The sequence below is a fragment of the Bifidobacterium sp. B4081 genome, assembly GCF_026537335.1.
In the GTDB taxonomy this organism is placed as follows: domain Bacteria; phylum Actinomycetota; class Actinomycetes; order Actinomycetales; family Bifidobacteriaceae; genus Bombiscardovia.
In genome coordinates this window covers 1-57,671 of the sequence record NZ_JAFNMM010000001.1, presented here as the reverse complement: position 1 = coordinate 57,671, position 57,671 = coordinate 1, and the positions used below count along the sequence as shown (strand labels likewise).

Annotated in this window: 40 protein-coding genes and 2 pseudogenes; 17 read left to right on the top strand and 25 right to left on the bottom strand. The window is 56.9% G+C overall.

What is annotated here, in order from left to right; genetic code table 11:
• Positions 1-957: 957 nt before the first annotated feature.
• Positions 958-1,557, bottom strand: a pseudogene (locus J3T92_RS09465) (extracellular solute-binding protein).
• A 410-nt stretch (positions 1,558-1,967) separates the two neighbouring features.
• Here J3T92_RS09465 and J3T92_RS00205 point away from each other — a divergent pair.
• The gene (locus J3T92_RS00205; protein WP_267399183.1) at positions 1,968-5,411 is read left to right on the top strand and encodes an InlB B-repeat-containing protein; all 3,444 of its coding nucleotides are present in this window, start codon (positions 1,968-1,970) and stop codon (positions 5,409-5,411) included.
• A 510-nt stretch (positions 5,412-5,921) separates the two neighbouring features.
• Here J3T92_RS00205 and J3T92_RS00200 read toward each other — a convergent pair.
• From J3T92_RS00200 to J3T92_RS00185, 4 genes are all read right to left on the bottom strand, one after another.
• Entirely contained in the window at positions 5,922-8,900 is a 2,979-nt protein-coding gene (locus J3T92_RS00200) for a cation-translocating P-type ATPase (protein ID WP_416378886.1), read from the bottom strand.
• 356 nt (positions 8,901-9,256) lie between these two features.
• Positions 9,257-10,582 (bottom strand): MFS transporter, encoded by a 1,326-nt coding sequence (locus J3T92_RS00195; RefSeq protein ID WP_267399181.1) that lies wholly within the window; start codon positions 10,580-10,582, stop codon positions 9,257-9,259.
• Between the two features lie 147 nt (positions 10,583-10,729).
• The gene (locus tag J3T92_RS00190) at positions 10,730-13,393 is read right to left on the bottom strand and encodes an alpha-L-rhamnosidase (protein ID WP_267399180.1); all 2,664 of its coding nucleotides are present in this window, start codon (positions 13,391-13,393) and stop codon (positions 10,730-10,732) included.
• Between the two features lie 32 nt (positions 13,394-13,425).
• Positions 13,426-14,724, bottom strand: coding sequence for an MFS transporter (locus J3T92_RS00185; protein ID WP_267399179.1), 1,299 nt, complete (start codon positions 14,722-14,724; stop codon positions 13,426-13,428).
• Positions 14,725-14,966: 242 nt separating this feature from the next.
• On the opposite strand from J3T92_RS00185, the gene J3T92_RS00180 reads away from it, so the two are divergent.
• Positions 14,967-16,028: a LacI family DNA-binding transcriptional regulator gene (locus J3T92_RS00180; RefSeq protein ID WP_267399178.1), complete on the top strand. Its 1,062-nt coding sequence runs from the start codon at positions 14,967-14,969 to the stop codon at positions 16,026-16,028.
• A gap of 85 nt (positions 16,029-16,113) precedes the next feature.
• On the opposite strand, the gene J3T92_RS00175 is transcribed toward J3T92_RS00180, so the two are convergent.
• From J3T92_RS00175 to J3T92_RS00150, 6 genes are all read right to left on the bottom strand, one after another.
• The gene (locus J3T92_RS00175; protein WP_267399177.1) at positions 16,114-17,685 is read right to left on the bottom strand and encodes an ATP-binding protein; all 1,572 of its coding nucleotides are present in this window, start codon (positions 17,683-17,685) and stop codon (positions 16,114-16,116) included.
• A gap of 214 nt (positions 17,686-17,899) precedes the next feature.
• Positions 17,900-19,408: a sensor histidine kinase gene (locus J3T92_RS00170; RefSeq protein WP_267399176.1), complete on the bottom strand. Its 1,509-nt coding sequence runs from the start codon at positions 19,406-19,408 to the stop codon at positions 17,900-17,902.
• Positions 19,396-20,127: a response regulator transcription factor gene (locus J3T92_RS00165; RefSeq protein ID WP_267399175.1), complete on the bottom strand. Its 732-nt coding sequence runs from the start codon at positions 20,125-20,127 to the stop codon at positions 19,396-19,398. The genes J3T92_RS00170 and J3T92_RS00165 overlap by 13 nt, the downstream gene beginning before the upstream one ends.
• A gap of 131 nt (positions 20,128-20,258) precedes the next feature.
• On the bottom strand, positions 20,259-21,083 hold the full coding sequence (locus J3T92_RS00160) for an ABC transporter permease (protein ID WP_267399174.1): 825 nt from the start codon (positions 21,081-21,083) through the stop codon (positions 20,259-20,261).
• Position 21,084: 1 nt separating this feature from the next.
• Positions 21,085-21,921, bottom strand: a complete 837-nt coding sequence (locus J3T92_RS00155) for a hypothetical protein (RefSeq protein ID WP_267399173.1) — start codon at positions 21,919-21,921, stop codon at positions 21,085-21,087.
• Entirely contained in the window at positions 21,918-22,613 is a 696-nt protein-coding gene (locus tag J3T92_RS00150) for a lantibiotic protection ABC transporter ATP-binding protein (RefSeq protein ID WP_046323500.1), read from the bottom strand. Before J3T92_RS00150 ends, J3T92_RS00155 begins: the two co-directional genes overlap by 4 nt.
• A 514-nt stretch (positions 22,614-23,127) precedes the next feature.
• On the opposite strand from J3T92_RS00150, the gene J3T92_RS00145 reads away from it, so the two are divergent.
• From J3T92_RS00145 to J3T92_RS00085, 13 genes are all read left to right on the top strand, one after another.
• Positions 23,128-23,478: a hypothetical protein gene (locus tag J3T92_RS00145; protein WP_267399171.1), complete on the top strand. Its 351-nt coding sequence runs from the start codon at positions 23,128-23,130 to the stop codon at positions 23,476-23,478.
• A 214-nt stretch (positions 23,479-23,692) separates the two neighbouring features.
• Positions 23,693-24,970 carry a DNA cytosine methyltransferase gene (locus J3T92_RS00140; RefSeq protein WP_267399170.1) on the top strand — a complete coding sequence of 426 codons (1,278 nt, stop codon included), beginning with the start codon at positions 23,693-23,695 and terminating at the stop codon, positions 24,968-24,970.
• Positions 24,970-27,606, top strand: a complete 2,637-nt coding sequence (gene drmD / locus J3T92_RS00135) for a DISARM system SNF2-like helicase DrmD (RefSeq protein ID WP_267399169.1) — start codon at positions 24,970-24,972, stop codon at positions 27,604-27,606. The genes J3T92_RS00140 and drmD overlap by 1 nt, the downstream gene beginning before the upstream one ends.
• A gap of 387 nt (positions 27,607-27,993) precedes the next feature.
• Positions 27,994-28,422 (top strand): hypothetical protein, encoded by a 429-nt coding sequence (locus J3T92_RS00130; RefSeq protein ID WP_267399168.1) that lies wholly within the window; start codon positions 27,994-27,996, stop codon positions 28,420-28,422.
• 324 nt (positions 28,423-28,746) lie between these two features.
• The gene (drmA, locus tag J3T92_RS00125) at positions 28,747-32,076 is read left to right on the top strand and encodes a DISARM system helicase DrmA (protein ID WP_267399167.1); all 3,330 of its coding nucleotides are present in this window, start codon (positions 28,747-28,749) and stop codon (positions 32,074-32,076) included.
• Position 32,077: 1 nt separating this feature from the next.
• On the top strand, positions 32,078-33,853 hold the full coding sequence (gene drmB / locus J3T92_RS00120) for a DUF1998 domain-containing protein (protein WP_267399166.1): 1,776 nt from the start codon (positions 32,078-32,080) through the stop codon (positions 33,851-33,853).
• Between the two features lie 23 nt (positions 33,854-33,876).
• Positions 33,877-34,494: a phospholipase D-like domain-containing protein gene (locus J3T92_RS00115; protein WP_267399164.1), complete on the top strand. Its 618-nt coding sequence runs from the start codon at positions 33,877-33,879 to the stop codon at positions 34,492-34,494.
• 617 nt (positions 34,495-35,111) lie between these two features.
• Positions 35,112-36,122 (top strand): iron-siderophore ABC transporter substrate-binding protein, encoded by a 1,011-nt coding sequence (locus J3T92_RS00110; protein ID WP_267399162.1) that lies wholly within the window; start codon positions 35,112-35,114, stop codon positions 36,120-36,122.
• A gap of 88 nt (positions 36,123-36,210) precedes the next feature.
• Entirely contained in the window at positions 36,211-36,600 is a 390-nt protein-coding gene (locus J3T92_RS00105; protein ID WP_267399161.1) for an iron chelate uptake ABC transporter family permease subunit, read from the top strand.
• Entirely contained in the window at positions 36,552-37,193 is a 642-nt protein-coding gene (locus J3T92_RS00100; protein ID WP_267399160.1) for a FecCD family ABC transporter permease, read from the top strand. Before J3T92_RS00105 ends, J3T92_RS00100 begins: the two co-directional genes overlap by 49 nt.
• A 44-nt stretch (positions 37,194-37,237) precedes the next feature.
• On the top strand, positions 37,238-38,254 hold the full coding sequence (locus J3T92_RS00095; RefSeq protein ID WP_267399159.1) for a FecCD family ABC transporter permease: 1,017 nt from the start codon (positions 37,238-37,240) through the stop codon (positions 38,252-38,254).
• A 5-nt stretch (positions 38,255-38,259) separates the two neighbouring features.
• Positions 38,260-39,123: an ABC transporter ATP-binding protein gene (locus tag J3T92_RS00090; protein WP_267399158.1), complete on the top strand. Its 864-nt coding sequence runs from the start codon at positions 38,260-38,262 to the stop codon at positions 39,121-39,123.
• Positions 39,124-39,310: 187 nt separating this feature from the next.
• Positions 39,311-40,282 (top strand): siderophore-interacting protein, encoded by a 972-nt coding sequence (locus J3T92_RS00085; protein WP_267399157.1) that lies wholly within the window; start codon positions 39,311-39,313, stop codon positions 40,280-40,282.
• Between the two features lie 236 nt (positions 40,283-40,518).
• Here J3T92_RS00085 and J3T92_RS00080 read toward each other — a convergent pair whose 3' ends face one another.
• From J3T92_RS00080 to J3T92_RS00020, 13 genes and pseudogenes are all read right to left on the bottom strand, one after another.
• Positions 40,519-41,094 carry an anthranilate synthase component II gene (locus J3T92_RS00080; protein ID WP_267399156.1) on the bottom strand — a complete coding sequence of 192 codons (576 nt, stop codon included), beginning with the start codon at positions 41,092-41,094 and terminating at the stop codon, positions 40,519-40,521.
• Positions 41,075-42,691 (bottom strand): anthranilate synthase component I family protein, encoded by a 1,617-nt coding sequence (locus J3T92_RS00075; RefSeq protein WP_267399155.1) that lies wholly within the window; start codon positions 42,689-42,691, stop codon positions 41,075-41,077. The genes J3T92_RS00080 and J3T92_RS00075 overlap by 20 nt, the downstream gene beginning before the upstream one ends.
• Before the next feature lie 387 nt (positions 42,692-43,078).
• Positions 43,079-43,873, bottom strand: a complete 795-nt coding sequence (locus J3T92_RS00070) for an energy-coupling factor ABC transporter ATP-binding protein (RefSeq protein WP_267400198.1) — start codon at positions 43,871-43,873, stop codon at positions 43,079-43,081.
• A gap of 27 nt (positions 43,874-43,900) precedes the next feature.
• Positions 43,901-44,764, bottom strand: coding sequence for an energy-coupling factor ABC transporter ATP-binding protein (locus J3T92_RS00065; RefSeq protein WP_267399154.1), 864 nt, complete (start codon positions 44,762-44,764; stop codon positions 43,901-43,903).
• Complete coding sequence (locus J3T92_RS00060) at positions 44,752-45,510, bottom strand: energy-coupling factor transporter transmembrane component T family protein (RefSeq protein ID WP_267399153.1); 759 nt, start codon at positions 45,508-45,510, stop codon at positions 44,752-44,754. The genes J3T92_RS00065 and J3T92_RS00060 overlap by 13 nt, the downstream gene beginning before the upstream one ends.
• Positions 45,511-45,515: 5 nt before the next feature.
• On the bottom strand, positions 45,516-46,196 hold the full coding sequence (locus J3T92_RS00055; protein ID WP_267399152.1) for an ECF transporter S component: 681 nt from the start codon (positions 46,194-46,196) through the stop codon (positions 45,516-45,518).
• 17 nt (positions 46,197-46,213) lie between these two features.
• Positions 46,214-47,161 carry a nucleoside hydrolase gene (locus J3T92_RS00050; protein ID WP_267399151.1) on the bottom strand — a complete coding sequence of 316 codons (948 nt, stop codon included), beginning with the start codon at positions 47,159-47,161 and terminating at the stop codon, positions 46,214-46,216.
• A 592-nt stretch (positions 47,162-47,753) separates the two neighbouring features.
• On the bottom strand, positions 47,754-49,202 hold the full coding sequence (locus tag J3T92_RS00045; RefSeq protein WP_267399150.1) for an MFS transporter: 1,449 nt from the start codon (positions 49,200-49,202) through the stop codon (positions 47,754-47,756).
• Positions 49,203-49,242: 40 nt separating this feature from the next.
• Positions 49,243-50,166, bottom strand: a complete 924-nt coding sequence (locus tag J3T92_RS00040; protein ID WP_267399149.1) for a nucleoside hydrolase — start codon at positions 50,164-50,166, stop codon at positions 49,243-49,245.
• Complete coding sequence (locus J3T92_RS00035; protein WP_267399148.1) at positions 50,163-51,020, bottom strand: energy-coupling factor ABC transporter ATP-binding protein; 858 nt, start codon at positions 51,018-51,020, stop codon at positions 50,163-50,165. The genes J3T92_RS00040 and J3T92_RS00035 overlap by 4 nt, the downstream gene beginning before the upstream one ends.
• The gene (locus J3T92_RS00030; protein ID WP_267399147.1) at positions 51,017-51,865 is read right to left on the bottom strand and encodes an energy-coupling factor ABC transporter ATP-binding protein; all 849 of its coding nucleotides are present in this window, start codon (positions 51,863-51,865) and stop codon (positions 51,017-51,019) included. The genes J3T92_RS00035 and J3T92_RS00030 overlap by 4 nt, the downstream gene beginning before the upstream one ends.
• Complete coding sequence (locus J3T92_RS00025) at positions 51,862-52,680, bottom strand: energy-coupling factor transporter transmembrane component T (protein ID WP_267399146.1); 819 nt, start codon at positions 52,678-52,680, stop codon at positions 51,862-51,864. Before J3T92_RS00025 ends, J3T92_RS00030 begins: the two co-directional genes overlap by 4 nt.
• 146 nt (positions 52,681-52,826) lie before the next feature.
• Positions 52,827-53,477, bottom strand: a pseudogene (locus J3T92_RS00020) (ECF transporter S component); the annotation flags it as partial.
• Between the two features lie 250 nt (positions 53,478-53,727).
• Between J3T92_RS00020 and J3T92_RS00015 the strand changes: the two are divergent.
• Positions 53,728-55,599, top strand: a complete 1,872-nt coding sequence (locus J3T92_RS00015; RefSeq protein WP_267399143.1) for a PfkB family carbohydrate kinase — start codon at positions 53,728-53,730, stop codon at positions 55,597-55,599.
• A gap of 167 nt (positions 55,600-55,766) precedes the next feature.
• Entirely contained in the window at positions 55,767-56,825 is a 1,059-nt protein-coding gene (locus J3T92_RS00010) for a LacI family DNA-binding transcriptional regulator (protein WP_324123916.1), read from the top strand.
• Positions 56,826-56,910: 85 nt separating this feature from the next.
• On the opposite strand, the gene J3T92_RS00005 is transcribed toward J3T92_RS00010, so the two are convergent.
• Positions 56,911-57,671, bottom strand: a 761-nt coding sequence (locus J3T92_RS00005; protein WP_267399142.1) for a carbohydrate ABC transporter permease, incomplete at its 5' end; no start/stop codon positions are given.

Sequence of the window (57,671 nt, the reverse complement as noted above, 5' to 3'; positions counted from 1 at the left end):
ATTATGGCCAACTCACGATTCAGCCCCGCACACAGGCAACCCTTCAATATCGCTCAGTACCGGATAGCCGTAATCTATCGTTTTCATGCCCATTGCCTGGATGGCTTTCTGCAAAGCCCCCTTTAGCCACAGTTGTTAAAAACGGCTGAGTCGCTTCTTCATCAAAATTCTGCTCATATCCCCACTATCTTCCGGTTCAAGAAACCCGTCTGCCCCTGCAATTCATGCACCCTGGCTCCAAGCGCTTCAATGCCGGTAGAGCATCTCCTAGCATTGCGGAACGGTTGAGACACCCCCATGCATGAGCCAGGTCATGCCGGTCGCCAGCAATTACTCTCACGAGACCTTGCCAGGGGACGAAAGCCAACCAAACCAAATTCTTGCTCGTACAGTCCCGATGCCCCTTCAACGTGCGCCCTATCGCACAATCCTCCACATCTCGCAATACCGACGTACGGATGTATGAGCCTCGCTTTTCCCGACATCTGCTTGATTCTTATGTTCGCCTCCGCCTGCACTGAGCCATTCAACCGCCCTCCAGAAGGGAAAGGCCAGAGCAGGGTCTGGATGCGTGCAAGGCTTGAGAATGCTGGCATCAGTAGAGCGGAAGGACGGGCGGCGGCCGTTGACTCCCTGTAGGACATCACACTCGACCTGGGCACGTTGATCATTGAAATCGCCTGACGTGCATACCGTCCGACCTTGGACAATCCGCGGCTATCGATTACGCAACATGCGTGCTGCTATGCCTAGCCAGGCAACAGGCGAATCCACCCCCCCCCCCGAGCACGGCATTGGCCCCGGCAAGCGGCGGTTCCAAACTGCGTGAATAGTGAGTGATGAATGCCTATGCCTGGCCAGTCCCTGCCTACCAAAGAATTCATGCACTCCTGTTTACACGGACAGGGCTCAGGGGCAAATCCTGGGTCCGGTTCTTTTAATCAGCAGTTCGGAAGGTCAGTCCTCGTCCTCAGCCACGCGGGAGTGGCTGTAGATCATCTTCATGGAACAGATGAAGAGCACCATGCCAGCGAGGATGATCACGCCGCCGATCATGAAGACGTTGGCGTAGGTGGAGGCCAGACCGGCCTTGGTGCCGGCCAGGCTGCCCGAACCCATGGAACCGTTGGCCATCAGCGGGCCGAAGAGCGAAACGCCGATGGAGCCGGTGATGGCCTGCAGAAGATCATTGAATCCCAATACGCGTCCGGACTCCTAGGGCTCCACAGTCAAAGTCGCGGTGTCGACGATGGGCTGGTAGAAGAAAGAGGTGCCGAAGTAGTAGATGAACCTCTGGGTCCCCTTGTCGCCTGTCAGGTTGATGGTGACATTCCGCCCATCGTCTGAGGCGCTATAGGGGTAGCCTCCGAATGCCCAGATCATGGATTTGAAGAAGCCTGCATCGCCCGCGTCAGCCTCGATGTACGAACCAGCTGCTTTGGTCTTCCTGGCAGCTTCGTAATATTCATCCCAGGTCCTCGGATGCTCCCCCACTCCCGCCCTGTCGAGAACCTCCTTGTTGCAGAACAGAGCCATTGGGCCGGGGTCCATGGGCAGACCGTAGATGCCGCCGCTGATGGCCTACGAAGACCAAGTGCCTCTGGCATAGTCCTTGCTGATACCCTTTACATTTTTTTATCTGGTACTCAGGAAGGTCCTCGTAGCTGAATTGCGCGGCATCAGGCAAGCCGGAGCCTGCGGCAGCAGCGTTGTTCAGCGATTTGCACTGATCGTTGCCGACGACGGCTGCAGAGGTGCACTTTTAGCGGCCATGGCTCTCTTGAATGCGGGTGCAAGGAGGGCACGGCACTTCGCTCGCCCTGGCGACACCCTCGGACTGGGAGAGTGTTGGTGCGCGTGGTACGGTGATAGGCACGGCCGGGCTGTCCCCGGCGCGCGGCCACAGCCCGGCCAGGGGGGGGTCCAGGGCATGGTTGCGACTCTGCGGAAAAGAGGGTTTTTCTATTATGCGTCAGCGTCCGAGCTTGGCGGCCGCCGCTCTGGCCATCCTCCTGGCCCTGTCTTGCGCTCCTGCCCTGGCCGGAGGATTCAGCAGCCCATCGGAAGCAGCCACACCCGCCACCCTGGAAAACGCCGGGAAGCAGGACCCCGAAGCCCCCCGCCCGGATAGCCGGCAGCCCGACGCCGTTGGCAGCACGCTGACTGCCACCCCGCAATCCCCGCTGGCCGCATCCTCCCCCCTGGCCGCGCCCGACGCTCCCGGCAGCCGACCGCGGGCCCGGTCGTCCGCAATCTGGACGGTCAGTTTCGACACGGCAGGCGGCGGCAGCGTCGACCAGCAGACCATCCCCGACGGGGGGCAGGCCAGCCGGCCCAGCCCCGACCCGTCCAAGGACGGATACCTGTTCGACGGCTGGTTCCAAGGCAACATCGCCTACGACTTCAACCAGCCCGTCACCAGCAGCATCACCCTCACCGCCCGATGGACCAACGAGGACACGCAGCACTGGGCCATCAGCCCCAGCCAAGGACCCACAGCCGGAAACACCAAAACCACCCTCACCCCGCCCAAGCCAAGAGGCATCCGCTTCAGCCAAATCAGCTCAGGAAACGGACATACCCTGGCCATCGGATCCGACGGCAACCTCTACAGCTGGGGAGACAACACCGACGGGCGGCTGGGACGCGACACCGGCGCCAAAACCATCGGCGGCACCCCGGCCGACGACAGGCCCGCCAAGGTCGACAAGCCCCAAGGCGCGCCACCAGGGTTCATTTGGACAACAGCCGTCGCCGGAGACCTGCATTCCATGGCCATCGGCTCCGACGGCAACCTCTACACCTGGGGAAACAATGAGAAAGGCGCGCTGGGACGCGACACCTCCAAGACCCCGGCCAGCCAGCCCGGCAAGGTCGACAAGCCCCAAGGCGCGCCAGACGGATTCACCTGGACAACAGCCGTCGCCGGTGGCTGGTTCTCCATGGCCATCGGCTCCGACGGCAACCTCTACACCTGGGGAAGCAACTACGGCGGCGAGCTGGGCAGGGACACGAGCTTCACGCCTTACGACAGGCCGAGCCTGGTCGACAAGCCCGCAGACGCGCCAACCGGATTCACCTGGAAACAAATCAAGGCGGGATACCACTATTCGTTGGCCTTCGGCTCTGACAAGAACCTCTACGCCTGGGGAAGCAACGGCAACGGGCAGTTGGGCGACGGCACCACCACCGACCGGAACCGGCCAGCCCGGGTCGACAAGCCCGCAGACGCGCCAGCCGGGTTCGCCTTCACCCAGGCATGCACCAAAAACGACCATGCCCTGACCCTCGGCTCGGACGGCAACCTCTACACCTGGGGAAACAACAACAGCGGCCAGCTGGGACGCGACACCTCCAAGACTCCGGCCAGCCAGCCCGGCAAGGTCGACAAGCCCCAAGGCGCGCCCGAAGGGTTCGCCTGGTCCGCAATCATCGTAGGCGGCTGGCGCTCCATGGCCATCGGCTCGGACGGCAACCTGTACACCTGGGGCGAGAACAACCTTGGCCAGCTGGGACGTGACGTCACCGAAGCCACGCCACAGGGCAGGCCGGGCGTGGTCGTCTTCCCCGTAGCGCCGACGGTCACCAGTGTCCTGTTCGGCCAGGCCAAGACCATGGGGATCACGCCAAACCCTGACGGCACCTGGCAGGCGACCACGCCCGCGCATGCCCCGGGAACCGTGGACGTGACCATCGTCTGGAACAGGAACGGGCCCCAACCGGACGCGCACCTGCAATACACATATATCGCCCCCAAATACCAGGTCGGCTTCACCTCCAAGGACAGCTCCTGCCCCGCCCCCACGGGCATGCCCCCCAGCCAGGCCGTCACCCAGGACGGGCAGGCGGAACGCCCCCAGCCGGACCCGAAGGCCGACGGCTGCCTGTTCGACGGCTGGTTCCAGGACAATGTGGCCTACGACTTCACCCAGCCCGTCACCGGGAAAGTCACCCTGACCGCCCGGTGGACCAGGACGGACACGCAGCACTGGACCATCAGCCCCGCCCAAGGACCCGAGACCGGCGGCACCGAGGTCACCCTGACCCCGCCCGCACAGCGAGGCATCAGATTCAGCCAGGTAAGCCTCGGCAGCAGCCATTCCGCAGGCATCGGCTCGGACGGCAACCTGTACGCGTGGGGATACAACAAGAGCGGCCAGCTGGGCGACGGCACCACCACCGACAGGAGCAGGCCAGTCAAGATCGGCAAGCCCCAAGGCGCACCCGACGGGTTCACCTGGAAGCAGGTCAGCCTGGGCGACCAGCATTCCGCGGCCATCGGCTCCGACGGCAACCTGTACACCTGGGGAAGCAACAGCAGCGGCCAGCTGGGCGACGGCACCACCACCAGCAGCCAGAACAGGCCAGTCAAGGTCGGCAAGCCCCAAGGCGCTCCCGACGGGTTCACCTGGACGCAGGTCAGCCTGGGCGACCAGCATTCCGCGGCCATCGGATCCGACGGCAACCTGTACACCTGGGGGTACAACTTCAACGGCCAGCTGGGCGACGGCACCACCAGCAGCCGCAGCACGCCAACTCTGATCCAGAAGCCCGCAGGCGCTTCCGACGGGTTCGCCTGGACGCAGGTCAGCCTGGGCAACTCTCATTCCTCAGCGTTCGGCTCGGACGGCCAGCTCTACACCTGGGGATGGAACCAGTACGGCCAGCTGGGCGACGGCACCCAGGTCGACAAGCGCACGCCGACCCAGGTCGGCAAACCCCAAGGCGCGCCAGACGGGTTCACCTGGACACAGGCCAGCCTAGGCAGGTGGTATTCCGCAGCCATCGGCTCCGACGACAGCCTGTACACCTGGGGAAGCAACGGCGACGGCCAGCTGGGCGACGGCACCACCACCAGCAGCCAGAACAGGCCAGTCAAGGTCGGCAGGCCCCAAGGCGCTCCCGACGGGTTCACCTGGACGCAGGCCAGCCTGGGCTTCAACCATTCCGCGGCCATCGGCTCCGACGGCAGCCTCTACACCTGGGGAAGCAACAGCAGCGGCCAGCTGGGACGCGAGCCCGCTGAAGCCTGGCCGGCCAGCCGGCCCGGCCCGGTCGGCTTCCCCGGAAAACCACAAGCCACCAGCATCTGCTTCGACCAAACCCGGCAGCAAGGCGTCTGCTCCGCCGCCGGCAAAAACCTGACGCCCAACCCCGACGGCACCTGGAACGCCACCACGCCCGCCTACACGCCAGGCCCCGTCCCCGCAGCCATCGACTGGACCCAGGACGGGATACCACAGGAAACCGACACAAGCAACACCTACCGGTACCTGTCCATCGCCAGCCTGCCCCTGACCGGAGGAAACGGCATGCTCCTCCTGCTCGCCACAGGACTGCTCGCCGCAGGAGCCGCCGCAGCCGCCAAAAACCGACGACAACAAACCCAAACAAACACTTCACACGAGTAAGCAGCCCGGGCCACACCCCCAACAGGACCCAGGCCAACAGGCGGCCCCGCCACCCCCAACCAAAACAGCGAGGCCGCCACCACACTCAATAACCCTACAAACCACAACCAGACCCCAGTCGGACCAACCACACACCGCCAGCAAACAACCACACAACAAACACAATCAATGCCACCAAGATGCATACCCAGGCTTCAAGATAAGATTTCCGACAAACCACAGTTTGAGTCAAATAGCACCCACCGCTCCTGAATGATTCGATATGCAAGACCTTGGCGACTGCAGGGGCGCCAAAACCGTCGACAGCGCAGATGCAGCAGCACTGAGCAGCGTAGAGGCCCTCCTCTGCCTGAGGGGAGGGCACTTTCGTCACAAAGCAGTCAAGGCAATCGGCCTGGGCGGCCTTCCTAGGCTGGTATCGAGCGTACCAACAGCCGTATAGCGTCAAAGCGGATTACCCCCCCCCCCCCGATCGGCAGCACTACACAGGGAACCGGGAGGGCGAAAGAGTCACGCCCGCAGTCGTCTGACTGCCCACATGGCCAGTTTGCGCAGCTCAGAGGCGACCAGGACCAGAGAGGCCAGCACGATGCATTCCAGCCAGGCCTGGGGCCGGAGGGGGACAGTCCCGAAGGCCTCGCCCAGGAAAGGCAGATAGACCACAGCCATCTGCAAAAGGATGGAGACGCCGATGGCGCCCCAGAGCCAGAAATTGCCGAACAGGCCCAGGAAAGCCGATCTCCGGGATGAGCGTGAGGCCAGCGCGTTGAACAGCTGGGCGAAGACCAGGATCGTGAAGCCCATGGTCCGCGCCTCACGCATCTGCGCCTCATGGCCGATCGCCTGGACCGACCTGTCAGTGAAGAGACCGCCACTCAAATGCATGTCCATGCCAATCAGGGTCACCAGGGCCATGACCAGGCCGATATAGACGATGTCGACCCACATGTTCCGGTCAATCACCCGGTCGTCGACGGACCGGGGCGGACGGCCCATCAGATCGTCGCTCTGCGGGTCCACTCCCATGGCCAGGGCGGGAGCCGCATCGGTCAGAAGGTTGATCCAGAGCAGCTGAGTGGCCAGGAGCGGCACGGTCACGCCCGCCACGCCGGGCTGCGATATGCCCAGAAGACCCGCAAAGACCACGCCCCCGAAGACCGTGAAAACCTCGCCCATGTTGGAGCTGAGCAGGTAGCGCAGGAACTTGCGGATGTTGTCGAATATGCCCCGGCCCTCTCGTACAGCCTGGACGATGGTGGCGAAATTGTCGTCCGCCAGAATCATCTTGGCCGACTCCTTGGTGACCTCGGTCCCGGTGATGCCCATGGCCACGCCGATGTCCGCAGCCTTTACAGCAGGGGCGTCGTTGACGCCGTCGCCGGTCATGGCCACGACCTTGTCCTGGTCCTGAAGCGATTCGACGATCTTCAGCTTGTGCTCGGGGGCCACGCGAGCGTAGACGGAGACCTTGGAGGTGGTCTCCCGAAGCTGGTCCGCATCCATGGCATCCAGCTGCTCGCCGGTGCAGGCGGGGCCGCCGGGTTCGGTGATGCCCAGGTCACCCGCGATCCTGGCCGCAGTGAGTGGATGGTCGCCAGTGATCATGATCGTTCTGATGCCGGCACTGTGAGCCTGAGCCACGGCCTGGCGGACCTCAGTCCGAGGCGGATCGATGATGCCGACCATGCCCGCCCAGATCAAATCGCTTTCCAAATGGGCGCTCTCCTGGATTACCTTGTCCGCAGACAGGAGAACTGCGGAAGCACGCTGAGTCTCCTTAGACAAACGGTCCGTCTGGCCTGTCCCAATCGTGCTTGACGGCTTCTCCCCCTCGTCATCTTCGGTCAGGGACGACAGTTCCTGACCGGATACAGGCCGGAAAGCCTGTCCTAGAGTCCTGTAGGCATCGCCGGACAGTTGGCTGACCTGGGCGAATATCCTCTCCCGGTCAGCGCTAGTCATAGGCCTGACCTGGCCGTCTTCGAGAATCCGGTCGCACCGGCCGAGCAGCACATCGGGAGCACCCTTGCAGAAGAGACGCGATTGCCCTTCGCTGCCGTCACGCGGAGCGGCCAGGACCGACATGAGCTTGCGCTCGGACGTGAAAGGAATCTCAGCCAAACGACGGTAGCCGTCAGCCTTGGCATCAGCGCCGACTTTGCGAGCGGCGACAATCAGAGAGACCTCCGTGGGATCGCCGACGCTCTGCCAGTGACCCTGCCCGGATCCAGACTGGGCCTGGGAATCAGGTTCGGCCTCGACCGGCTGCCAATGCAGGTCTCCGTCGTTGGCGATGGCCCCGACCATCAGGGTCTCTTCCACTGCCTCAGCCAGAGATGAACCAATGGTATCTGTCAGTTGTTGATCATCTGACCCACTGGCCTCGACCGGCTGCATGGTTCCCTCCGGAGCGTACCCGGTGCCAGTGAGCCTGACCTGCCCCGAGGGGACGACCACCCGTTCAACGGTCATTTCATTGCGTGTAAGAGTCCCTGTCTTGTCGGAGCAGATGACTGATGCCGATCCCAGGGTCTCCACCGAGCTGAGCTTCTTGACGATGGCATGATGCTTGGCCATGCGCTGCACGCCCAGGGCGAGAACCACAGTCAGGATGGCCGTCAGCCCCTCCGGCACAGCAGCTACGGCCAGGGATACGGCCATGAGCAGGGAATCAATCAGATCCTGGGTTGTCTGAAAGCCTTCCATCAGGGCCAAAGCAGCCAAAACCAGGGCGGCAATCAAGCAGACGGCCAGTCCGAGGAGCTTGGAGACGCGGGCCATCTCCTTCTGTAGGGGCGTGGGCTCCTCTTGGGTATCAGCCAGCATGTCGGCGATCTTCCCGACCTGGGTGTCCATACCAGTAGAGGTGACGATCATGCGCCCGTTCCCCTGGGTCACTGCGGTGCCGTTGAAGACCATGTTGGTTCTGTCGCCCAGAGCCTTGGGCTGGTCCAGCCGACCGGGCCGCTTGCCCACCGGCAGCGACTCGCCGGTCAGCGATGCCTCGGCCACGCGCAGACCTGCGGCCTGGAACAGTCTTCCGTCGGCGCCGACCGAATCGCCTTCAGCCAGGACTACTACATCACCAGGCACGATCCTGCTGGTCTCCAGGCTGACCACCCGGCCGCCTCGCAGCACCGAGGCGTGCGGGGCCGTCATGCTCGCCAGAGCATCCACAGCCCGCTCGGCCTTAGCCTCCTGAGCGTACCCCAGGGCGGCATTAAGGATGAGGATGATCATGATGACGATGGCATCAAAGGGCAGGGGCTCCCCGCCTCCTGATGCCGGATGTGAGCGTTCCACCACCCAGGCCACCAACGAAATGGCCGTGGCTGCCAGAAGCAGATAGACCAAGGGGTCCTTGAACTGTTGAAGGAACTTCCGCCACGCGGGAACGGAAGGTGCTCCAGCAAGCTTGTTGGGGCCGAATTGTTCCAGTCGGCGCATCGCTTCGGCCTCGGCCAGACCCTGGTCAGGATCCACGTTCAGGGCAAGGGCAACCTGATCGACGCCTACTGTAGAAGGATCCTTGAGGTCGGGGTCATTCGTGGCAAGCCTCCGCTCAGGGTCCTGCCCCGCAGCCGGGATCACACCGGTATCTGTTGATTGTTCATGCTTGGAGTCGCTGGTCAACCCAGTCATGCCACTCTCCTGCTTATGCCACGGAGTAGTCAACGCTTCGGGGGCCTGTTGAAAGAAATCAGAGTCGGCCAGTCCAAAACGCTGCGTGGATGTTTACCAAGTTGAACAAAAAATATACATAAATCAGGCCATACTCGTCAAGTTCTTTGCTCCAGGGCGTATCAGCCGACTCTCCACGCCGATACGCCCGAAGACAGACGACCCTATTTGACCGAACGGATCAGCATGATGACAGCGGCCCCAATGAGCACCATGACGATGGCAACGGGGAATATGGACACATACCCCGCGCGGATCACCAAGACCGAGACCAGTACCGGGGCGATAACCTGTCCCAGAGTATTGGCCAGGTTCAGGATGCCAAGATCCTTGCCGGCTTCGTTCTTGTTCGGCAGCACATCAACATTCAGGGCCTGGTCTACTGAAGTGTAGATGCCATTACCCAAACCAGCGATGCCCGCATAGCACATCATGCCCACTGCTGTAGGAAACACCCACGGCAGAGCGATGCCCAGGGCAAGGATGCAGGAGCTAACTACCACGATGACCTTGCGGCGGCGAAGCTTGTCCGAGATGGGACCAGAGATTATTGAAGCAAAGAAAGTGACCACCATCGAGATGACGGACATCGTTGAAATTGCACTGGCCGATGCCGCAACGGAGAGCCCGCAATACTTTTGCAGAATATAAAGCTGATAAGTAGCGACCATGGACGAGCCCACCATCATGAAGAGCCTGCCGCTGAGCGCTAGATAGAAATCACGGCTTCCCTTTGTCGGTGGCGTGAACGAAACCCGCAACCGGTGCCATAGACTTTGTTTCTGACCGCTTTCATGACCGCTCACCGCCGTCGCTGCAGAACCTCCGGCAGCAGAATGCTCACGCGGCCAAATGATGACAGTAAGGATGCCTGTCACCGCGAACAGGCAGATGCCGACGATGAAACCTACCTGCATGTGTCCAATGAATCGGGCGCCAATCAATGTGCCTAAGGACTGGCCGACGATGCCACCACCACCGTAGAAGGCAGAGAAAGTCCCGCGAGTGGACTCGGGGATTCGGTCAGAGAGCACCGCGACAGCCGGCGCAATCATCATGTTGACTCCCACCTGTACTAGGCACCAGCCGGCCACGATGGTAGGAATGGTAACTGCTTGTGAGGTGTAGAGGTAGCCCAAGGCTGTGACAACTCCTCCGGCCACCACCCATGGTGTGCGCTTGCCTAGCCGCGAGTGCGACATATCAGACAGGGCGCCGAAGATCACATTGGATACCAAGGCGAATACACAACCGACTGAATTCATCGTGCCCAGTATGGCCTCAGGAACGCCGACGCCAAGATTTGTAAACCGTTGCGGCAAGAGCACCTGGGAGCCAGAGGTGCCGGCAGTCATCCATATCACTGAAAACAAACAGAAGCCTATCCCGAAGCGGATCTTCTCCGCTCTAGTCAGTGGACGGCCCGTATCCGGCGCGATCGCGTCTGATGGCAGCGTTGCCTCAGGAACCTGCTCAACTGTATCCGCCATTTCATATACTCCAATCCTTTACAGGGAGCGCCATGCTCCATTTGAGCTTCGTTGCTCTTTTGAGGAACGGGCACGGCAGCACTGCCGTACGTCCCATCCCTAGTCGGCCAAATCCAAAAAGTCAGGATCTGGCCGACTTAGCAGTAGTCAGCGTTCGACCACCAGATCGTAGGTTCCAGCAGAGTAATCCTTGCTGACACGTTCCCCTTGGCCCACGGGAGAGCCAACCAGCACCCGTGCCACAGAACCAGCAGGCACGACCAGCCGAAGCCGGACTTGGCCATCTTCAAGCCGCCAGGACGATCCAGCCATGCCATGAGGCGTCAGATGGCGCGTGGATGCTTTCGTCATCCCGCCACCAATTCGAGGATCGACCTCGAAGAGGCTCCACCCCGGTTCGAGAGCTCTCAAACCGCCAATCCGCTCATGCATCCACTCAGCCACGGACCCCAGCGCATAGTGGTTGAACGAGGTCATGCCGCCCGGATTGATGGATCCGTCAGGTTCCATGGAATCCCAACGCTCCCAGGTAGTCGTCGCCCCCATCTTCACCTGGTAGAGCCAGGAGGGGCATTCGGTCGACAACAGCAGAGAGAATGCTTCAGGATCGTGCCCGGTCTCGCTCAAAGCTGGCAGGACGAATGGGGTACCGGCGAAACCAGTGGAGACCTTGCCACCTGACTCGCGCACCAGTTCCGCCAACCGTTGGCCGGCAGCCTGCTTGAGCTCAGGCTCGGCATCGAACAATCCGAAAGCAATCGAAATCGCATAGGCACACTGAGTATCGGAGGTCATGCGCATATCTGAACTATCGCCTGCCACAAACCGGTTCCGATAGCCGGTAACCATCAGCTCATACAAGGAGCGGTAGTCGGCTGTTTCTGTCTGCTTCCCCAGAGCCTGGGCAATGCGGGAGGCATAGTCAACCGAACGGGCGAGGTAGGCAGTGGCCACCAGCTCCTTCTGGGTCATAGCCTGGGCAGGGTCATCCGGCGGAGCGCTGGGATCCAGCCAGTCTCCCAACTGACCAAGCACATAGTCCGGCCGACGGTCCCAAACTCCGTCCGGCGACAGGTAGGCGCGCACTTCGTCTATCCATCCTCGCACCAAGTCCCAGGATTCATCCAGAACATGCCGGTCCCCGCCCTCCATATAGAGAGTCCAAGGAACCGCCACAGCTGCATCTCCCCAGATGGCGATGGCTGACGGCTTGGCCCAGACGCCCAGCGGCACAAAGGGCACGAAGAACGGTATGGTGCCGCGAGCCTCCTGCTCGATGCGCACATCCTTCAACCAAGAGGAGAGGAAGGCCTGAACATCGTAGAGGTAAGCTGCCGTCGGCGCGAAAAGGTCGATGTCTCCGGTCCACCCCATGCGCTCGTCCCGCTGGGGGCAATCGGTGGGAATGGAGAGGAAATTAGAACGCATTGACCACAGAACGTTGTCGTGGAGCTTGTTCAGAAGCGGGTTGGAGCTGTCGAACCAGCCGGTCCGCTCCATTGTGGAGTGATAGACCCGGCAGTCGATATCCTCGGCGGTCAGTTCTCCGGGCCACCCCTCAATGCTGGCGTAGCGGAAGGCGTGCATGGCAAAGCGAGGTTCCCACCAGGCATCCTGTCCATTCGAGATGTATTGATCATGCTCCTGCCCTCGGCGCAGAGTCCGTGTGGCCAGGGTACCGTCCTTCTCCAGCACCTCGGCATGGCGGATGGAGATCTGAGCACCCTCTGCCAACCCATGCATGTGCAGGCGCATCCGCTGACTGCAGTTCTGACCGAAGTCGATCAGCCAGGAGGAGGACTTCCCCGACCCTCCGGTACGGGTAATGGACACCGGCTGGTTCCGCCCTTGCATACGTACGGCCTGGAGCTCTGGATTCTCAATCTTCGCCGGATCATAAGGAATCTCAGCCACTGGCCGCCATGCCGAATCGTCGAAACCAGGACTGGACCAGCCCGGCTCCTCCAACCTGGCATCGTAAATCTCTCCCTCATACAAGTCCGAGCACACGATCGGCCCCAGAGTGGTCTTCCAGGTGCGATCCCAGGAGTTTGAGTAGATATGGGTAATCGAGCCGTCTTCGCCCTCCACCTCCAACTGGGCGAACACTCCTATCCTGTCGCCATAGAAGTTGGCCATGCCGCCGTCGAACCCCAGTCGGCCACGGTACCAGCCATCGCCGAGCCAGAAGCCCATGGCATTGGCACCCTGCGACAGCTGCTCGGTCACATCATAGGTCCAGCACTCCAGACGGCGGCCATAAACGGTCCAGCCAGGCGTAAGCTCGTCGGAACCGACCCGAGCGCCGTTGATTTCAGCCTGGACCAGACCCAGAGCAGACAGATAAAGTCTGGCGGACCTAGGCGCTGCAGGTAGCTCGAACTCCGCATGCACCAGGGGCAGATGACGATGGTCCGTCTCGGCCTCTGACCAGGAGGGACCGACGAAGTCGGCGATACGGTCGGTCACATCCAACCCGACATCAAAGCGACGCTCCGGCGATGGCGCCCCGAGAGGAGCTCCGTCGGCATTGATCATGGCAAGAGTCACCTTTGCTCTCTCCCGCGAGCGCAGGGGTTCAAAGGGCCAATCCAGGAGCACATTGTCGCCAGCATCAACCTTGGCTTCCTGCTGTACGGGATCTCCGCCCGGCATCCGCCTGGTCAGCTTGACCGCCACTTTCGCCCCTTGGGGTGGCTGGTCCGTGTATGTCCAGGAGAGCCTAGGCATGTGGCTGCCGATTCCCAGCACGTCACCATGGTAGTGCTCCACCTCAGGGGCGCCAATGGCGATTATCTGATTCGTATTCATATAATGTGACCTCCTTGTCTTGTATGTGTGCGTTACCGCTGAGACCGTTCCCGGCGTTCCTCATCGGTGCCATACCGTGCCTGGAGCCTGATCATGATGGTTCCGGCGATGGCCTCGATGACCACCACCACTGCGAAGCCCCACATGGTGGTTCGGATGGTCGAAGGTACGACCAGGGCAGGCGTAACCAGGGCTAACAGGCCACAGCAGAGACGTGAGAAGCCGTTGATGAAGCCCTGAATGGAGGCGCGGATCTCAATGGGGAAGGACTCCTGGGTCCAGACCTTGTACAGTGCCTCGCCGGCCAGAGGGCTGCCCAGGTTCATGAAGGCGGTGGCGCCAACGATGATCCACAGGTTGGTACCACCCAAGGAGAGAGCAACCATGGCGATGAATGTGATGATGATGCCTGCCACGAAGGCCTTGTTACGGTATTTGCCTCCGGCGATCGAAGCGAAAACGATGTTGAGAACGAGGGTCACGAAGTTGAGGATGATGCCCAGTCCGGTGGCCAGGGTCTGAGAGGCATGGGCGTTGACCAGCATGAATGTCTGGAACTGGCCCCAGGTGTTGGCCAGCAGATTCCATCCCACATAGAAGATCAGGATTGCAGCGAAAAAGCTCAGATACATTTTCTTGTTCGCGCCCATCATCACCTTGATCACCGAGACCTTGGTCCCGGTCTCAACCCCGGGCTCAGCTGCGTCACGACGATCTGCAGCCTCATGGAAGGCACGGAAGGTGGGCGAGCATGTGCGCCAGAGCCAGGCGATCACTGCAAAAACAGCCAGAATGACGAAAACCGCACGGCCTCCTGCAGCCCCTTGCATCCTGGAAACCAGGAAAGCGCAGATGAAGGAGATGAACACGCCGACCTGCCAGTAAACCTGGGTGGTGGATACCAGACGAGCCGCCAGCGAATCATTGGGAGCATCATGGGAGACGACGGTCATCGACACCGGCAGATCAGCGCCTGAGGCTACACCTGCAATGACTACACCTGCAAGAAGCATGGCGTATGAGCCCGAGAACACAACGATGGCGGCCCCCACCGCATAGAGCAGGTTAATCCAATTGAAAAAGCGGACCCTCCCGACAACGTCAGCGATACGGCCTCCGAAGAGGGAACCGAAGGCGATGGCGAAGGTCAGGGCCCCCGACAGGACTCCCACCTGCCCGTTGCTCAGCCCAAAACCCTGCTGCCATACCGTGATGGTCGATGAGAGGCCCACGATGATGCCTGATCCCAGCATTGATCCGATGCCGGCGGCAACAGCCAGAGAGCCATAGCCTCCCAGCCCCTTGTCCGCCGCAGAAGTGCTGTCTGCCATATTTTCTCCTCTGTCATTGAGGCGAGCGCCGGGCGCGACCTTGCATATCGAAGCCCAGTACCGTTCATTTTTTATTTTTCATTTCGCAAATAAGGCTAAAGACTGCCTTTTCGTAGATTAACACTAACTCACTTTTTGAAAATTTCAATCCTGACCTTCAGACAACGTGCCTTTATACTGTCAAGTAGGCGTTAGGCTGGTTTTACGCGATAACCACGGTCAGCAGGAAGGAATCCGACACCATGTCGTCCGCACAAGACGCAGCCGTCCCGGCAGGCAGAGGCAAGGTCGGTGTTGCAGACATCGCCCAGAAAGCCGGGGTCTCGCTGGGCACAGTCTCCAATTATCTGAACTATCCCGACCGCGTCTCGCAGACTCTAAAAAAACGCATAAGCGCAGCAATAGACGAACTCGGCTATGTGCCCCGCCCAGCTCGCGGAGCCGCAGCTCTGACCGGACAGTCCACCATCGGCATCATCATGACCGACATCGAGCATTCCCTGTTTACCTCCGTGTTCGAGGGGGCCCAGGAAATCTGCGAGGACAAGGACATGCAGCTGATCGGTACCAATGCCTATTCCGATTCGGAACGCCAGACCAGCCTGCTCAAACTCTTCTACTCCCTAGGCGTCAAGGGAGTTATTCTCTGCAGCGTAGTGGACTGCACCGCCGATCTGGAATGGGCTGCCTCGGTCAAGTTGCCTGTGGTACTGGTCGATCATGTGGAGCCCAGCAGCAAAACCAAAAACTGCAGCGTCATGGAGGACAACCTCGCCGTAGGGCAGATGGCGACCAGGCATTTGTTGGAAGCTGGATGCCAACACATCGCCTTCGTCTCTCACTCCTTCGACTACCAGTCCATATACGACCGCTATACGGGGGTTCAGCGGGCCATGCGAGAGCAGTCCCAGGCCAAGTTGTCAATCATCGATTCGCACGGAATCATGATAGAAGACGGCTATGCGGTCGGCGATGAAATCAGCCAGCTCCCGTCGACGACAGTCCCTGACGGCATCGTCACCGGCAGCGATGTTCTTGGGGCGGGAATCATCAATGCCCTGCAGGAGAAGCACAGATATCGCGTACCCGACGACATTAAAGTTATCGGCACCGAAGGCGCCCGCACGGACAGCTATCCCAAGGTCCCCTTATCAGTAGTCGCCGCGCCAGGAGTCGACATGGGCCGCAAGGCCGCTACCCTTTTGATGGACGAGTTCAGCAACTCCCGGCATGCGCACGGCTCCGTGTTGATTGAGCCGACCCTGGTAGAGCGGGATTCAAGCAGGTCAGCGTACTCGCACTGAGAAAACAATCAGCATGCTATAACCATGCTTCATCATGACCACCCGGAAATACCTGCTCTTACGGTAGTGCCATTCACGGCTTCTTTTACAAAGACATCTCAGCTGAGGCATCGCTGGACACATATCGTTGGTACTTGCTCCGGGGCTTATCGGGAAGCGTCATGGAGAGCGCATCTTCTTCGAGCAATGGCTCGATGTACCGCCTGCGGACATAGTACTTGCCCAGCCCAAGCGCATGCGCGATATCCTCGAGCGAACGGGGTTCCTTACAAAAACCGAGAATCCTGTCGCGTATTCCCTTGCCCGTCTTTGCTGCTCCCGAGGCATCAGAACCACCAAGTGCATGGACTTGGACGCGTTTCGCCGAATCAGATACTGCGGCCCCAGTCCAATGAACGGTTGCTTCCGCCGCACCAGCACGCTCCGGCACAGAGTAGAAGCGCACAGTGAAGGAAGCCTGCCGATCCTGAAACTCTACAGGCTTATATCCACACTGTTTGGCCTCCTCGCGGATAGCCGGAATTCCTGAGTGCCGATTCTCCGCAACCCCCTCAATCTCCAGCAGACTGACCAGGGTAGGGTTCCTGGTCTGACTGTTGGCAAAGCCCAAGTCGTTGATGCTCTGACCGCCATATACACCACCAGGATTCCAGCATTCAAGACAATCAGTAAAGAGCGTCAATCTGACCGGCGTTCCGTTACAGTATGGGCCATAGTCACGATGCATCAGTGCATTGGTCAGGATTTCCCTGACTGCGGTTTCTGGATACTCAGGAATATCAGTGCGCACCCCATCCCTGATCACCGTCCTGGTTCTGCTGTTACGCCGCACAAAGGCCATAGCATCCTCAAGCATGCGGTCAATGGTCCCTTCAAAGCGCTGATTGTCAAGGAACCGCTCTCCCCCAAGACCAGTTCCGACCTTGGCTCCCGGCACAACCACGGCGGTAATACAGAGGTTCGGATACACCTGCTGCGGGTATTCGCCAAGGGTCATCAAACCTGCGAGAGTAGGAGATCCACGACGGCAGACACCCGATAGCTCCAGGATCTCGTCCTCATTCCTTCTGGCTAGGAGCGGGCGTTCCCGCTGTGCGCGACTAATGAAATCATGACGTTTTTCTGGGTTCAACATATCGGAATCGGCCTGAGGGTCTACCGATACATCGTCGCGCCGACCGTCCTTGAAAGTCTCGATCTCATACAGCTGCGTAGGCGTCATGCGGGCATCAGCATCCCCGATCCGAGTGTAGCTGCCTGCGCTGATGCCTGCTGTCTTGCGGTAGACAGGCCTCTCGCCCATAGGTTTGCCATTGACGTAAGCCGAAACCACTGTCTTACCGTCAATCAGGCTTTCGCTATAGACTGGTCTGACCTCGGGATACATCTCTTTGCCCTGTGCCGTTACCGCCTTTTCCAGCTCCTGCGCGTCGTGGACGCCAACAACCTCGAATCCAAGGCTTTCATCCAGCCCGAATACGATGATGCCGCCCTCGTTTTGGTTGGAAAACGACGACAGCGAGTCATACACCTTCGGAGTCCCCTGGCTGGCGGCTTTGACTTCTATCGATTGGCCTTCGCAACCCTTGCGCTGAATCGAACGCACAACCTCCTCAAGAGACAGATCGCTCTGTTCAGCGCCATCTGATTTTTGCATGCAGGCCCCTATAAATTGATAATCTCTGTTATCTTTATCATACAGATTTACTAAAGAATGGCAAACTTTAGTAATTGATTACTAAAATAATCGCTAAAAATTGATGTTTTTATAATTATCAATCCATGATTAACACTATTTCCAGATCTTTATCACTGTTCAATTTTTAGTCCGACATCGAGTTTGCAGTGACCGATATTCACCCCCGCCTCATTCACTGCACCGGCAAAGATACCGTGACTACTGCGCCATCGCCATCGGTAGCATTTCCGAAGGTCAGGCGCCCCCCTGCACTCTCCACAGCTGACCGGGCCGCAGCCAGGCCGATGCCATGGTGACCACCAAAGCCGTGCCGGCTGCTATCAGCCTGATAGAGCCATTCTGTGGCATGGGCTAGAGCCCGGCTGCTGAATCCTGGACCCTGGTCACGCACGGTCACCACCAAGGCTCGCCTGCCCTCCTGTCCATTCTCCAGCCTCCAGGTCAGCGTCACCAGGCCTTGGTCCGGAGAATAGTCAGCTGCGTTGGCAACGATGTTCATAATCGCGCGGGCAAGACCAGCAGCATCACCAGAAATCTGACCAGTGGCGGAACCTAGGTGATCATCCCTCTCAAGCCGCAGACCCCGGGCATTCAGGTAACCCTGGGCCTGGTTGTCGACCATATCCCTCAAGGCGACCGTCGTGACCCCGGATCGCCCCGAAGCGGTACCCACAGAGCCCTGACTGATGGCCTGGGCATAGTCGGCCATCTCGCGGATGGCATCCTCGATGGAGTCCAGGTAGGACTGCTGCTCCTGGCTGAGTCCGGTCTCCCCCAGCAGGTCTGCGTTGCCTCGCATGATGGTCAGCGGCGTCTTCAGATCGTGAGCCAGAGCCGCCACCTGCCGACGCTGGGACTCCTGGGCCGTCCAGGTCTTCTCCAGGGATTCCTTCAGTGTGGCGCGCATCCTGTCGAAGGACCCCAGCACCCGGTTGATCTCCATCACGTTGCTGCGGGGCAGCGAGGCATCCAGATCCTGCCGCCCTATATCGTCAGCCACCTGGTTGAAGACCTTGAGCTTGGACGATATGACATGGGCCGCCCGCAGCCCGACTAACAAGAGGGTGAGCAGCAAAGCCATCCCGCAAGACGCGAGCAGAAGGTTCTGGGGATTGGGATAGCGGTCCCGGTCCTGCCTGGATGCCCACTGCGGCTGAACCCGATAGGCCAGGACGCATGGCCTCCCATCGGCTGTGGCATAGACGACGTAGGTCGCATCCGACTTCGCGCGAGTAGCTAGGGGCCTTCCTGTCTTCTTTATCTGCTCTTCCGATGACTTAGATGCCCTGTGCTTCCAACGGTCGGCCGCCAGCTGGTCGGCCTCGCTGGCCATGCCGCCCTTCATATCTCCCCCCGTAGGATGCCCCTGATGGTCATAAGTCCGATACCAGTAAGCGGAGGGAATCACAGATTCGTCAATAGTGGTTGAGCGGCCGATGGATTGCCCGACCTTCTCCAGATGCTGCTCGCCATAGTTGGCCCAGAAGAAGTCACCCCTAGCCCCCAGGTTTATCCAGACCATATAAATGCCGGCGAACAACAGAGCCAGAATCAGCAGCACATAGAGAAAATATCTGATGATCAGCACAACGATGGGCATTCCCTTGCGGCTCGGCCGGCCCTTGTCGTCGACGCTCTGCTCCCTGGGCGATTCGGGCACGCCGTCGGTCAGGCCACCCATTGGTAACCCACCGACCAGATGGTCCTGATGGGGTCCACCCCCAGGGCCTTGAGCTTGCGCCGGGCATTGCTCAAATGCACTCTGACCGCAGCCGTGGCATCGCTGTCCGTGTCATCGGCGGCTGGGTCATCCTCTGCAGCCAGGCAGGCCTCCCATATCTGCATGGGCGCGTAGGCCCGACCTGGATGCTCTGCCAGCAGGGCGCATATGCGGTATTCCGCATCCGTCAGATTGGCGTTGCGCCCGTCCACCTTGATCTGCCGCGCCTGAAGGTCCATGTCCAAGGCGCCGAAATGTAGGAGCGGGCGGCCGCGACGACTGCCTTGAGACAGCCGCGCCCTGACCTTGGCTCGAAGTTCGGCAATGCCGAAAGGCTTGCGTATGTAATCGTCGGCGCCCAGGCCATAGGCCAGGACTGCGCTGTCTTCGTCGGTCTTGGCCGTCAGGAAGATGATCGGGCAGGATACCCGTTCCCTGATGGAAGTCAAAAGGGCAAAGCCGTCCAAGTGTGGCATCATGACATCGCAGAGAATCAGGTCGACCGAGGACAGGTCCATGCTTATGACCTTCCGCGACTCGTTGACCACGGTCACGGCATAGCCGTCCTTGGACAGGGCAGCCATCAGCAGGGTGGTGATCCTTGGATCGTCGTCCACCACCAGGATGGATGCCCGATGCTGATCGTCCACGGGGGAACCTTCGGCGTGCACGTCAACCACGATTGGCTCCTTTTCTGCGCTTGCCGACTCGGCCCAGGCGCTTTCGAGAATGAACGCCTTGTGGGCCAGGTGTCTTGCAAGCCTGATTCCTAGGACAGATTTCTCGCGGACCGGATGCCCTGCAATCCAGTCTAATCGCTGACCTTGCGCCGATCCTCGAACCTGCCGATCCAGAGCAGGATGGCCAGGCCCAAGGTCAGGGTGAGGACCAGGCAGGAGACCAGATTGTCCAGAGCCGTCACGCCGATTGAGGCACGCAGACCCTCCCCTCCCGGCATAGCCAAGGCCAGGGCCTGCTCGATCCCCAAGGAACCGAACCTGGTAGGCCAGGTGAAGGGTATCCACTGGCTGATTCCAGGAGTGCTCTCGACACCGGATAAAGTACGGCCGTAAAGGCCATTGAAGAGCCCACCGAGGGAACTGATGGATATTCCGGTGCCGAGGACCCCAATGGCGATGGTCGTGTTTCTGCCGAAGCGCAGGGCCAGAGCGATGAAGAAAAGGTAGAGGCAGAGGGAACCACCTGCCATGCCCAGGGTGGCGAACGCGAAAGCCGAGATTGGCGCGCCCAGTCCGCCGACCAGAGCCATGGGTAGGCAGTATGCCAGAGCCGCCAAGGCAAGAGCCAGCAGACCCAGAAACCAGAGCACCAAGATCTTGGCTGCTAGGCCCAGACGGCGGCTGGGAATCCCCAGAAGGTTGGCCATGTCGCCGGCCTCTCGCTCGGTTTCGATGTTTATGGCAACAACAATGGCGGCCATCAGGGGCATGAAGGCACCCAGAACCTGGAAGAAGGCATCGGTCTCCAGACCAGGATCATAGGGGGTTGCAGCGAAGTAGGCACCACAGACGAACCCAGCCGCCAGTCCGCAGACGACATGGATGGCGATAAGCACAGATCCATGCAATCGCACGATTTCCGAGGCCGCGACCCGGCCGACTGTCATTCCAGTCATGTCAGTTGGTCTCCTTCCGCGAGAACCAGATTCCCGTCAGGACGGACAGGAGCAGGAACCAGACCAGACAGGCGACCAAAGCCGTCAGGCTCTGCCCGCCAAAGACAGACAGCGCAGCCTTGATCGGGCTGTTGTCTTCGGCCTCCAGGGGCACGCCATCAGGCATGACCTTCATGAAAGGCACCGGCAGGTTGATCATGGCGGCGGACGGCAAGAAGGGCCATAGCCGTTGACTTCCCCAGAAGGTGATCGAGACCAGCAGGTCCGCCATGTAAGGCAGGCCGAACCCGATCAGAACGCCGAGTCGGGCGGTCAGCGCCAGTCCCGCCGGTATCATCCAGGAGCAGGCCAGGACCAGCATCAGGGCACTGACTACGAAGTCGACTACAGACGGTCCCCCGACCCCGGAAACGGCGACTATAAGTGCTGACAGACCCAGAGCCAGCAGGGTGGCGATGCCGACCAGAAGCAGACAGTAGACAATCTTGGCCCACCAGATCAGAGCGGGCGCAGCAGGCAGGGCCAGAATGGTCCTCCACCGCTGTTTGCTGTCAATGTTGGCCACGGCGACGCTTATCAGAGCAGTCATGGCTGGGAGGAGCAGGACATACCAGTAGTTGACCCAGGAGGGCATCCAGACATGCAGCCCGAACGCGAAGCAAGCCACGATGACAATGAGCACCAGAGGGAAAGCCAAGGCCATCCGCCTGGGCGCAGCCGACCGGCCCTTCATGATCTCCGCTGCCAGGATCCTGCCAAAGGGGATGCCGTTGCCCCTGGTTCTGACTCTTTCAGCCGTATCCTGCTGGACGAATTGGTTGGCATTCATGTTGCTCATCGCGACCTCCTGAGCACATCCATGAACAGCCCCTCCAGGTCCTCCCCGGCATGCAGCTCATTCTCGTAGGCCAGGCGGCCGTCGGCGATGATGCCGATGTGATCCGCCAGGATCGACACCTCGGAGAGGATATGGCTGGAGACGATCACGCTCATCCCCTGTTGCGGGAAGCTGCGAATCATCCCCCTCAGCTCCTCGATACCCAGCGGATCCAGTCCGTTGGTGGGCTCGTCCAGGATCAGCAGACGAGGTTTGGTCAGGATGGCGTTGGCTATCCCCAGACGCTGCTTCATGCCCAGGGAGAACTGCCCAGCCTTCTTGGAGCCCGTATCGCTCAGGCCAGCGATAGAGAGCGCCTGGTCGATCCGCTCATCGGGCAGGCCGAACAGGGTGGTGCGCACCTTGAGGTTCTGGCGGGCCGTCAGATTGGGGTAGACGGGCGGCTGCTCGATCAGGGCGCCGATGTCGTAAAGGTCCCGACGCGACCAAGGGTGTCCATCCAGGATCATCGATCCGCCAGTGGGGTGCAACATGCCCGTGACCATCTTCAAGGTGGTGGATTTGCCAGCCCCGTTTGGGCCCAGGAGCCCGTAGACTCCGCCCTCGGGGACGTGCAGGGACACCTGGTCGACGGCCCGCTGTCCGTGGCCGAAGACCTTGGTCAGCCCCTCGGTCCGCAATATGTAACGCATGGTCAGCTCCTATTCGTTTCCGTATGGCAGGAGCCAGACTAAAGAAAGAAAATAAAGAAAGATAAAGGCGGCGGAACTGATTCTCACGCCACCACTAAGTCAATGCGGTCATTCCATTCCTGCCAGCTTTACCAGACTGATTGATTTGATCATTCTCCATCCAGTTCAATAAACAAATACTGACATTGTAGATAAATATGATCTAGCCAGCAGCATGATCTGCATATTTGATATCGCACGCACAGGAGCATCTGGAACGCAAGGAATGCCAAATGCCAAGGAGAGCCAACAGGCGCGAAACTGCATAAGTGCATCTGGAGATAGTCAATGAATTACGAGGTTCTGCAGACGGCCATAATTCCAAGTCCTACCTTCTTGAACTGCTCTTCTACTAGCTCATATCTCAACAACCTGAGGGACTATCTTAATGTAGCCGAACACGTAGCATGCAATAGCTTATTTTGTCCATGCACAGATGTCTGACAAGTAGGCAGAACTCAGGCGCAGCAATAAGGTGACAGAAATAGTGTTTCGCATTCTCACCTCTGATCTGCTTATCAATGTACAGACTACTGCTGCTGCTCTCGCTGAAATTCTGGGCGAGGCCCTAGGAAGAGTATTTAAAAACACTTACGGATTAGCCTTAGGAACAGCAAGTGTAAAGAATTTTAAAGACCGCCCAATGGCATGGACTTCAACAGCAACAAACTTTGGCCCGACCATACCCGACCGCAACAAGATACTCAGTAGACTGCTGCGCGTTATTAGTAACATCCAGCTTGTAGTCGGTGACAATACTCAGGTAGACATCTTTGGCGATACTCATCAATTCCTGATGAACATGTACCCCTTTCAGGCAGACTAATCTGCTGGCGAGCTCCTTACGCCCCAAGAGGTCTTAGAACTGCCGTCCAGAATCACCGTAGCCGGCAATACCAACGTTAATAGGGTATAAGAATAGAAGGCTTTCATCGAGGTGAGGCGCGAAACAGGAAGGAGCACGACCAACAATCCCAATCGAGCATACCAGTCCTGTCCATACCGTACGGTAATAGAAACAAACATTGTAAGGAAAATGCATGCCACGGGCGGATCAGCAGAGTAACTGCAACTTTATAGATCTCTTCGCTGGGGCTGGAGGCCTGTCCGAGGGATTCCTTCAGGCAGGCTTCAAGCCGATTGCGCATGTCGAGATGAACAATTATGCCGCAAAGACGCTTGAAACCCGCAGTGCGTACTATCATCTGAAGGACACAGACAATCTCGCTCTTTACAAAAAATACCTTTCCGGGAGAATCTGCCGTGGTGAGTTAATGAAGCAGATCCCTGCAGCCGTGACAAAAACGGTTATCAACCAGACGTTGTCGGACGAAACACTTCCCTCAGTCTTCAAAACCATCGATGGCATCATGAAGATGCGCGACATTGAGAATGTAGACGTAATTGTTGGCGGTCCACCATGTCAAGCATACTCTATCGTCGGCAGAGCACAGAGCAGTCACATGGGGACCCCGATGAAGGACGATCCGCGCAACTACCTGTACAAGCTGTATGCACGATTCCTCAAGAAATACCAGCCGCGCATGTTCGTATTCGAGAACGTGACCGGCATCGAGACAGCCCAGGGCGGCACCATCTGGAAGAACCTGCAGAAGTACCTCAAGCGCGTCGGATACGAGATCGAATGCCGGGAGCAGAACGCGCAAAACTTCGGTGTGCTCCAGAACAGGCGGAGAATGATCATCGTCGGCTGGCTCAAGAACAGCGGCTTGGCATACCCGGACTTTGTGGGGAAAAGATCGGATGCAGTGGTGAACGACCTGTTCACTGACCTTCCGAAACTCCACCCCGGCGAAAGCAATAACACTTATTCGAAGAAGAGGCCGAGCAGATACGTGACTGAGACCGGCATCCGCACCAAGGACGATGTCCTGACCCTACAGAACTGCCGACCGAACATCGAGCGGGATATAAGGATATACGAGAGGGTCATAGAGCTGTGGGACGACGGGCATAAGCGTCTGAACTACAACGACCTACCTGAGGAGCTGAAGACGCACAAGAACCGCCGCTCCTTCATCGACCGCTTCAAGGTCGTCGAGGGAGACGAGCACTTCTGCCACACGATATTGGCGCATCTTTCCAAGGACGGCCACTACTTCATTCACCCGGATATTGACCAGCATCGGTCCATCACTGCGCGGGAAGCGGCACGCATACAGTCATTCCCCGACAGCTATTACTTCGAAGGGCCGCGAACATCACAGTTTGTGCAGATCGGCAACGCCGTGCCTCCTTTGATGGCAAAAGGCATCGCGAAGGGCATTTTCGCACAGCTTCAGGGGGGAGAACACTAATGGACAGTAGCGAAAACGAAAACCTGCTCATTAAGCAGTACGGCAGGTTCAAGCGCTTGCAGCTGGAAAAATCACCTTTTCACTTTCTTCTTGCCTACGAATCTCATATTGATCCGAACCCTCACCAAATCAACGCCTTCTGCGCTGCCATCGACGCAATGAAGACGGGCGGCATAGTGCTTGCCGACGAGGTTGGACTCGGAAAGACAATCGAAGCGGGACTCGTCCTGCGCTACATGCTGGAATCTGGGGCGAAAAAGATTCTGATAGTGCTCCCCGCCTCGCTCCGCAAGCAATGGGAGTTGGAACTTGAAGACAAATTTGATCTGAAATCCGTGATTCTGGATAGGCTCACGTTAGAACATGACGCGGGGGACTGGCACGAGAAGCTTGCTGACAAGCAGAACTTCCAGATCGTGATTACCTCCTACGACTACTCGTCGAAGTTGATGAAGCGGTTCCCTGACGTGAAATGGGATTTTCTTATTATTGATGAGGCACACAATCTGCGTAACCTGAACGGCACGAAGCGCGCGAAGAGACTGTATAATATTTCTGTTGGGATTCCCAAGATTCTTCTGACAGCGACGCCGTTGCAAAACTCCCTTATGGATCTGTACGGGCTGATCTCCTTCATCGATCCGAAAATCTTCGGCTCAGCACAAATATTCCGGCAGCGGTACATAAAGGATGAGAATTACGACGACCTTAAGCGCGAACTCGCTCCGGTGCTATACCGAACTCTTCGCAAAGACGTTGCAGACTATATGCACTTCGCGAGGAGAATCTGCAAGACCGTGGATTTCGAACTGTCACAAGACGAGATCGAGCTGTATGAACAGGTCAATCAGTTCCTCAAAAGGGATAATCTGTATTCCGTACCAGCCTCCAACCGCCGGCTGGTCATCCTTGTTATTCGCAAGCTCATGGCTTCATCCAGCTTCGCCTTGGTCGAGACATTCGAAGTGTTGAGAAAGCGGCTTGAGAAGCTGTATGAAGGTACGAAGTCGGCTGATGCGCAGGAGGGCTTCGATCTTTTCTGGAGCTTTGTCGAGGACGAGATCGACGAATCCGGCTTTGAAGAAATCGAAGATGAAGACACCGCCGCGCAAAAGTCGTGCATTCAAAATGAAATGGACGAGGTCAACGCGATCATCGATGCAGCGAAGCGACTAAAGACGAATTCCAAATTCACCGCTCTGAAGCAGGCGCTTGAGATCGGATTCTCATATCAGAGGGATAATGGCATAACACAGAAGGCCGTCGTATTCACAGAGTCAAAGCGGACACAGAAATACATTGCTGCTGAGCTACGCAGATCCGGATACAGCGAAGAAGACATTCTTCAATTCAACGGCGATTTCGACGATACCATGACCAAGAAAATCTACCGGACATGGCAGGTGAAGAACTTCGGGAACGCAAACTATGGACGGAGCGTCGAATATAAGCACGCCATTGTTGACTATTTCAAAGAGAACGCGAAGATACTCATTAGCACCGATGCCGGTTCCGAAGGTCTGAACTTACAATTCTGCAATATAGTCATCAACTACGATCTGCCATGGAACCCGATGAAGATAGAGCAAAGAATCGGCCGCTGCCATCGCTACGGGCAACAGAACGACGTGGTCGCCATCAACCTGTTAAACACGCAGAACGAAGCGGATAGGCGCGTCTACGAAATACTGTCAAAGAAGTTCGAACTGTTCGAGGGCGTGTTTGGTGCTTCTGACATTGCGCTCGGTGCGCTGGAATCCGGCACTAGCTTCGAGAAAACCGTGCTGGACATCTACCAGCGTTGCAATACGACAGCTGAATTCAATAAAGCGTTCGATAAGCTTGACAAGAAGTTAAACGCGAAGCGCGATAAAAAGGCGCGCAAGCTCCGCGACATCCTGCTCACGGAAAGCAGCGGCGCAAAGAAGCAGGCGCTCGAAGGAACAAGGAAGGACATCGACCGTTATCTTCGGGAAGTCAACTACTGGCGCAAGGTTCCCGAGCCCAAGGTATTCAAGGACACTCAGTACTGGAAGGTCGACGGCTGGGGCCAACAAGCCTTCGGCGCGCACGGCTACCTGTTTCTCGGCGCGATGTGCAATAACACCGACATCCTTTTCCCGGCACTCCTTCTGTGCGACCACGATGGGAAATACGTTGACTTTGATGAGGATGATCTAGTGCCGGAACTGGACAAGATCAACGATTCAGCCGTCCATTGTTTTAAACCGACCGACGAGGAAAACGAAATACTCCAGAGCGCACACGAGAATCTCGTCTCTGAGATGCTGAATAGACTCGAAGAGCAGACGGAACCTGTGCGGGAATACAACAGACACAAAATCGAAAACTGGATTCGCAACCAGAGTGAACAGCTCGTTATGGAGTACCAGAAAATGAGTGCGGAAGTCGAGGCTCTCCACGATGAAGAGCGGGCTTCGAACAATTTCTACGAAAAAATAGACATCAGAAAAAAGATAAAGCAGAAGGAGAAGAAGCTCGAGGAGTTCCACACTTCGTTCCATGAACGGGACAGTCAGTTCAGAGCCGAAGGCGAACGGGAAATAGCAGAGTTCAACAAGAACCTTGAGATCGACAATCCCATTCTTCTGATCAGCATCATACTGAAGTTTTAGAAGATACAGCCATACGGGAAAGAGAAAGGTTCGAGCTGGTTTAAGTCGGCAAATACAATGAGAAGAAACTTGTCGAACCACGCATTCTTATGCAGACTCCGAAGAAAACCGACGGTGACCCGGACAGCGGGAACATGCTGGGCCCCGGCGAAAACCTGACCACACTCCAATAAGTATGGCAGCAGGACCATGCTGGACGGTTAAATGAATTTTTATTGATTCGCCATACAACAAGGTTCCGTATTCAAACAATACGATGATGATGTATCATATTATTTGGTTATTCATGATGTAAGACCATCTCGATCTATTGCATGAATTGTTAGCAGACGATGGGCATCTGGATTCCATTGGACGATAATGAGGTCTTTTAGCCTAGGGGTTCTTATGGATGCGATCTTTGCAAAGGATACTGCATGGTTACTGTTACTTGGAGATCAATCAATAACAGCAACAATGATTCTAAACAGTTTTCGCTTGGCCATAATTACGCACTTGTTTATTCCAAAATCGAGGGATCCAAAACACAGAAACTCGGTAATGCCGGTCATATCAGGCAAACAAAGGTTGAAGAAAGCTTCTTCTTGGCCGAAAGAAGAATTAGTCCGCACCCCCCAAACCGGGAAAGCTCATTATAGAAGCGCTAAAAAAGCCACCAATGAATGCGAGCTCATACTGGATTCTTCTTTCGGAAGTGTTGCTAAAGTTGCAGTTGCACATAGAGTGAGACACAAGTGGGTAAAAAATCAAATTCGAAAACAGCACCTGCACCCATTGCAAACCCAGAACGGAGAGATTGTTCTCCATCCTCCTTGAGGAAGATTCAGACGTGTTCGGCTTGATTAAGCCACCGTTTAATCAGCTCGACTTGTTCTGGAAAGCTTGTCAACGGTACAGCCCTGACTCTCTCTTGGCAGCCACGACAGGGAAATACGTGGTCGAGGCCGGAGCACTCGACGAAGTCAATAACAAGAAGACTGCTTCCAAGGCGTGCGAGGGCATCCGGTGGCGCAGCTTCTCAGCAACAGCCAATCAAGACCAAACAACACGGGAGTACCGGCTGATTTCCCCTGACAATACTCATCCCGGAAACACTAGCAAATATACCCTCGGAACAGCACATTCCATAAAGGAGAACTAATGGCTGACAGATTCCAGTATGCCGAGGTACGGCAGAATATTATAGATGCAATCCGAACCGACCTAATCGGCCCATGCTCTTCTGAGGAAAAACTGGATGAGAATCCGCGCTACGCATACCTTGTCGGCAAGCTCGAACCGCGACGTGATGAGAATGCACCAGACGAAAACGAGCAGGAAATCGAAGCTGACATCGATCGCGACAAAGGCGAGGACTTTACTGCCAGTAAGGATGGCGACAACGAACCGATATCCACCACGAAATTTCAGCTGCCGTCATCCATCGGCATCAGCTTCTACGTGGAGAGCAGTCTCGACTGCGTCTGCCTGGATGTGACTTGGGGAGACTATGCAGAATCGACCGAAAAAGCCATCGACAAGGATGGAAAGGAACACAGACACACGGTATACAAGAGGATTCCTGAGGAGGAAACCGTCCAAGTAAAGTTCAGTGACTTCGGGCGCACAAAGGACTACCCGCTTGTGCAGGATTCAAATGTACATGTCCATGTGTCGCGCATCCCGCTGAAGGACGGGTATTCTCTCATAACTGCCTATGTTGTGAACAAGAGGAGCAATCCGTCCGGCGACGTCGAAGGACTGATGTTCCAGGTAGGAATCAAAGCTCATGCGGAGGACGAATCGGCGGTGTTTATCGCCGAACATATCTGCAGGAATGTTCTTGCGACTGATGAGTTCTACTTCGAACAGCGACCAATCATGGGACGCGGTAGAGGTTGCGCGGCCGTATGGGGAAATACTGTAAACGGCCGAACCAATTATGTTGAATCTGCATTCATTCCGGAATATGAGTATCCCGGTGTCAGTGCTGTACTCAGGGACTTCTCTTCTGAATATTTTTCGACTTGGCAGATGGCAGCCAAAGGTAAAAAGGCGGATACGCTGCACAAGCTGAACACGCTTGCCGACTCATACGAGAATTGGATTAAAGAAACGCTGGAAAGCAGCCCAAGGATGAATGATCAGGAATTCCAAGGGGAGGTCGGGAATCTCGTCATCGGCCACTGCCGGGACGCACTGCGAAGAATCCGGGACGGCATCCAGATCATTGAGACCGACGAGATTTCTTTTGAAGCGTTCAGCTTCATGAACAGCGTGATTTTCATGCAGAACAGCATCAAGAACTACGCGAAGAAGCACGGAAAAGGCATCGAATGCAATTTCGAAGAGTTTCTCAATCCAAATAACCCGAAGAACGAGTTCGCTTGGAGACCGTTCCAGATTGCCTTTATCTTGATGAATCTCAGGGGCATCGTGCATCCTGAAGATCCTGAGCGGGGAATCGTCGACCTGCTCTACTTCCCGACCGGCGGCGGAAAGACGGAGGCCTACCTTGGACTTATGGCCTTCACTATCGCCAACAGACGTCTGAGAGCTTCTGATGTTGACAAATACAATCATGACGGCGGCGTGACCATCATTTTGCGTTACACGCTCAGACTGCTAACGACACAGCAGCGTGACCGCATCACAAGGATGGTTGTAGCCGCAGAGCTTGTCAGGCAGAAAAGCTATCCCCGTTACGGATCGGGGCCAATCAGCATCGGTTTCTGGGTCGGAGGTGGGGTGACTCCAAACAAGTTCGAAGACTTGAGAGAAAGGCCGGGAAAATCTTACGAGACACAAAGCCAGAAAAATCTGCTTTACAAGCAGCTTCTTACCTGCCCACTCTGTGGCAGACCTCTCACAAAGGACGATTTTTATATCTCGCCAGACGAGAAATCCGTAGAAATATATTGCTCGGACAAGCACTGCAAGTTCTATAAATATCCAAATACCAGAGAGCGTGTCCCGATTCCGGTATACTTGGTTGATGAAGAAATCTACGCAAAATGTCCGACTATCATCTTGTCAACAGTCGACAAGTTCGCAAGGCTGCCATGGGACGTGAACACGAACGCTCTGTTCGGAAGAGTTGATCGCAAGTGCAGCCGCCATGGATATATTGCGATTGGTGTAAAACATCCGAAACACAGGAAGACAGCTAGTCTTCCTGCTGCAGAGGTTACGCCGGTGAAACCGTTTCTCCCTCCGGAGTTGATTATCCAAGACGAGCTTCATCTAATCACCGGGCCTCTTGGAACTATCTATGGTGCTTATGAAACAATTATTGAAGACATGTGCGCGCACGATGGAATCAAGCCAAAGTATGTGGTCTCCACGGCAACAATAAAAAACGCAGACAATCAGGCGAAAAGCTTATACGCCAGAAATACAACCAAGCAATTCCCTCCGAATGGCTTCGAGATCGGCGACAGCTTCTTTATACGTGAAATCCCTGTTGAAGAAGATCCATTCCGGAAATATGTCGGGATTTGTGCTCCTGGGCAGTCTATGAAGACGGCCTTGCTGAGAACTTATGCCATCATTCTGCAGGCAGCCTACACATTCTCCCTACAAGAAAAGTACAAGGACGTCATTGATCCGTACTACACCTTAATTGGATATTTCAACAGTATCCGAGAACTTGGAGGCACAGTCCGACTTCTGCAGGATGATATTCCTGACAGAATCAAGCGAATTCAAAAACGCTATCATTGCAAGAAACGACGTTTTCTGAATAAGAATGACGAAATAACATCTCGAATGTCGTCATGGAAAATACCAGAAAAACTCAACCAACTTGAGCTGCCATATACCGCAAAGGATTGCATTGACACAGCCCTTGCAACGAATATGATTGCAGCTGGTATGGATGTAGACCGGCTTGGACTTATGGTCGTTACGGGTCAGCCGAAGCAGAACTCCGAATACATCCAAGCGACAAGCCGTATAGGGCGTGCCCACCCAGGACTCGTCGTGACGCTGTATAACGCATACCGTCCGCGGGACCTTTCGCATTACGAGAACTTCACTGGCTACCATGCGCAGCTTTACAGGTTCGTCGAAGGGACAACTGCCACTCCGTTCTCTGCAAGAGCACGTGATCGTGTTCTACATGCACTTGTTATTTCCGCCATAAGACTTCTATACCCGGAAATGGCTGACAACAAGGATGCCGCGGCAATAAATTCTCTGTCACAAGATCAGATCAATGCTGTGAAGAAGATGATTCTTGACCGGATAAGGATCGTTAAGCCATCCGCAAGAGATGATACGAATGAAGAGATTGACCAATTCATCGATTGGTGGAAGTCAAAGGCAACGCAGGACGACAAGCCTCTTCGCTATTACGTTTTAGGAACCGAAAAATACAGCAGGCTTATGAACGGATATGAACAGCTTCATATCGAAAGCGAAAAGCCTACTTTGCGATCGATGCGCGATGTAGAAAGCACAGCAAATATGTACTACTACACGGAGGACTAATATGGCTGCATACTACAATAACAAACTTGGTGAGCTGCGTCCGAATCAGATCATTACAACTTTTGGACCGGGATCGGTTGTAGATGCGGTTAAAGACTCTGTGACTATCCTAGATATCTCGTACTGGAAGGACAAAGGAAAAAGGATAATAGACGGGCGGCTCGCATCCTATCTGAACGTTGATGCCTTCTACATGCCGAGAACTACTTCTGCACATGACATACCTGTCGTTACGTTCCCATACTGGCATGTTTGCTCCAGCATCAAATGTGGGAGGCTTTTTGATGCAAGAGAATGCATCAATCATGATCTTGACAAGTATTTGAAATTTGGCGCTAGCTGCCCAGATTGCGGCAGGCGTGCTTATCCTGCCCGTTTCATAACAATCTGCGAAAACGGTCATATGTCAGACTTCCCGTGGATATGGTGGGTTCATCGCGGGCATACTGATTGCAAAGGCAAAATGAAAATGTACTCCACCGGAAATACGTCCACACTGTCGGATATATGGGTGAAGTGCTCCTGCGGCATGTATAGAAGCATGAGCGGAGCCACACAGGCTGGGAACTTCGAAGGATTGCCGTGCTGCGGCATGCACCCATTCCGGCCACATAGTGGAAACAAACATTGCGAGAAACCGGCCATCCCTTCACAACGAGGCGCATCGAACGTGTACTTTGCCGTGACCAGAAGCGCCATATCTATTCCGCCGTGGATCAATCCCCTGTACAACCTGATAGACGAGCATCTTCGGGATATTGAACAGGCAAAAAAGATAGCTGTAAGACTCCTAGGCACTGAGGAAGATGGTCTTCAACAGATTTACGAAGACTACTTTCATGATTATTCACGCGAGGAATTTGATGCAGCCTATGAGCGGCGCATGAATAACATCAAAGAGTTCACGGAAATCAAGCGGATGGAGTATGAGGCCATAACGCATCATGATGATCCTACCTATCAGTCGAACAAGAAGCATTTCAAGGCTGAGGAAGACGCTTTGCCCGAATACTTCAAACACTACTTCAATCGGATCATTCGCATAACAAGACTGCGTGAAGTGCAGGTCCTTCTTGGCTTCACTCGAGTTGATGCTCCCGATCCTGATGCGGACGAACAGCCGAATGTCGTCTACCTAGCAAAAGGCAGGGATGAACGCTGGCTTCCTGCTGTGGAAGTAAACGGCGAAGGAATCTTCATTGAATTCAACAGGCAAACGCTTGCGAAGTGGCTGGATGAACCGGAAGTCAGCGAAATTTCGGGAGAATATACCGTCTCCTATAGGAAATACTGTGAGTCAAAGGGGTGGACGATAACAACGAATCGCAATGCCGTTTATGTCCTCATGCATACCTTTTCCCATCTTCTCATCAAGCAGATGGCTATGTCGTCGGGCTACTCCTCTTCAGCAATCAGGGAAAGAATCTACTTCGGCGATAAGATGGCAGGCGTTCTGCTCTACACGGGAAGTTCCGACAAGGAAGGTTCTCTAGGAGGTCTTGTGGAGCTCGGTACGGCAGACCAGATGACAAGCCTCATGAGGGACGCATTCCAAGAAGCCTTGGTATGCACGAACGATCCAGAGTGCATGAACACGCTTCCAGCAGGACAGAATTTAAACGGAGCTACGTGCCATTCATGCTGCATGATTTCAGAAACTGCTTGCGAGAATGGGAACCGCATGCTTGACCGGGGACTCGTGGTTCCCCTTTCGGAACGGGAGGAGACTTCATATTTTCGAGAGCTGGTGAATGAGCTGTGTCAGGTGGAGATGTAAAAAGAGAAATACTTCTGAACACTATGAGGGCAGATGCCGCCAATAGTACCAACAATGCCACAGACCTCCTGCGCAGACAGCATCCAAGCTTGTCACCTATAGATTGCGCAGAAATAGCTGAGACAATCCAGTCTGCTCTGAACACAGAAAGCGCTGACAGGGTCTCGCTTGTCGTGACAGCACCGCCGTCGTTCAGAATTCGCGCAAAACCGACGATGACCGTTGTCCGATCATTGATCGAAGGAGCAAAAAGAAACATTCTGATTACCGGATACGCGCTTTCCTCGTATTTCTCAGAACTTACAGACATCATTATTGACAAAAGCCTGAAAGGAATTTTCGTCAAGTTCTTCATTAACAACATCGCGAAACAGCCAGAAGCAGACAAATTGCTTCGGTACAAGGGTCACTTTCTCAAGATCTACGACTACAGCAATGAGGAAGATAAGATGGCAGCTTTGCACGCCAAAGTCATTTCTACGGATATGAAACAGACTTTGATTACATCGGCAAATCTGTCATACCACGGGCAAGAAGGAAACATTGAACTTGGAACACTGATTGAATCAGAGCACACAGCGAAACAACTCGATGAAGTAATAACACAGTTGATCTTCAAAAAAATATTCAAAGAAGTATGACACACGGGGGTGATGACGATGTCGGATATTCGGGCGAAGGAACAGCAGCAGGGCAGAACTGGATGGTTATTTACTTTGTATGCCATTCAAGCACATACAACCTTTCCATCAAGGATAAGGTCTTGTCAGAGCAGAGACATTGATAAGCTTGCATCCGTCTTTGAATGTTTTATGGATCTGGGACAAAATTAAGTACTAGCCTCCCTGAAAGACCTTGATATACGACGGTGCTCGCCGGGAATGATCCACCCCCTGCCAAGCACCTTTCCAATGATGTTCACTTGGAACCTCAGTGGGATCCATTGGCTCTTATCTACGCCACACTGAAGTGGTTGGAGATCAGCTACTGAGCAGCAGAGAAGCCTAAATTCATTAGGTTACCCACGGCTTTGATTTCAAAGACTCTATGGTCGACATTTGCCTGTCGGCCTTGCGTATGCTCCGTTTAACACACGCAACCAGGGAAATCAACTCTTTTCTTCCCGTCGCGCCGATGCTACATCTGGTAGCTGGCTCTGGTGCACCATGCCAATTCGACAGCACGATCAAAGGAACCACATGCACATTCGACCACTCTTTCCCTCGCTCGATTCAAGCGCGCTATCGCAGTAATCCTGGTGCTGGCAAGCGCCCTCTTCTTCCTGGGCGCCTGCGGATCGGGCTCGCAGACAGACCAGTCGAGCCAGTCAAAGGCCTCGGAAGGGCAGGGCTCCTTCCCCGTCAAGATCGATCATGTTTACGGCACCACCTCGATCCCTTCCAAGCCCAAGCGCATCGCCACCGTCGGATGGGCCACTCCCGACAACCTCATCGCTTTGGGGGTCGTGCCGGTCAGCATCCAGAAAAACTCCTTCGGCAAGACCGTGGATGGAGGGTATCTGCCCTGGACCAAGGATGCCCTGGATGAGATGCATGTGGCCAAGGCGGATATGCCCAAGCTGCATGACGAATCGGACGGCATCGATGTCGAGGCCATCGCCGCGTCCAAGCCCGATCTGATCATCGGCCTGCTCTCCGGCATGACCAAGAAACAGTATGACACCTTGAGCAAGATCGCGCCGACAATCGCCTATCAAGAGGTTGCCTGGGGCGACCCCTGGCGCAAGGTCATCACGTCCACGGCCAAGGCCATCGGAGAACCCGAAAAGGGCAAGCAGCTGATATCCGACCTGGAGGAGCGCATCTCAAAGGCCGGAGAGACCCAACCGGCCATCAAGGGCAAGACCGCGGCAGTTATGTATTTCGATGCCTCCAAGCTCTCTAAGTTCAGCGTCTACACCACCTCCGACGCCCGGCCTCAGTTCCTGAACGACCTCGGTATGGAGACTCCGGAGTCCATCAAGGAGGACTCCAAGAGCACCAAGAACTTCTACAAGGAGATCTCCTCCGAGCATGCCGACAGGTACAAGGATGTCGACATCATCGTTACCTACGGCACCCCGGACCTGCTTGAAGCGATGCGCAAGGACCCCCTCCTCTCCAAGATTCCCGCAGTTGAGCGCGGATCCGTCGTGGTCATCGACAATGACAGCGAGATGGCCAATGCCCTTGACCCCTCGGCCCTGTCCATCCAGAAAACGACCGACGCATACGCCCAACTCCTGGGCGAGGCTGCCGCCAAGGTCTGATCAAGCCGCAGGTGAGGGGATGAAAGAGGGAGAGGTGGCGCATATATGCGGTCGACGAGCAACCATGCATCGCAATGGAAACGGACCCATGGTCTTGTCCGGGCTGATTCTGGCGGTCTGCCTGGTCATGGTCTGCGCCCTGTCCCTGGTTTTCGGATCCCGTTCCGTCAGCCCCTCCGACATCCTCCACGCACTGTCCGCCTCCTCGGATGACATCGCAGTCTCGGCCATCCGCCTGAGAATCCCCCGCACCGTCCTCGGCCTCCTGGTCGGTGCCGGGCTCGGGGTGGCCGGGACCCTGATGCAGGGCATATCACGCAATCCACTGGCGGACCCGTCGATTCTGGGTTTCAATACGGGGGCGGCCCTGGCGATCGTCTGCTCCATAGCCTTCTTCTCCCTATCGACCCCGGCCCAGAGTATGTCTGGGTGGGACTGCTGGGCAGTGCGACGACCGCACTGGTCGTCTGGGCCATAGGCTCCCTGGGGCCATCCGGTCCATCTCCGCTACGGCTGACCCTGGCCGGTATCGTGATCAGTTCGGTACTGGGGTCTCTTACCTCCGCCATCCTTTTGCCGCGCGTCAATGTCATCAGCTCTTATCGCTTCTGGCAGGTGGGCGGAATCTCCGGCGCCCGGTTCGACCTCATGATGCCGGTCCTGCCTCTTCTCGCTCTTGGACTGATACTCGCCTTCTGCCTGACGCCCGGAATCAACGCCTTGACCCTGGGTGATCAGATGGCCGAAGGACTGGGTATGCACGTCGGACGTGTCCGCAGCCTGGCCTGGCTTGCGGCGATACTCCTCTGCGCCTCCTGTACGGCACTGGCGGGTCCGATTGGCTTCGTCGGGTTGGTGGTCCCCCATGTGGCACGACTGCTCATAGGACCCGACTACAGGCGGATCATGGCCCTGAGCATCCTCATCGGCCCCCTTCTGGTGGTTGGCGCCGACGTGGTGGGCAGGATAATCACCCGTCCATCCGATGTGGAGGTCGGCATCGTCACGGCACTGATTGGGGCTCCCGTATTCGTGATTCTGGCCGGGCGCAGAAGAACCGCGGAGGTATAGGCATGGATGCTTGCCTTCTTCATGACTCGCATAGACCCGATGCGATGACCGACCTGCAACGGATACGACGGACCCATACCGTTCGTTCACTGGCAGTCGCCATCCTGCTTGTGGTACTCCTGGTTGCTCTCGCGCTGTCCGACCTGGTTCTGGGACACCGCACATACTCCATGAGCGACCTGATTGGAGCACTTCTGGGGCAGGGAGACGAAGGGACCTGGTTCGTGATTCTCCAACTGCGCATGCCCAGGGCACTGATCGGCTGCGCCGCCGGCATCGCATTCGGCATGGCCGGAATTGGTTTCCAACACCTCCTGCGCAACATGATGGCCAGCCCGGATATCATCGGCATCACGGCAGGAGCCAACACGGCCGCCATCTTCGGCATTGTCGTATTGGGCCTGTCGGGCATGCCCTTGGCCTGCCTGGCGGTCATGGGCGGTCTCCTGACAGCCCTCCTGGTCATGGCCCTGGCCTGGCGCGGTTCGTTCGACCCGACCCGGCTGATACTGATCGGAATCGGAGTGGCCGCAGGGTTCAATGCTCTGGGTTCCTGGCTGATGGTTCGCAGCAACCAATGGGACATCCAGGCAGCAACCCGGTGGCTGACGGGCAGCCTGGCCGATGCCCAGTGGTCCGATCTACCCATATTGGCAACAACAACCCTGGTCGGCGCCATGCTCCTGCTGGCACTCGACAGGAATGTCAGCACACTGCAGCTGGGACCGGAGATGGCCGCCGGACTGGGAGTCAGGGTAAGCCGTGTCCAGTTCGAGGTGATTATCGTGGGTGTGCTGCTCCTGGCTGTCGCAACGGCGACCACCGGTCCCATCTCCTTTGTTTCGTTCCTCTCCGGCCCAATCGCCGCAGTCCTGGTTGGGCGGGGAGCATCGGCCCTTATCCAGTCGGCCTTGGTGGGAGGTTGCCTGGTTCTGGGGTCGGACATCGTCGCCCAACATCTGCCCACAACCCAGGTGCCGGTCGGCATCATCACCAGCATTGTGGGCGGACCCGTCTTCATCCTGATCATGGTCCTCATGACCCGCAGACAGGAGCTCTGACCATCATGACATCATCTCCGGCATACGACGCTTGGAGCAGCACGCATAGGCTGACCGCCTCGCACCTTCGCCTCACCTATGGCGGACGTACGGTCATCGAGGACCTGAGTCTGGATATACCCCCACACACGATAGGGTCCATCATCGGACCCAACGGGTGCGGAAAATCAACCTTCCTCAAGGCCATGGCCAGGATACTGAAACCAGCCTCGGGGACCGTCATGCTGGACGGAGAACCCATCACCAGCATGCCCACCCGCAAGGTTGCAACGATTCTGGGGTTACTGCCGCAGAACCCGTCGGCACCCGCAGGCATCACCATCGCCGACCTGGTCGCTCGCGGCCGATACCCCCACCACCACTTCGTCGAGCGGTGGACGACCAAGGACGAAAAGGCGGTGGAACGGGCCCTCGCCCTGACCGGACTGACCGATATGGCGGGGTGCCCAATCGACCGCCTGTCCGGAGGCCAACGCCAGCGCGCCTGGATTGCCTTGACCCTCGCCCAGCAGACCAACATACTCCTTCTAGACGAACCGACCACTTATCTCGACATCGCCTACCAGCTTGAGGTACTTGACTTGCTGAGCACCCTGAACAGGCAGGAGGGCGTCACGGTGGTCATGGTTCTCCACGACCTGAACATGGCCGCCAGATATTCGGATTGGATCCTGGCCATCAAGGATGGCAGGAGAATCGCTTTGGGCGCTCCAGACGAGGTCATGACCGAGAGCCTGGTCACGGAAGTATTCGACATCGCATCCACCATGGTGAAGGATGAATCCACCGGCACCCCGTTGATGACACCAGCGCCCCTCCATAGTCTTTCAGCTCACTCTGGCGGGGCTTGTAATGCACACGTACACTGAGATGACTCGGCAGGACGACACCAAACAATCCGAAGATGTAAAGCCCCTCGTCCCGCCCCCACATCGCTTACCCCGACGTCCCAAACCGCAAAGCCTTAAACCACAAAGTCTCAAACCGCTACAACCTGAACGACGACAACCCGACACCAAGGCCAACCCATAAATCCCAACCGAAAGAGAACCAGCCATGGAACACCAAGCCAACAATCATCCTGTACCCTTGATCCCCTTCCGTGTCTCCGTAGCTAGAGCGGAAACGCTCTCGCCACACTTCAAGCGGATCGTCTTCCAAGGACCGGATCTGAGGATTTTTGCAGACGCTGGCTACGATGAGCGAATCAAAATCCTTCTGCCCCTTCCCGACGGATCCGTGCCGTCCCCTTCCTTCTTCGAGGCGACCCCTGAAGATCCGCTTGCTTGGTACCGAAAGTGGAGGACCCTGCCCGCAGAGCGCCGCAATCCCCTGCGCACCTATACGGTTCGCGAGGTCAGACCCGAGAGCGAGCAAATCGATGTAGACTTCGTCATCCACGACCATGCCGGACCGGCTGGAGCCTTTGCAGAGGCTGCAAAACCTGGCGACCAGACCATCATCATCGGCCCCAATTCACAGGCCGGGGGACCGGTCGCTGGGATGGACTTTCACCCAGGCCAATCCAGACATCTCCTCCTGGTGGGCGACGAGACAGCGGTACCAGCCATCGCCGCCATAATGGACAGCCTGATTCGTGACCACTGGCAGGGAGAGGGGGCGGCAGTGATTGAAGTCCCGACCGAAGAGGATCGTCTTCCACTGCCCGAGCATGAAGGAATCCGCATAATTTGGACGACCTGCGACGAATCCGGGCATGGGCACGCCCTCACTGAAGCCATGCGCAACCTACTGGAGGACCTGCCAATCCATCCGCCTACGGCCGCAGCCGCTGAATCCTCCAAGGAATTCACAGAGGTCGATATCGACAAAGAATTGCTCTGGGAGACTGCCGATGCCGCCCAAGCCGATACCTCCATTCGGGCCGACGACCTGTACGCCTGGATCGCCGGAGAGGCGGCCACCGTCCGCGAGCTGAGACGCATGCTGGTCAGAGACCGAGGAATGGACCGGCGCAACGTCTCTTTCATGGGTTATTGGCGCCAGGGCCGCAGCGAGATGTCCTGACCGCCGAACCTCACACTCGGGCGGCTATCCACCTTTGTCCTCCCTGACCTGTGAGTTTAGAGAGCGGTCGCACAAGTTTCCCTGACCGTGTGAGCATCAAGTCATGAGCTGCCGAATCGACTCCGCCGCAGCATCTTGCCGGACTTACGCAGAGAGGTCACTGGCCTTGCTTGCTGAATGGCGGATTGCGGGAGAAAACAACCCGGTTCGGTCCTGATGAAACAGTCCCTGTCAAATCAGCCGCAATACTCCTGGAAGAAATTAGCGATCACCTGGTGACCATACTGACTGCCGATGCTCTCGGGGTGGAACTGGACGCCCTCCATGAGCGACCTGTCCCGCCTCAGACCCATCACATAGCCATCCAGAAGCGAGCGCGCGCTGATCTCCAGATCGGCGACCTGACTGACCGAGGCCTCGTCAGCAACCAGGGAATGGTATCTAGTCACATCGAAGGTATCAGGCAGACCCTTGAAGCAGCCTTTCCCGTCGTTGCTTATCCCGCTCACCTTGCCATGCTGACGACTGGAGGCCCTGACCACACGGGCTCCAGCGTGTACCGCGATGGCCTGCATGCCCAGACAGATGCCGAAGACCGGCTTCCGTCCTGCCACCTGGTCAAGAAGCTCTAGGTAACCGCAGTCCTCCGGGCGCCCTGGTCCGGGGCCCAGAATGACTGCATCAAAGGCGAGCGGATCCACGTGCGCAAGATGGTTCACCCGGACGATGGTCGTATCGGCGCCCAACAAGTCCACGTAATTCTTGACCACGTAGACGAAACTGTCGAAGGCATCAACCAGCAAGACTTTCATGGGCCAGCTCCTTTCCGGTAATGGCCAGGTAGGCCGAACTCATTTTCTTCATGGTCTCCTGCCACTCGCTCTCAGGCTGGGAGTCCTCGACGATCCCGGCCGAGGCGCGCAGGTGATAGCTGCCGGAATGGTAGGAGGCTGTCCGTATGCACAGTGCGGTCAGGACCTGACCGTCAAATCCGAGGAAGCCCACAGCTCCGGCATATACCCCGCGCGAACTGACCTCGGTCTCCTCAATGATCTCCACGGCGCGCACCTTGGGGGTACCCGTCATGGTGCCGGCAGGGAAGGCGGCCGAGAAGACATCGTACTTGTCCAAGCCAGGCCGGATCCGGCCGACCACATCCGAGACCATGTGAATGACGTGGGAGTAGACCTCGATAGTCATCAGCCGGTCCACCTCCAAGGATTCAGGAGTGCAGCACCTGGCTACGTCGTTGCGGCCCAGGTCCACCAGCATCAGGTGCTCGGCCCGTTCCTTGGGGTCGCCAGTCAGCTGCCTGATGGCCGCCTGGCGGGCCTCTCCCTCTCTGGGATTGCCGACCGTTCCGGCGATGGGCCGCAGGGTTATGTCACCATCAGGAGTCAGCCCGATAAAGAGCTCGGGGCTAGCGCCGATGACATGCACCCCCTGGGGAGTCACGAAGTAGTACATATAGGGGGACGGATCCTGCAGACGCAACCGCTGATAGACCTGGAAGGGCGGGATACGAGAATCCACTTGGATCTCATGCCCGAGCTGGAGCTGATAGACATCGCCCTGGGCTATGTGCTCCTTGCCCTTGGCAAACCACTGATAGAAACGGTCCCGATCGATCGTGTCGCGGGCCTCGTATGGATAGTCCGGCTCAATGCCACCCTGGATGCCGGTCTGGGCAGCATCCGATTCAGGAGATTTCCCCGGCGATGCGTCGGATTGGAGCAACCCCAGGACATTTTCCAAGGACGCGGATCCATGCCCGGGTTCATCGCTCTCCATTGCCGCATTCCGGGCCTGTGCATCAGACCATACAGAAGATCCTCGCTCTGGAATGTCACACTCGGCAGTATCCCCTTCGACATGAATCAAAGTGGCGCAGTGGTCGCCGGCCTTCAGATCCAAAGTGATGATTCCCCGATAAAGCGTCAACGAGATGACTGGCAAGGCCGCGTCCCTAGGTATGCGCTCCTCCAGATCCTCGATCATGAAGATGGTGTCATACCCGAAGTAACCAAACCAGCCCATCCCGAAGGGGCCTTCGTGGTCGCCGCTGATGACAAAGGAGGATTCCAGCCGCCGCAGCACTGCAAAGACCTCCTGGATGTCGGGGGCCGGATGATGAACCACCCCCTGCTCAGTCCGGCCAAAGGGCTCCAGCATCCCAGTCAGCTGAGCATTGCCCGAAGGATCAATGGTCATGACATGGTCCGTCACGCTCAGGGTCAGCAGGGGCTCGAACCCGATAACTGAGCGATTCCGGTCCTTATCGGGGCCGCTCAAAGACTCCAGAAGGAAGAGCTGATCCTCCCGATAACTGGTGCACAGCCGCCTGTAGATGGCCAGGGCATCGAGGTCGCTGGAGAACCGGCGAGATTCCATAGTTACGTTGATAGTCATTAGGGCACGTCCTAGGTCAAATACTGCGGATTGAAAACGGCAACAAAACCCCACCTGGTGCCAATTCAGTACGCCATGGATATGGATTTCCTATGGCAGCATGTCCGCAGATGATAAAAGAGCAACCTCAAACACTGAGGTAAATATATGAATCAGAAGAAGAACCGGCTAAAACATCAACGCCATCGGGCATCGACATAGAAAAAGACACCCTTGGGCAGCCAAGGCTTCAGTGATGTCGTTTTCTCCATGGCCACGATGCTAGAGCACCCATATGCATACGACCAACTATTATCCATAATTCGGACACAATCTGTCCACATCGATGGAACTCGCCCTGAAAGCGACAGGTCGGCATAAGTGCGGCTACAGCCAAAATTCAGTCGCCTACGGTTTCATGCCACCGCCAGCCAGCAGACGCTTTGCCAGCTCTTCCCGAGTACAAATGTCCGCTCCAAGACCGAGCTGCAAGGCAAGCTCGCTGGCAAAAGGCCGCTCAAGCATGCTTTCATCAAGCAGGGCCTGATCCTGGAATATCTCCTTAGCCGTACCTGTCCTCAGCAGCTTCTTATGCGCCATGACGAAGAAGGTGCTGAAATGCTCGGCTGCAAATTGCATGTCATGGGTAATGGTGATCACTGTCACACCGCGATTGGTCAATTCCTCCAGAATGGCACCGAGTCTGTTCAGGCCCCGATAATCCTGCCCTGCGGTAGGCTCATCTAAAATCACGATTCTCGTGCGCATGGCAAGAACGGAGGCAATGGTCACGATCTTTCTGGCCGACAGGGGTAGATCATAGGGGTTCTCTTCCATCTGCCCGTCCAACCCGCATATGGTCGCGGCCCATTTGCTCTGCTCCTCCACCGTATCCGCATCAAGCTTGAGCATTTTCGGACCGAAGGCTATCTCCTCGCCAACAGTGTTGTGGAAGATCTGATCATCGGGATTCTGAAAGACGTACCCGGCGATTTTGGACATCTGGGCCGTAGTGTGCTCCCTGGTATCTTCCCCGTCAATCAGCACCTTCCCGGATGAGGGGCGCAGGAGGCCGTCCATCATTTTGACTGTGGTGGTCTTCCCGGCTCCGTTCTGCCCTAGGATCGCGATCCTGGCACCTGCTTTCACGGAGAAGCTGAGGTTCTCGACAGCCGAGTACCCATTGGGATAGGCGAATGTCACATTTCGGAATTCAATAATGGGCAATGCTCAGCCCTCCTTTCCGGCAAAGCCGATTTGCTTGGACAGCAGGGGCAGTATTTCCGACAACGTGATCGGATTGCCCTGGATTGGCCTGCCTTGCTTGCGCAGAGTATCCGCCAGGAGAACCGCTTGCGGCAACATCACACCGTCGTCAAGCAGTTCGACACGCGACAGGATGTCATGCTTTTCACCAGTGCATACCAATTTGCCATTGGACAGGACTATGACCTCGTCGCAGTATCTGGCGACCAGTTCCATCTTGTGCTCGACCAGTATGATGGTTTTCCCCATCGCCTTCATTCCGTCGATGATGTCAAACACACGCTTGGTCTCACGGGGGTCCAACTGCGAAGTCGGCTCATCGATCACGAAAACATCAGGCTCCAGAACCAGCACAGAGGCGAAGGCAACCCTCTGCTGCTGGCCTCCGGAAAGCTCAAAGGGGTTCTTATCTTTGAGATCGGCGATGCCAGTGGTCTCCATGACCGAGTTCACGCGTTCCCGGATTTGGCAGACAGGCAGTCCCATGTTTTCCAAGCCGTAGGCGATCTCTGCGAATACGGTGTCACGAGCCCCCGTGATCTGATTGAAGGGATTCTGGAATATATACCCGATGCGCCAGGCCAGGTCTCCACTGTCATACTCAGACAAGGGCTTGCCATCGAAAATAACTTCTCCAAGCAGCTCACCCTGGTAGAACTCTGGAATGAACCCACGAATCAAGTTGCACAGCGTGGTCTTGCCGGAGCCGTTCGTGCCGATGACCGCATAGAACCTGCCCTTTTCAATCTTCAGATCAACATGGCTCAGACTCGGGCGGTCGGCCAAGGGGTAGGTATAGGTCACATCCTTGAGTTCTATATAAGCCAAAGCGCAATCCTTCCGGCGATCAATGCGACGAATGCAACCGTAATAAGGATCACTGCCACCTTATCTGCAGGAGTGGCTTTAATGTCCTCCAGATGAGTAGGAGTCCTGCTCGACGAGAACCCCCGTGCCTCCAGCGTGAGCGCGCGTTCCTCAGTACCGGCGATCGAGCTGAGGACCAGCGGAATCATGGTCGGGAGAAACACCTTGGCGCGGGTCAACACACCGCCTTCAGTCTCGACTCCTCGGGCCCTCTGAGCATTCATGATGGTCTTGGATTTCCTCCTGAGCACTGGCACTATCTGCAAGGTGGAAAGCACCACGTAGGAAGCCTTTGGACTCATTCCCGCCTTTTCAAGAGAAAGCACAAAATCCTTCTGCTTGGTGACGGCAAAGAACCATATCAGGCTTCCACCGGCGCACAGGAGCATGAGTCCCAGGTTCAAGGCGAACATGATGCCCTCGTACTTTACGCTGAAGATCCAGAAGGTGAACAGTATGCGTCTTGCATCCGGGTAGAAAAGCGTTTGAATGACAAAGAGGATGAGGAAAAGCACGCCCACCGTTTCCAGCTCCCTTCTGATGAAAACAGACCAGACTCCGCTCGCGGCTGCCAGAGCATTCATGAACAAGAAGCAGATGAGCTTGCTCGCTATTCCTGGCAGCATGAAAGACACAGCCATGAGCACCACAGCCATGTAAAACTTCGTAAGCGGATACAGATTGGCAATGACGTTATGACCAGGCATGCAACTCAGTCCTCCGAAGACGGCAGACCAGCGGAAGCAGGCGCATCAGCAGCGGAATCCTGGGAAGGCCCCTGCCCAATGGTCTTTGCAACCTTCTTCTTTATGTATTTGTCGCCAAAGGGATACTTGATCAGGGAACAGGCCGGAATAGCCTTGACGATCAGCCAGGCGATGAAGACCGATAGAATCTTACCGGCGCTTTCGGTGACGATGTATACGGACAATACGGATGTCAGTATTTTCTGCCCAGTCGCCATAAGCCCAGCAGCGATCATGGAGGCGCCACCTCCTGATGCGCCGCCAAAGAAGAAGACAGTGATGGGCGTAGCCGTGATAGTGCCGACAAGTCCGAGAACGATGCCTGAAACAATCAGCTTCCATACCTTGGTCATCATGTTGTACTTGGCCAGAAGACCGGCAGCCAGCCCGATGAAGAAGGCGCAGATTGCATAAGGGATCAGGGTGGGATCGAAAATCCCGTTTATCAGATTGGTCAGGACTCCCGTTATTGCAGCTGGAATAGGCCCGACCAGAGCCCCCACCAGTATGACGCCGATGGTATCCATGTCCAGTGGCAGCTTCAGCACCGAAGTAAGCTGGCCGCCGACGATATTGATGGCGATGGCCACTGGTATCAGCAGCAGGACCATCAAGGATAATTTGCTTCGCTTGTTGGCTTTCTTCATAATTTTCCCTTCCTCGCTTACTCAATCTCTTCGTCAAAAATCGTGGTGAACAGCAGACGATAGAACCGGTCGGCATCAACGCTGGCCGCATATCCCGCGTTGCATTCACCTTCATGCCAATGCCCATCGATATCGGTAATCGACTGTCCTCTGGCCAAACCATCGACAACGACATCGATATTCGCCGGCCTTACTTCAAGTATGCTTGGATCAAGCATATAGGCGACCGTCAGCACGTCATGCATGGGCGCCACAGCCTTATGCCTGGACCGCCAGTTATCATCCAAGCCCTCGCGGGTGATGTCATACAGGAACCGGGACAATCTGGTGCCGACCAGACGGATTCTCTCCCGCATCTCGCAGGTGAGCGCAATCTTATTGGTGACGTCAAGGCCGATTACAGTCACATCCGCGATCCCTGCCTGCAGAACTTCATGGGCTGCTTGCGGGTCGGCCCAGAAATTGTATTCCGCCACAGGACTTACATTCCCTGTATATTTCGCACCGCCCATGATGATGAGGCGCTTGAGGTTGGAGGCAAATTCGGCGCTGCTGCGGATGGCACAGGCGATATTAGTGCAGGGCCCTGTAGCAAAGAGCGTTATCTCACCAGGATGGCTGTTGACATATTCCACCAGAAAAGCGACAACATCTTTTGGCTGCTCATGGCTGTCGGAGGCAATGGACTGGGCATACCCACCCAATCCGTCATCCCCGAAAGCCTCGACGGTCGCGGGCTGCCTATCGTCCAAAGCCCTTGAGCAGCCCCGATATACCGGGATGTCCGACCGATCACACAAGGCAAGAATGTTCAAGGCATTGCGCGTGGTATTGTCAATCGCCCCATTGCCCGCCACCGTGCATAGGGCTTTAAGGTCGCACTCCTGCGAATGCAAGGCGAGGATGATGGCCAGAGCATCATCGCAGCCGGGATCGCAATCGATAATGATCGGTTCAGGGCTCATCTGGTCCGCCAACCTTCGGTATCGTTCATGTGCCTGTCTCTCCTTTCGTGTTCAGGACCTGCCTGAAGCCTGTATTCTGCCGGATAGATAAAGGATTCTGCTCTTACTGCTGACTGTGATGGTTCTGGTGCTTGGCCTTTGCGGTTAATCGGAAGCCGCCATTCAGATTCAGGCCTCAGATTCAGATATGTGCAGGCTCCAGGACAGCCATATGGCTGGCAAAATGATGATGGTGATGATGATGGACCGGGGTATGCAGATGCAGCCTCTGTGCAAGACCGTCCGTGGCCCTTTGACCATGGTCCGTCAGCTTTTTCAATTGATTATGGGAGGGCATGGCAAAGGACCGAATGCCCTTGTCAAATAGTGCCGTCGGCACCGTCATGCCTGACTGTCCCATGAGACCGTTATACACGATTGCGACTACATACTCAGCAATCGCCAGTCCTTTCTGGCAAGTCCGCTTGAGCCGTTAATCGATAACCGCCGATGCGCCTTGTTGAATCTTCTTCGATTCTGCACCATATCGACAAAGGCCAGGCCCAGGGGGGCAAACCCCAGACCCGGCTCTCTCAATCAGCAGCTCGAGGGATCAATCCTCGTCCGCGGCCACGCGGGAGTGGCTATAGATCATCTTCATTGAGCAGATGAAGAGCACCAAGCCCAGCAGGATGATCACGCCGCCGATCATGAAGACGTTGGCGTAGGTCGATGCCAGACCTTGCGCAGTGCCGGCCAAGCTGCCCGAACCCATGGATCCGTTGGCCATGAGCTGGCCGAAGAGGGCGACGCCAATAGAGCCGGTGATGGCCTGGAGCAGGTCATTGAAGCCGAGCACACGGCCGGACTCCTCAGGAGCCACGGTCAGGGTCGCGGTGTCAACGATGGGCTGGTAGAAGAAGGAGGTGCCGAAGTAGTAGATGCAGGGCGCCACAGCCAGGGCCCAGATCTTGCCGGCGGGAATCAGGAAGGCGATGGCGATCAGGCCGCCGCCCATGCAGGCCAGAGCCAGGATGACCGAAGCCTTGCGTCCGATCTTCTGGATGATCGGACCGGCAGCAAATCCCATGATGCCAGCCAGGATGATGGACCAGACCAGCAGGTTGGAAACCTTAGAGGAGTCGATGCCGTACACGTTCAGACCAATGGCATTGACGCCCGCGTTCAGGGTGTAGCTGAAGAAGTAGCCGACGAAGATGACGGTCATGGTCATGGCGAAGGCCGGGTTGGTCAGCATCTTCGGAGTGATGAAGGGATTGCTGGCCTTGTTGACATAGACCAGGAAAGCCACCAGGGTCACGATGCAGGCAATGCCCCAACCCCAGTTGATGTCCGTGAAGAACATGGTCACCGAAGCGGCGAACAGTCCGATCAGCGTAAAACCGATTCCGTCGATCTTGACGCCAGCTGCATGCTGGTCGGGCAGGTTCTTGGCCAGAACGGGAATGAAGAAGACGGCCACAATGCCTACGCCGAAGAGCCAGCGCCAGTCAAGCAGGGTCATATAGCCAGCCAGGAAGACACCCAGGGCAGCGGCGAAGCGGAAGACTGCGACGAAGACGCCGTACCAGAGCACGCGCTTTTTCTTCTCCACGTACTTGGAGACCAGAACCAGGAAGATGGACCCGGAAACCTGCCAACCGGCCGACTGCACCACGCGAGCGGCGATGACGATCCAGATGTTGAAGGTACCGAAGCACCCTAGAATCGACCCCAGTACGAAAACGATCGTACCCAGGATCATCATCTTCTTCAGGGAGACAAAATCGCCCAGGGAGCCGTAGATGACGCAGACGATTCCCAGGATGATGCCGGGCAGCGAGGTGATCAGCGGAGCCAGATTGGCCTGGTTGAGCTGCTTGCCGATGTTCACGTAGATCATCCCGAAGGCCTGCTGCTGAAGCACGCCCAGGGTGAAGATGATCAGGACCACCGGGATGGCCACTCGGGCCATCTTGTTCATTTTCGCGAACTCCGGAGTCCCCTCCTCGGGAACGGGTATACCGTTCTTCTGCTCCTCGGAGACAGTTGACTCGCTCATTTTTTCTTTAATTTCCTTTCGGTTCTTCTCAATGCGGAAGCTACTGACGGCGAACTCGGCCGACCCTGTCGACAAAGGCGGAGCGGAATCCGTCCACATCCACGTCCACGCAGACGCTGGCGTTGGCCTTGTCGCTCAAGATGCCGTCGTAATCGACCACCGTGGCGCCCAGGGTGAGCGGGCTGGAGATTTCGACGTCTACTAAGGCCTCGCGCATGGTGAACAGGTCTGGCTGGAGCAGGACCATGGCGGCCGAAGGGTCGTACATCTTGATCCCCTCTTCGATGTGTCCACCGTCGTACGACCGGAAGAGGGATGCGACCATGCCGCCCACTTCGCCGGCTGCGTCCAGATCGTCCAGATCTCCGGCGACCAGATGGGCCTTGCGACCGATGTCCAGACCAACCATGGTCACAGGCAGCCCGCTGCGGAAGACCATCTTGGCAGCTTCAGGATCGACGGAGATGTTGAACTCGCCATAGACTCCGATGTTGCCGCGCCCGGTGGAACCTCCCATCATGACGATCCGGTCGATGTGGTCCTTGACCTCCGGGAAGGTGGCCAGCAGCAGGGCGATGTTGGTCAGAGGGCCCAGGGTCAGGATGGTGACTGGCTCATCGCTCTCCAGAAGCACCCGCCGCTCCTCCAGGACCGCATTGTTCTCGGTCAGCAGGCTGGCGTCAGGCTCAGGGAAGACGAATGACCCCATCCCTGACTTGCCATGGGCTTCGGTGGCGAACCTGTTGTCACGCATGAGCGGGGCCGCAGCGCCACGGGCCACGGGGATGCGCCTGCCCAGGAAGGTCAGCAGCTTCAGGGCATTGTTGGTGGTGTGGCCGATGCCCACATTGCCTGACACCGAGGCTATCAGCCTGATGTCGAAGCTGGGCTCGTCGACCAGCATCGTAATGGCCGCAGCATCATCGATGCCAGGATCCGTGTCGATGATCAGTGGTCTGGTCATTGCTTCACTCCTTTTGCTCTTGTCGTATCCAAACTCAAATTCCTGCTCCCCGATTTGGCCCGCCAGGCTGCATCGACAAAGGCAGAGACGGTGAAGACCGGGCCATCCAAGCCGATTTGCCGGGCCACCCGAGTGATGGGCGGAGGCGTCACATAGGCCTGCTCGAGCACATCGTCCCGGGCGAAGACCTCCTCGCGACTGCCATCCAGCAGGACCCGGCCATGCTGCATGAGCACAACCCTGGGGAAGTTGCGGGCGACAAACTTCATGTCGTGGGAAATGGTGATGCAGAGTCTGCCTTGGCCCCGAAGACGGGCGATGATGGCCGCCAGCCGATCATCGCCCGCCTTGTCCTGTCCGCATGTGGGCTCGTCGAAGACTACGGTACCCGTATCCATCATGAGGACGGAGCCGATGGCACAGAATTTCTTCTCGGTAGGGCTCAGATCGAAAGGATGATCGTCCAACCGGTCCGCCAGACCCACCAACCCAGCAACCTGCTCCATACGTCGCGCTATCAGATCCTGATCGAAACCAAGCTGCCGGGGACCGAACGCGAATTCCTTGCGCACACTGTCCAGAAAGAGCTGATCGTCGGGATTCTGAAAGACGTACCCCACCTTCCGGGCCCACTGGGCCGTGTTCGCTGTAGCCAGATCGACGCCGTCAATCAAGATGCGACCCTTGGTTGGTCTAAAGATGCCGTTCAGATGTTTGGCCAGGGTGGTCTTGCCAGCGCCGTTCTGACCGATCAGCGCTACAGGCTGATCACCTTCGAGGGTCAGATTCACTCCGTCCAGGGCACGATGGCCATGCGGGTAGACGTACTCCAGATGCTCCAGATCGATCTTCACCGCAACGCCTCCCGAATCATGCGTACCGCCTGGTCCTCGCGTACGGGCAGATCCGGCAGGTCGAATCCAGCGTCCTGCAAACCCCTGCCGAGTTTGACGTAATCCGGTATGTCAATCCCCCACTTCGCGGTCTCGGGATCAGTGAAGACCTCCCCGGGAGTACCTATGGAGCGAACCCGGCCTGCCCCCAGAACCATGACCTGATCGGCGCATCGAGCGACCCGCTCCATATCGTGATCGACCATGACTACGGTGATCCCCTCCTGGTTGAGCCGCTTGACAATGTCGAAGATCTCCTCGCTGCCTAGCGGGTCCAGCTGGGCCGTGCATTCGTCCAGAACCAGGATGTCCGGTTCCATGATCAAGGTCGAGCCCAAGGCCACCCGCTGCACCTGTCCACCGGAGAGTTCCAGAGGGTTCTTGTCGAGCAGATCCTCGATATGCATAAGGGCCGCCACCCGAGCCACCTTGGCATGCATGGTTTCACGTGGAACCCCATGGTTGCCCAGCCCGAAGGCCAGTTCCTCGGCTACGGTCCCGGCCGTATAGGAGAGCTGATTGAAGGGGTTCTGAAAGACCAAGCCCACATGTCTGGACAGATCGGCAATGCTCGAAGCAGCTACGTCGATGTCCTCGATCTGGACACTCCCCTTGGATTTACCTACGAAATAGTGAGGAATCAGACCGACCAGGGCGTTGCACAGGGTCGACTTTCCCGATCCGTTGGCTCCGACGATGCAGAAGAAGCTGCCCTGCTCCACGCTGAAGCTCACCCGCTTCAAAGTGGTCCGATTGGCATCACGGTATCTGAAAGAGAAGTCCTCCACTCGTATGACCTCGGTCATGCCCGACCTCCCCACTGGATTGCGAAGGTGACCAGACCTGTGCGAGAAAGGCAGCCGAGCACCAGGGCAAGCACCAGAAAAACGGTGAACAGGATGGTCATCACGGTGTCGCTGCGCCGCCAAACCACCTCAAGATAGCTGGTCTGCCGCACCCTACGGATACCGAATCCGCGGGTCTCCAAGGTCATCCCGCGCTCCTGCGAATCCGTCAGGGAGGAAAGAACAACCGGTCCGAGCAGGGGCAGGAAGGCCCGCGTCCGGGAAATCAAGCCGCCGCCGGTCTCCAAGCCACGCGCGTGCTGCGACTGCTCGATGACCGCAATCCTGCGCTGCATCTGGGGAACCACATTCAGACTGGCCAGGATCAGGTAGCCGATCTTGGATGGCACGCCTATTTGTGTCAGAGCCGCAACCAGGCGACCCATGTAGGTAGTTTTATTGGTCAGATAGAAAGACCCTAGGAAAACCAAAAGGGTTACTACGATTTTGGCTGCGTAGAGGCTGCCTTCAAGACCCAGCTCGGCAAATCCCAGATCAAGAATGACCTTGGTGTTTTTTGGGCTGTAGCATCCCTGAATAAACAGCAGCATGAGCGTGATGGGAATGCCGAACCCAAACATAACCCCAGTGAAGGGCCTGAGCACCCGGGCCAGAGCCGCTGCTACGAAAAGTATGACGACGATTCCCAGACCCATGGTAAAGTCCGGCCAAACCAAAGTCGCAAGGCCCAAGGAACACACTCCAGCAATCTTGGCCATGGGATGCATGCGGGCCAGGGGAGAATCAGGAATCCCGTTCGATGCAGGACCAGGCATCAGCGTTCAGACCTTTGGGTGCGTTCATAGTCCAAGGCCACTGAGTCGCCTGTCGATGTGCCACCATCAGCTTCTGCTGCGCCGTCGATCTTCCCCGGCCGTGCTGAACTCGCCAGACTGGACGCTCCAGTCGCTTCGCGTTCATCCTCGTCTTCATCCTCATCCAAGTCATCCAAATCGTCCAGATCGGACTGGTCATCGCTGCCGTCCAAGGCGTACTGGCTCAGGAAGCGCTTGGGGATTCGACGCACAATCACATAAGCGATCAGGACGGTGATGCCCTTGTCGATCAGATTCTCCAGCATGGAGGAGGAGAGCACTGAAATGACGATGTTCTTCACAGCCACCACCAGCGCAGCTGTGAGGACCGAAGTGCCATTGACTCCGGTGGCGCCCCCGTAGACGAGCACGGTGATCAGAGAGGCGGTTACCGTGTTGACCAGGGCGCAGGCCAGCCAGACCAGGACGACTCCCCATATCCGTTTGAAGAGCCCGGCCTTGACCATGTATCCGATCACCAGGCCGCACAAAACGCTGGAGAGCGCATAGGGCAGGTAAACCGGATTAGCTACCAAGGCGAGGAAGACATTAGTCAGCAGTCCGCACAGGGCAGCCACCCAAGGCCCGGACAGGCAGGCGATAACCGTGGTGCCAATCATATCCAGGAAGAGCGGCAGTTTGAGGGTGGAGCTCAGGCTCCCACCGATGAGGTTGATGCCCACCGCAATGGGTATCAGCACCAAGGATTTTGTCGAGAATTGAGCAGTGATTCCTCTCCACAACGATCGCGCGCTCATAATTCGTACCGCCTTTGGTCCTTGAATGTCGATTTCTGCAGACGGCCGTCGCTCACAGCCAGATCCGCATCACCGCTTTGAGAAACCACTTTCGTAAACAACTTTCATTGACAGAGACTATCAACAGCTGCATGGGGTGTCAAATGCGAAACCTCTGACGACGATCTCTCAGGTAAGCTTGATTCGCTAGACCCAACAGGCCAACGAAGCCATTCGCCGGAGCATCAGAGATGAGGAGGGCAGGAACCCCATGAATATCAAGGACATTGCTGAGCTTGCCGGCGTATCCACATCGACGGTCTCCAAGATCGTAAATCACAGGGACGCGAGCATTACCGCCGCCACGCGCGACAGGGTCCTTGAACTGGTCAGGAAGTACCACTACACGCCCTACGGATCCTCCAAGCCCAACACCACCACCTGGAGAATCGGAGTCCTGCTGAGCTCATCCATCTCCATGGATTCCACCTTGGATGGGATCATCCAGCAGGCACAAAAGTCGGGGTACGGCACCCTGGTCTTCAACAGCTACGGCGATCACGACCAAGAGGAACGAAACATCCTGGCCGCTCTGGAACATCGAGTGGATGGCATGGTATGGGAGCCGATCGACCGCGCAAGCTTGGCCTTGAAAAGCAAAATCGAGGAACGCAGGATCCCCGAACTCACCATTGGACCCCTGGGGGACGATCGGGCCGCGCTCATGCCCTACGAGGAGGCTGCTTACAGTCTTACTGAAGAGCTGATCAATCGCCACCACACCAGCATCGCTTGCCTGCTCTCGCCAGGCAGGCGGACCCAGAGCTTCCTGCACGGCTACCGACGCTGCTTGTTCGACCATAACCTCCAGTACCACACCGACATGGTCCTGGAAACCATCGGCGAGGACCTGACCCAAGTCCTGGAGAACCGGCACGTCACCGGAATCGTGGCATCCCACTACCACCATGCCCTGGAATTCCTCCAGTTCGCTGAATCCATGCATTACCACCTGCCCCAGGATCTCTCCCTGGTCTCCCTGATGAACGACACCAACGTGCATCTGCGCTACCCAGGCAGCCCAGAGATATCGTCCTACGTCATGCGCAATGCCGATTTCGGCGCCTATCTGTGTCGACGGATCATCCGCGCCATCGAGCATGAGTCTGATTCGAGCGAGACCTTCGAGCATGTTTTTGCCCTGGACGGCGAGAAGACTATTGGCCGACCCCCGGACCAGCGATGCAAGAAGATCGTGGTGGTGGGCAGCATCAACGTGGACACCTACCTGACCGCTCCTAGTCTGCCTAAGGCGGGCATGACCACCACGACCAGAAATTTCGCCTCTACACCGGGGGGCAAGGCCACCAACCAGGCGGTAGGCGTGGCCAGGCTGCGGCATCAAGTTTCCCTTATTGGCAATGTCGGCAGTGATCCCGCTGCAGACTACATTTACAAAGCTATGAGGCAAGCCCACGTGGATACCACTGGTGTGCGCAGAATCAGCGGGGCGGACACGGGCAAAGCCTACATCTTTGTCGACAGCAAGGGCGAGTCGATGATCTCCTTGGTGGCGGGCGCCAACGAATCCCTGACCCCGGGTGACATCACCGAGCGTGACCAGATCTTCAGAAACACCGGCTACTGCCTGATCCAGACAGAGATCCCCATGGATACTGTCGCCGAGGCCTGCAGAACAGCCAAGCGCCACCAGGCTGTCACCATCGTCAAGCCATCATCCTGCGACCACCTGCCCGAGGACCTCCTGTCTTCGATCGACATCCTGATCCCGAATTTCAACGAGTTGAACACCCTGATACATGGACCAGAACCCGTGGTTGATAAGGCGAAACAGTTCATCGACGGCGGGGTGGGCAAGGTTATCATCACCCTGGGCGAGCACGGCTGCACCCTGGTCACTGCCAGCGGACACAAGGACTTCCCAGCCCACGAAACCCGAGCAATCGACGACACCGGCGCCAGCGATGCCTTCATCAGTGCTCTGGCCTCCTATCTGTGCAACGGATGTTCCCTGGACAAAGCCGCCCATATCGCCAATCTGGCCGCCGGCTTCAGCGTCGCCCGCGAAGGCGTCATTCCCTCTCTGATCAACCGCCGCCAGCTCGAGGGCCTGATCGATTGAGCAGTCCAGACGCGAGTACGACGGTCAGATTATCTGCCGCAATGCGCTTTGTCCTTGAACACAAAACCCGTGTGCTTATACTCTGAACAACACATCATTCGCCTCAAGAACTTTCTAGATAATGTGGAAGTATCACCGAATCATCAACCATGTAGGGAGAAGATGAAGTGACGAAGCACCGGGTGACTATCCGCGAAGTAGCTCACAAAGCACAGGTATCTCAACAGACAGTTTCCAATGTAATTAACGGAACCGGTCGAATGAGCGAACAAACCAAGAAAAGGGTGCAGTCTGTCATAACTACCTTGGGATATCATTCCAATCGGCCCGCTCAGATGCTGAGAACGGGGCATAGCCGGATGATCGGCATCACTGTTCCTCGGTTTGATCAGCCGTTCTGCAGTTTATTCTGTGACTGTGTAGCACAATATGCCCATCAAGAAGGGTACGGCCTGGTCGTAAGCGTATTCGGCGACAATTTTGAAGAGACCATCAAAGAAACCTACCAACTCAACGCAGATGGGTGGATTTTCTTCGCTGATGCCACTATTTTGCGACGCATCCGTCACCTTAAGCAGGACTATCCTGTCGTATTGGCAGGCGACTATTTGGGCGACGGTGAATTGGATGCAGTTATGATGCCCAATGTTGACGCATCACGTTACGCCACGAATTGGCTTATCGAACATTCTGATGGCCATGTAGGAATGATTGGCGCATCTTTCGAAACATACGAACAGGATGCCAAAGATCCTGATCCGATACCCCAACGACTTCGTCATACGCGGGGTAGAAACACAGATATGAGACTGCACGGATATCTATTAGCCCTGCAAGATCACGCTATACAACCTGATTGGACGATTATTCGTCCCGTCCGTAAATTGATCGAAGCAGAAGGCGAAAGAGCTACAGAGATGCTGCTACAAACAGGAGATATGCCGTCAGGCATTATATGCGCCAACGATGCCTTAGCGCTGGGCGCCCTGTCTACTTTGTCCAAACACCATATTTCCGTACCGGAACAAATACAGGTAATCGGTTTTGACAATACACGCGAGTCCCATTACTCCTCGCCGCCACTGAGCACGGTTGACCCTCATGTCATGCAATACGCCCAACTAGCGGTCCAACAACTCATCGCACGCATCGAAGGTTCCAGCGAAAAAGTCCACGTACTAACAACTGGCTATCGGCTGGTTGAACGTCACACCACCGTCCAATAGCAGGCAGACAAGCATTCCAGTCCACCCTATTGATGCACGATTACATGTGACGAATCCAATATAACGATTCCATAGAATTTTTGGTTTATTCTTTGACGGCTCCTGCGGCGAGGCCGGATTGCCAGTATTTCTGCAGGAGGAGGAAGGCGATGACCAGGGGGATGATGGTGATCAGGCTGCCGGTGATGACCAGGTTCTGGATGGCCTGCCCGCCTGCGGTGCTGGCCTGGTCCTTCCACTGGTTCAGGCCGATGGTCAGCGGGTACCAGTCCGCGTCCTTGAGCATGATCAGGGGCAGGAAGTAGTTGTTCCAGGTCGCCACGATCGTGAACAGGGCGCAGGTCACGATCCCCGGCGCCAAAAGGGGCAGGCTGATCGTGCGGAAGGTGCGCCACTCCGAGGCGCCGTCCACGCGCGCCGCCTCCAGCAGCTCCCCGGGCACGGCCTGGTCCGAGAAGATCCACATCAGGTACAGGCCGAACGGGCTGATCAGGCTGGGCACGATCATCGCCCAGGGCGTGTTGGTCAGCCCCAGCTTCGCGAACAGCAGGAACTGCGGCACCGCCAGCGCGATGCCCGGCACGCTGATCGCGCCCAGCACCACCGCGAACACCGCCTTGCGGCCCGGGAAGCGGAACTTGGCCAGCGCATACCCGCCCATCACCGCCAGCAGCGTGGCCCCGCCCGCGCCCGCCGCCACGTACAGCAGCGTGTTCGCCAGCCAGCGGGCGAAGATCCCGTCCTGGTAGGAGAACACCTCGCGGATGTTCTCCCACAGGGCGAACGAGCGGCCCGGCCCCAGGCCGAACGTGCTCGTGAAGTCCGCCTGCGTCTTCGTCGCGTTCA

Bases quoted from the DNA above. Each gene is read 5' to 3' on its own strand.
- J3T92_RS00205 (WP_267399183.1), top strand. From the start codon at position 1,968: ATGCGTCAGCGTCCGAGCTTGGCGGCCGCCGCTCTGGCCATCCTCCTG.
- J3T92_RS00195 (WP_267399181.1), bottom strand. From the start codon at position 10,582: ATGGCGGATACAGTTGAGCAGGTTCCTGAGGCAACGCTGCCATCAGAC.
- J3T92_RS00190 (WP_267399180.1), bottom strand. From the start codon at position 13,393: ATGAATACGAATCAGATAATCGCCATTGGCGCCCCTGAGGTGGAGCAC.
- J3T92_RS00185 (WP_267399179.1), bottom strand. From the start codon at position 14,724: ATGGCAGACAGCACTTCTGCGGCGGACAAGGGGCTGGGAGGCTATGGC.
- J3T92_RS00180 (WP_267399178.1), top strand. From the start codon at position 14,967: ATGTCGTCCGCACAAGACGCAGCCGTCCCGGCAGGCAGAGGCAAGGTC.
- J3T92_RS00175 (WP_267399177.1), bottom strand. From the start codon at position 17,685: ATGCAAAAATCAGATGGCGCTGAACAGAGCGATCTGTCTCTTGAGGAG.
- J3T92_RS00170 (WP_267399176.1), bottom strand. From the start codon at position 19,408: ATGGGTGGCCTGACCGACGGCGTGCCCGAATCGCCCAGGGAGCAGAGC.
- J3T92_RS00160 (WP_267399174.1), bottom strand. From the start codon at position 21,083: ATGACTGGAATGACAGTCGGCCGGGTCGCGGCCTCGGAAATCGTGCGA.
- J3T92_RS00155 (WP_267399173.1), bottom strand. From the start codon at position 21,921: ATGAGCAACATGAATGCCAACCAATTCGTCCAGCAGGATACGGCTGAA.
- J3T92_RS00150 (WP_046323500.1), bottom strand. From the start codon at position 22,613: ATGCGTTACATATTGCGGACCGAGGGGCTGACCAAGGTCTTCGGCCAC.
- J3T92_RS00140 (WP_267399170.1), top strand. From the start codon at position 23,693: ATGCCACGGGCGGATCAGCAGAGTAACTGCAACTTTATAGATCTCTTC.
- drmD (WP_267399169.1), top strand. From the start codon at position 24,970: ATGGACAGTAGCGAAAACGAAAACCTGCTCATTAAGCAGTACGGCAGG.
- J3T92_RS00130 (WP_267399168.1), top strand. From the start codon at position 27,994: ATGGATGCGATCTTTGCAAAGGATACTGCATGGTTACTGTTACTTGGA.
- drmA (WP_267399167.1), top strand. From the start codon at position 28,747: ATGGCTGACAGATTCCAGTATGCCGAGGTACGGCAGAATATTATAGAT.
- drmB (WP_267399166.1), top strand. From the start codon at position 32,078: ATGGCTGCATACTACAATAACAAACTTGGTGAGCTGCGTCCGAATCAG.
- J3T92_RS00115 (WP_267399164.1), top strand. From the start codon at position 33,877: ATGAGGGCAGATGCCGCCAATAGTACCAACAATGCCACAGACCTCCTG.
- J3T92_RS00105 (WP_267399161.1), top strand. From the start codon at position 36,211: ATGGTCTTGTCCGGGCTGATTCTGGCGGTCTGCCTGGTCATGGTCTGC.
- J3T92_RS00095 (WP_267399159.1), top strand. From the start codon at position 37,238: ATGACCGACCTGCAACGGATACGACGGACCCATACCGTTCGTTCACTG.
- J3T92_RS00090 (WP_267399158.1), top strand. From the start codon at position 38,260: ATGACATCATCTCCGGCATACGACGCTTGGAGCAGCACGCATAGGCTG.
- J3T92_RS00085 (WP_267399157.1), top strand. From the start codon at position 39,311: ATGGAACACCAAGCCAACAATCATCCTGTACCCTTGATCCCCTTCCGT.
- J3T92_RS00080 (WP_267399156.1), bottom strand. From the start codon at position 41,094: ATGAAAGTCTTGCTGGTTGATGCCTTCGACAGTTTCGTCTACGTGGTC.
- J3T92_RS00075 (WP_267399155.1), bottom strand. From the start codon at position 42,691: ATGACTATCAACGTAACTATGGAATCTCGCCGGTTCTCCAGCGACCTC.
- J3T92_RS00060 (WP_267399153.1), bottom strand. From the start codon at position 45,510: ATGCCTGGTCATAACGTCATTGCCAATCTGTATCCGCTTACGAAGTTT.
- J3T92_RS00055 (WP_267399152.1), bottom strand. From the start codon at position 46,196: ATGAAGAAAGCCAACAAGCGAAGCAAATTATCCTTGATGGTCCTGCTG.
- J3T92_RS00050 (WP_267399151.1), bottom strand. From the start codon at position 47,161: ATGAGCCCTGAACCGATCATTATCGATTGCGATCCCGGCTGCGATGAT.
- J3T92_RS00045 (WP_267399150.1), bottom strand. From the start codon at position 49,202: ATGAGCGAGTCAACTGTCTCCGAGGAGCAGAAGAACGGTATACCCGTT.
- J3T92_RS00040 (WP_267399149.1), bottom strand. From the start codon at position 50,166: ATGACCAGACCACTGATCATCGACACGGATCCTGGCATCGATGATGCT.
- J3T92_RS00030 (WP_267399147.1), bottom strand. From the start codon at position 51,865: ATGACCGAGGTCATACGAGTGGAGGACTTCTCTTTCAGATACCGTGAT.
- J3T92_RS00025 (WP_267399146.1), bottom strand. From the start codon at position 52,680: ATGCCTGGTCCTGCATCGAACGGGATTCCTGATTCTCCCCTGGCCCGC.
- J3T92_RS00015 (WP_267399143.1), top strand. From the start codon at position 53,728: ATGAATATCAAGGACATTGCTGAGCTTGCCGGCGTATCCACATCGACG.